We start from the raw sequence: 57671 nt of genomic DNA, 5'->3' as shown, positions 1-57671 counted from the left end.
CGTGCGCCATCAGTTCATTGGACTTCTTCGTCGCCGCATAGAGGCTGATCGGGTGATCGACATTGTCATGAACGGAAAAGGGAAGCTTTGTGTTGGCGCCGTAAACAGAGGACGACGAAGCAAACAGCAAATGAGGACAGGAGGCGTGCCGACATCCTTCAAGGACGTTCACAAAAGCCGTGAGGTTGGAATCGACGTAGGCATGGGGATTTTGCAACGAATATCGCACCCCCGCCTGCGCGGCGAGATGGAGCACGACCGAAAGAGGATGTTCGGCGAACAAGGCAGCCGTCGTCTCGCGATCGGCCAGATCGGCCTTGACGAAACGGAAGCGCGAATCCTCGCGCAGGATCGCAAGCCGGCACTCCTTGAGTGCGGGATCATAATAATCGTTGAGACTGTCAATGCCGACAACCCGATGCCCCTGTTTCAGGAGTCGGCCAGCGACGTGAAACCCGATGAAGCCCGCCGCGCCGGTAACCAATATCGGATGATCCGGCATTTCGCTCCTCAAGAAATGTGACCGCTCGGGAAAGGTGAGCCGCGGCTCGCGAGGTTATAGCGTTTTCGATCGAAGTAGGTACCGGTTCGCGTGAAGAAAACGCGTCAAATCAAAATCTTGGAGCCTCGCTCCTGATTCCATCAGAAGCGAAAAGGCTCCAGCCGTGTCTCGTTATCCACGGCATCGCGGGACCGCAATACCCTGCTGCGCGCGGCTGTTGCCAGAGGCAACCCAAAACCATACCAAGACAGGACATCCACCAGTCCTGAAGAGCCCGATGGCCAACTTAACCGCGGCACAGACAAGCGCAATGCGCCAGATCCTGCTTTCAACGGCAAAAATACTGATCTCGGCTGCCTTGCTTTACCTTGCGCTTCGCAAGGTCGACATTTCCGACCTGCTCTCTCGCCTTGGTTTCACCAGCGCCGTCTGGATTGCGCTGGCCATTGCCGCCACGCTGTCGCAGGTGTTCGCCAGCGCCCTGCGGTGGCGGGAAATCAGCACCGACTGCGGCGCCAGCCTCTCGGTCGCGCAGGCGGTGCGCTATTGCATGATCGGCTCGTTTTTCAACCAGACCCTGCCTTCGTCGATCGGCGGCGACGCCATGCGGCTCTGGCTGGTCGGACGTGGCCCGGCTGGCTGGCGGGCGGCGGCCTATTCGATCTTCGTCGACCGCGCGATCGGCCTGATCGCGCTCGGCCTGCTGATCGCCGCGAGCCTGCCCTGGAGTTTACGCCTCATCAATGATCCCCAAGGTCGGCTGGCGCTGCTGTTCGTCGATCTTGTTGCGCTTTCGGCCGCCGGTGGCTTCCTGCTTCTCGGTCGATTGCACTGGCGCTGGCTCGGACGTATCCGGGCGGTTCACCATCTTCGCACCTGCTCGGTCATCACCAGCCGCGCCATCTTCAATCGAGAACGCTGGCCGAAAATTACGTTTCTGTCGCTGCTCATCCATTTTCTCGCCGTGGTGATCGCATGGTGCGTCGTGAAGGCGATCGCCGCGCCCGTCCTTTTCAGCGAGATTTTCCTGCTCGTTCCACCGGTCATGCTCATCACGATGCTGCCGATCTCGATCGCCGGATGGGGCGTGCGCGAAGCGTCCATGGCCCTGACGTTCGGCTATGCCGGGCTTGCGACCGGCGAAGGCGTCAATGTCTCCCTGCTATACGGCGCGGTTTTTCTGGTCGTCGGCGCGCTCGGGGGACTCGTCTGGATTTTCAGCGCCGAGAGGAGCCAGAAAGGATCGGCCTCGATCGAGAGCACCTAGAGCATTATCGCTTCTGATCGAATCAGAAGCGAGACTCTCAGATTTCGATTTGACGCGTTTTCTTCACGCGAACCGGTACCCACTTCGCTCGAAAACGCTATAATGACGCCGCGATTCACCGCGGCATATCAGGCGCAAGAGGCGATGTATGTGCGGGCTGCCCGCCGAACTCCGGCACGGCATCTTTCAGGATCAAGCGGATCGCGAGCTTGTTGTCGCTCGCGACAGCTTCATTCAGGACCGCGATCCACTCACGGATCGTCTCTATCGGCGGCTCGTTCGGTTTTGCCGCCAGTATACCCGGCAAGCCGATCTCGATCGTCGGCTCCTCGCTCGCAAACAGGATTTCGTTCATACGTTCGCCGGGCCGAACCCCGCTAAAAACAATCTCGATGTCGCGGTGAGGCTGCAAGCCGGACAGGCTGATCATGCGTTCTGCAAGATCGACGATCTTCACCGGCTGACCCATGTTAAGGACATACACGGATACATCATGTCTTTCAGGCATGGCGGCATGGCTCGCGGCGGTAATGACGAGATCGCAGGCTTCGCGGATCGTCATGAAGTAACGAACCATGTCCGGATGCGTGACGGTCACCGGGCCGCCGGCTTCGATCTGCGCCTTGAACTTCGGCACCACTGATCCGTTCGACGCCAGCACGTTGCCGAAACGGACCGAAATCAGCCGCATCGGAACCTTGCCGGCCGCACGCATCGCCAGATCGCGATCCAGCGCCTGACAATACATCTCGGCAAAACGTTTGGTCAGCCCGAGCATCGACACCGGTTCGATCGCCTTGTCGGTGGAGATCATCACCATGGATTCGGCGCCCGATGCCAACGCTGCATCGGCGACGTTGACCGAACCGAAAATGTTGGTCTTGACGCCCTCATCCCAATCCCGTTCGAGAATGGGAACATGCTTGAGCGCAGCCGCATGAAACACGATATCGGGCTTGAACTCGTTCATCAAACGCATCAGCCGCTCGCGATCGCGAATGTCGGCAATGCGGCCTTCCACGACAGCGGCCCGGCTGGTGGCGGCCAGTTCCTCCATGATCGCGTAGAGCGCCGGTTCGGAATTTTCGACGATCAGCAGGCGGCTCGCGCCGAACGTCACGACACGTCTGCAGATTTCGGACCCAATCGATCCGCCACCACCGGTCACGACAACCGACTTGTTCTTGATCAATCCTTCGAGCCGCTCATAGTCGATGGTGCGGCTTGGGCGAAGCAGAAGATCTTCAACGGCGACCGGCGTCAGACGCGGAATCTCCCCTCCCTCCCCAAGCGAGGGCAACCGGCTTACCTTGATGCCCAGCCTGCGGCCGTGGGCGAGAACCGCTTCCGGCTGGGCGTCAGGCTCGAAAGCGGAAGGCGTCATGATAATGCGCTTGATCGGCTCCTGCCGCTCCGCGATATCAGCTATCACTTCCTCGAGTTCGTCCACTCCGCCCAGGACTGAAACGCCACGTATCGTCTGGCCGATATCGGCCGGCGACGGTGACAGCAGGCCGACCGGACGCAACTGCTTCACCGCTCCGCTCTCGACCGAGCGGAAAAGTATCTCGGCATCCGCAGCGCGGCCGACGACGATCGCAGGCGTCGCATCATCGGCCTTTACATGAACCAGAGTCCGCCTGTAGCGGAAGTATCGATAGGCGGAGCGCGTGGCTGCCAGAAGGAAAATCTGCAACAGCCAGTAGAGGATGATCGTCTTCTTTCCGAGGAAGAACGCACCGTAAAACTCCGGCGCGATGACCACATAGTCGAAGACCAGGATGACAAGCGCCAGAAGCGTGGATGCCTTGACGATGTTGAGGGCATCGAGAAGCGAAAAGAAACGCCATTTTGCCGTGGTCAGATGAAAAACATAAAAGACGAGCGCGGAGATGGCCAGAAAGTAAGGAAGCACCTCGATGAGCAACGGCAGACGAACGGCAAAGGCAGAATACTCAAAACGGAAATAGCAGCTCACAAACAGAGCGGCCACGACCGCCGCCAGGTCATGCAGCCCAATCAGAGCGTTTCGGAGCGTGAATTTTCGGCGGAGGTTCATGCGTCGTCCAGGTCGTATTATAGCGTTTTCGAGCGAAGTGGCTGATCTGTTCGCGCGAAAAACGCGTCAGGCCGGAAGTCCGATGCGGTAACGCGCCTGTCGGACACGATCGATCTCATGCCCGGCCTCCTGCGCGCTTCACCAGCGATGTCGTGCTGAATCCCTGCAGGATGTCGATCAGAATAACCTCGCCGCCTCGTGCAGTCACTAGCTCCTGACCGACGACTTGCTCAAGAGAATAATCCCCGCCCTTGACGAGCACGTTCGGCTGGATTCGCCCGATCAGGTTCATCGGCGTATCCTCCTCGAAGATCGCGACGAGATCGACGGCTTCGAGCGCGGCAAGCACTTCCGCGCGCGCGCGCTCATTCTGGATCGGGCGGCCCTCGCCCTTCAACCGCTTCACCGACGCATCGCTGTTCAATCCGACAATCAGCCGATCGCACGCGGCGCGCGCGCCGGTCAGCACCTTGACGTGGCCGGGATGCAGGATATCGAAGCAGCCATTGGTGAAACCGATCCGCAGGCCCTGTTCACGCCATGCCGTCAGGTGTTGGTCAAGGTCGCCCGCGGATCGCGCGATCTTCTCCTCGGCGGCCAGGGAGGCCGGCGGCAGGATATTGCGGCGCAGTTCCCCAAGGGTGACAATCGCGGTCCCGCTCTTGGCGACGGCGACAGCAGCAGCCGCGCTCGCCGTCCGCAACGCGGCTTCCCAGTCCGCGCCCGCCGCAAGCGAAACCGCGAGCGCGGCGACGACGGTGTCGCCGGCGCCCGTCACGTCGCGGACCTTGACGGTGTGAGCGGGAACATGAATGACCTCGCCCTCGCCCGGCACGAGCGTCATGCCGCGCTCGCTTTGCGTCACCAGCAAGGCTTCGCATTCCGCGATCCGCATCAGGTCCCGCGCAGCCGTTGCAAGACTTGCCTGATCATCCGCGCGGCGACCGGTTGCGTCCGTGAATTCCTTGCTGTTTGGCGTGAGGAGCGTCGCGCCGCGATAGATGCCGAAATCGGCGCTCTTCGGATCGACGATCACCCGCTTGCCGAGCGAGCGAGCGCCGTCGATCACGCTGCGGATCACCCGCGCCGTCAGCACACCCTTGGCATAGTCGGACAACAGGACGATGTCGGCGCATGGCAGTTGCGGCAGAATTGCATCGATCAATGCCTGCTCCACCTCCCCCGACGCCGGAGCAAGCGTTTCCCAATCCGCGCGCAGCATGTGGGTCGAGAAATGCTCCGAAACGAAACGCACCTTGCGCGTCGTCGGCCGTGCCGGATCTGAAATCAACAACGGCTCGATCAGGCGTTCCCGCGACAGCGTGGCCCGCAGCCTCTCGCCCGCGTCATCTTCTCCGGCCAATCCGACGAAGATGCAGCGCGCCCCGAGCGCGGCGATGTTGCGCGCCACATTGCCGGCCCCGCCGACGTTGGTTTCGCTCCGCTGAACCGCGATGACCGGGGCCGGAGCCTCCGGCGAAATCCGCGAAATCTCGCCGTACACGAACTCGTCGAGCATCAGGTCGCCGACACAGAGCACCGTCTGACCGGAAAAACCATTCGACAAGCCGTCAAAATCGATCATCAAACCCTTCACCTGTTGCTAGAGCGTTTTCGAGCGAAGTGGATGACCTGTTCGCGTGAAGAAACCGCGTCAAAACAATATCATAGAACTCCGCTTCTGATTCAATCAGAAGCGGAAAGGCTCTGGCAGTCTGGTCCAATCGCATTGAACCCGTCCCAGGCCCTGTCCTTCGGTCGAGCACGATCTTATCCGACAACCGGTTTCCACTTTCCGGGATCATGCTCCAGCGCCTCAGCGAAAGCGATCGTCACGATCGAGATAGCCTTTGACATAGGCATCGACGGCCTCCTCCAGAGGCGTGAAGCCGCCGTTATAGCCCGCGCCTTGCAAGCGCGCGACATCGGCTTGCGTAAAGTACTGGTAAGCGCCCCGAATCTGTTCGGGCATATCGACATATTCGATACTCGGCCTTGCGCCGAGCGAAGCATAGGCCGCCGTCATCAGGTCGCGAAAACTACGGGCCTTGCCGGTTCCTACATTGAAAAGGCCGCTCACGGAAGGCGTGGCCAGCAGCCACATCATCACGCGGACGACGTCGTCGACGTAGATGAAGTCCCGGCGCTGATCGCCGTCGGCGATGCCCTCCCGATGCGACTTGAACAACTGCACCGGACGACCCGCCTTGACGTCGTCGAAACGACGCGTCAGCACGCTCATCATGGAGCCTTTGTGATACTCATTCGGTCCGAACACGTTGAAGAACTTCAGGCCGACCCATTGCGGCGGCAAAGCACCGCCTTGGGCGGCGCGGCCCACGACGGCCATGTCGAACAGGTGCTTGCTCCAGCCGTAGAGATTCATCGGCCGGAGCGCGCGCAGCGCGGCCAACGATTGATCGTCGCGAAAGCCCTGCGCGCCGTCGCCGTAAGTCGATGCCGACGAGGCATAAATGAAAGGCGTCGCGGTCCCGGCGCACCAGTCGAGCAACCGAAGCGACAGCCGGAAATTAGTCTCGATGACCAGATCGCCATCAGTCGCGGTGGTCTCGGAGATCGCGCCGAGATGAAAGACGGCGTCGAGGCGGCGGCCAGCGAGCCAACCCGTCAGTTCCGCGGGCGGAACGACATCCGCAAGCTGCCGCTTGGCGAGGTTGCGCCACTTGCCGTCATGTCCCAACGCATCGCACACAACCACATCGCCTCGCCCGGCGTCGTTCAACGCGGCCACGAGATTCGATCCGATAAAGCCGGCGCCTCCGGTTACCAGCAGCATGATGTCCCCATCCCGAATATGCGCCTGCTAGAGCATGATCCCGAAAAGTGGAACCCGATTTTCGGATAAAATCATGCTCGATCAAAAAGTTAGGGCTGGAATCTGATTCAACGTAGTTGGATCAGATTCCAGTGCGTTTTCCGGCTGAGTGGAATCCGGTTAGCCGTAAGAAAACACGTTCAATCAAAAACTTGCGCGTATTCTGATCGCAAAACCGGTATCCACTTTTGCGGAATACGCGCTAGTGGTCCGATTCCAACATTTGCATCCCGGTTTGCCTCACTCCGGCCCGCGAGGCAACTTGGACGAGCCTGCGCGAGACGCTCGGATCGTGAAAAACAGCGAGCGAGATAACTTTACCTCACCGGTCGGAGCAGATACCGAAGACCGGTCCTCGCCCCGGATCGTGGTCATGCATCGCACGTCGATCAAGATATGAACATAGATTCATCATATGAACCGGAAATGGTCGACCCGGATGATACCCGGCCGATTCTGATCATTCCCTATATGTGGATCGGCGATTTCGTCCGTGGCCATACGGTGGTGCGGGTCCTCAAGCAGCGCTGGCCAAATCGACCGGTCGACCTGCTGGTGACAACGCTCTGCGCGCCGCTGGTGGATTACATGCCGGGGGTACGCGCCGGCGTGGTCTGGGACCTGCCCCGAAGCCGGCTGGCGCTGACACAACAGTGGGGTCTCGCCCGGCAGTTGCGCGCACGGGGGTATGGAACAGCCCTCGTCATGCCGCGCACCTGGAAATCGGCGATCGCCCCCACGCTGGCCGCCATCCCGGAGCGGGTCGGTTTTGTCGGCGAGGCACGTTTCGGCCTGATCAACCGCTGGCGCTGGGGCGAAAGAGCACTGCCGCGCATGATCGACCGCAAGGCGTCCCTGGCGCTTCCCGCCGGAGCAGCCCGGCCGCCTGAATGGCCCGCGCCGCAGCTTCGGGTATCCAGCGAAGATATCGCCCGCTGGCGGCAGGCGCAGGGACTGGGCGCGGGACCAGCGGTGGCGCTGGCGCCGGGGGCGGTCGGCCCGAGCAAGCGCTGGAGCTACTTTGCCGAAGCCGCCCGCGGACTGACTGAGCGCGGAATCGATATCTGGGTCGTCGGCAGCCCCAAGGAAAAGGCGCTGGCGACCGACATCGTTGCAACCGGGGGGCCTCGGGTCCGGGATCTCACGGGTCACGACCTACGAAACGGCATCCTGGCGATGGCGGGGGCCGCCATCGCCATATCGAACGACTCCGGTCTGATGCACGTTGCGGCTGCGATCGGAACGCCGACGATGGGAATCTTCGGGCCGACCAGTCCCTATCACTGGGGGCCCTTGAACGGCCTCGCCGCGACGATCCAGACGAAAACGCCACTCCCGTGCCAGCCGTGCCATCGTCCGGTCTGCACCAGGAACGACCATCGCTGCATGAAGGATATCCCCGCAGCCGAGGTGGTCGCCATCGCGGAACGGGTGCTTGCGGAGTCTAGGGAGCGCACCACGCCCTGATGCCACCATGCTTGCGTGGACATGACGCACTCATTACCACTGATATCCGTCACGGTGACAAAGGTGCGTCTTGAGCCAGAATCCGATCGCGGTCCATTTTCAGCAATCGCTGGCGGCTCTGCAACGCGCAGCCGACGACACGGCGCTGCTCGCCGCCGCAAGCGACATTGCTGTCACGATCATCGACGCGCTGCGTTCGGGAAACAAGGTGCTTCTAATCGGCAACGGCGGAAGCGCCGCCGACGCTCAACACATCGCCTCGGAGATCGTCGGGCGCTACAGGAAGGAACGCCCGGGCTACGCCGCCATCGCCCTGACAACCGATACGTCGGCCCTCACCGCCATCTCCAACGACTACGGCTTCGAGCGGATTTTCTGCCGGCAGATCGAGAGTCTGGGCCGGCCGGGCGATGTGCTGCTGGCGCTGTCCACCTCGGGACGATCACCGAACATTCTCACGGCGCTTGACGCCGCGCGACGGCTCGGACTTGTCACCGTCGGCTTCACCGGCCTCAAGGGGCAAAGCCTGCGGGAGGTTTGCGACCGCCTTTTCGTTGCGCCGAGTGACGACACCCCGGTGATCCAGCAGATCCACATGACCGCGGCTCATGCGATCTGCGATACCGTCGAGCGCGCGCTGGCGGATGGAGGCAGCGGCACGTGAGGCGCGCCGATATCGTTCCGGCTTCCGGGCCGGCTGCGTTTCTCGATCGCGACGGCGTCATCAATCATGACGACTGCTATATGGGTACCCAGGACCGCATCCGCTGGATGCCCGGCGTAGCCCCCGCTATCAGGCGGCTGAACGAGGCCGGCTATTTCGTTTTCATCTTCACCAATCAATCCGGAATCGCGCGCGGTTTCTTCAGTGAAGACAACGTTCGCGATCTGCACCTGTGGATGCAGTCCCATCTGGCGTCACAGGGCGCGCGGATCGACGACTTCAGGTATTGCCCGCATCATCCTGACGGCACCGTCGCCGGATATCTGGAAGATCATCCGTGGCGTAAACCGAAGCCCGGCATGATCCTCGACCTGATGCGGCACTGGCCGGTGCTGCGTCAGGGCAGTTTCGCGATCGGCGACCGCGACAGTGATATCAAAGCCGCGACCGACTCGGGAATTCCGGGCTTCCTGTTTCCCGGCGGCGACCTCGACGCATTCGTCGCGCGGGTGCTCGCGGAGATATCCGATGCGATCACACCACGTATCTAAGCAAGCAACCCCTCCGCGGCATCGATCACCTGCCCCGCTGGGGGCGGACCGCTCTTGCCGCCAAGGACCGCCATGCGGCCGGTGCCGACCGGCCCCGTCAGGCCGGGATCGGTACTGACATAGATGCCGATGAGCGGCACCCGATAGGCTGCGGCGAGATGCATCAGACCGGTGTCAACGCCGATCACCAACGCCGCATTGCCGATCATCTGCGCGGTCAGATCGAGACTCTGGCGCGGCTGGACACGACTTCCCGCGATTTCTCCTGACAGCCGCTCGGATAACAGGCGCTCGGCCTCGGTGCCCCAGGGAAGCACGGCCTGCAATCCGTTCGTCTGCAGCCAGCGACCGGTTTCGATCCAGTCCTCCACGCGCCACGTTTTCGAGAGCCGGGAGGTGCCGTGAAGCAGTACGACGTAGCGCTGACCACCCATCCGCGCCGGAGAATTGAGACCATAATCGACATCCCCGGTTGGTTCGTACCCAAGCGAGAGACCTGTCAGGATCCGGTTGCGCGTCACGGCGTGAAGATCGCGACCGACCGTGTGCCGGACATCGTAGAAACGCGCGGCCAATGGTTCGCGAATGCTGCGCGCATCGTAGCCGTGACGCGCGCCGCGCGCGACGCGCGTCATGATCGCGGATCGGATCAGGCCCTGGGTATCGATCACCTTTTCGAACGACTGCCGACGCAGCCACGTCCGGAACGCGCCGATCTCGCGCCACGTGGCGATGGCTCCGAGTTGCGAACGCCAGCGCCGCGTCGCGACAGGAATGACATCAGCGACCGACGGGTGCAGCCGCACCAGCGGCGCGAACGCCTCCTCGACCAGCCACGTCAACCGCAACCGCGGACATGTGCGCGCCGCATCGACGATTGCCGGCATCTGATGCACAATGTCGCCGAGCGAGGATGTCTTGATGATGAGAACGTCGGTCATCGGCTGCCGCAGGGCCAGGGAAGAACCTGTTCCCGTTACAGTTTGGCAACCATAATGTCGAATCCCGAGGTCGGACGGACGAAATCCGGCCGATCACGGTCATGCTATACGGCAATTCCATCCTTTTATGGGAAACTTGGGCGACCGCGGTACCCGCCGCACAACTGAGGCGAAAGGAGCAGATATGACCGTGCTTGTTACCGGTGGCGCCGGCTACATCGGCAGTCATATGGTGCTCGCGCTGGCCGAGGCCGGCGAGAATGTCGTCGTGATCGACAACCTGTCCACCGGATTCTCGTCGGCGCTCCCCGAGGGCGTGCCGCTGTTCATCGGCGACGCCGGGGACGAAAATCTTGTCGAGAACGTCATCGCCCAGCACGGCATTGAAAGCATCATTCACTTCGCGGGTTCCGTGGTGGTGCCCGATTCGATGCGCGATCCGCTCGCCTACTATCGCAACAACACGATGACGACCCGCAGCCTGCTGAACGCCGCCGTCAAATGCGGCGTCAACCGCTTCATCTTCTCATCGACCGCCGCCGTCTACGGCAATCCCGACCAGATGCCGGTCGCGGAAGAGGCGCCGACCCGGCCGCTCTCTCCTTACGGGTCGTCGAAGCTGATGACGGAAATCATGCTGCACGATGTCGCATCCGCTCACGACCTGAATTACGTCGTGCTGCGCTACTTCAACGTCGCGGGCGCCGATCCGCAGGCGCGGATCGGGCTGCAGACCGCGGGCGCCACACATCTTCTGAAGATCGCGGTTGAAGTCGCGACCGGTCAGCGCGCCAAGATCGACGTGTTCGGCACCGACTATCCGACGCCCGATGGAAGCTGCATTCGCGACTTCATCCATGTCAGCGATCTGGCGCAGGCCCATCGCGCCGCGCTGACGTACCTGCGAAACGGCGGAGGCTCGACCACGCTGAACTGCGGATACGGACGCGGCTACTCGGTTCTGGAAACGATCGAGGCTGTGCGCCGGGTCTGCGGCCGCAACTTCGCGGTTCACTATTCCGATCGCCGCCCCGGCGACATCATGACCATGATCGCCGATACGACCCGGATTCGCGCGGCGCTCGCCTGGGAAGAGAAGCTGGCGCAGCGGCACGCCACCGATGCGCTCGCGGTATCGGCCTGACAAGCCGGACGAAACCGGTTTTGGCTTGAAAAAGGCCGCTATTGCGGGCATTGAATCGGAGCTTTCGCAACACCCCTGACGCGCGGGCGACAACCGATTCACGGCGTCAATGGAACGCGATGACCGAGCCTCCGAAGAAAATCACCGATGATCCCTATGGCGCGGCCATCCTTATCCGCCGCCTGGTCACGGAACAGGGCATGGCCTATTGGCGGCGCTACCTCGCCGCATTCGTGCTGATGGCCGTCTCCGCGGCGGCGACGGCGACCTCGGCCTATCTGCTCGGTGAAGTCATCAATCAGGCTTACGTGGACCGCAATGTGAGCGGCATTTTCATGCTGTCCACCGTGGTGCTCGTCATCTTCGTGGCCAAGGGCGCGGCGACCTACGGTCATTCCGTGATCCTGTCCCAGATCAGCAACGCGATCCTCGCCAATAATCAGCGCCGCCTGTTCGCCAAGCTGATGAGCGAGAGCATCGGCTATTTTTCACAACGACATTCATCGGAATTTCTCGCGCGGCTCACGGCCGGCGCGACCTCGGTGACACAGGTGCTCAGCCTGCTGATCAATGCCGTGGGGCGCGATCTGCTGTCGCTGATCGCACTCGTCACCGTGATGGTGATGCAGGATCCATATATGTCGCTGTTCGGCGCGCTGGTGGCGCCGCCCGCGATGATCGTGCTGCGCAAGCTGGTGAAGCGCATCAAGGGACTGGCGCACAGCCAGTTCCATGGCACCGCCGACATCATGGAGACGATGCAGGAGTCGCTGCAAGGCATTCGGACCGTCAAGGCGTTCACGCTCGAACAGACCATGCGCGAGCGGATCGACGCCAGCATCACCGCCGTCGAGCAGACCAACAACAAGATGGCGCGGGTCTCGAACCGAGCCAGCCCGCTGATGGAAACGCTCGGCGGTTTCGCCATCGCCGGCGGGCTGATGTATGGCGGCTATCGCGTCGTCGCCATGGGCGCGACGCCGGGCCAGTTCTTTTCCTTCCTCACCGCCTTTCTGCTGGCCTATGAGCCCGCCAAGCGGCTGGCCCGTCTCAACATCGAACTCAACAGCAGCCTGATCGGCGCGCGCAAGCTGCTTGAGATCGTGGACAGCCCCGCCAGCGAACCCGACGACAGCGACAAGCCTGCGCTGCAATTGACCGACGCCCGCGTCGAGTTGCGGGATGTCACATTCGCCTATCGCCCGGACGAACCCGTTCTCAAGCGCATGAGCTTCATCGCGGAGCCGGGCAGGATGACGGCGCTGGTCGGCCCATCGGGCGGCGGAAAATCCACCGTGCTGGCGCTGCTGTTGCGCCTGTATGAAGTCACCGACGGCGATATCCTGATCGACGGACAGTCCATCTCCGGTGTTTCGCGGACATCGCTACGCCGGCAGACAGCCTATGTCGGTCAGGATGTCTACCTGTTCCGCGCGACGATCCGCGAGAACATCGCGTTCGGCCGCCCTGGCGCTACCGAGGACGAGATCGTCGCGGCGGCGAAAGCCGCCTGCGCCCACGACTTCATCACGGGCTTTCCGCTCGGCTACGACACCCCTGTGGGCGAGCACGGCACCCAGCTCTCCGGCGGACAGCGCCAGCGCATCGCCGTGGCGCGCGCGCTGATCAAGGACGCGCCGATCATCCTGCTCGACGAGGCCACCGCCGCGCTCGATTCGGAATCCGAAAAGCAGGTGCAGGAAGCGATCGAGCATCTGTGCCGAGATCGCACCACGATCGTGATCGCGCACCGCCTGCACACCATTATGCATGCCGACGCCATTCTCGTGGTCGAGAACGGCGAGGTCGTCGAGCGCGGTCGCCACGACGACCTGCTGCGAAGCGGCGGACGCTATGCTTCGTTCTTCCGTCTGCAGCATCGGGAGACAGCGCCGCTGACGCTGGCTCCCCTGAGCGCGTCGGCTTAGAGCCTTTCCGCTTCTGACGGAATCAAAAGCGGGGCTCCACGATTTTAATCTGTCGCATTTTCTTCACGCGAATCCGTATCCGCTTCGCTCGAAAACGCTATGATGTCATCGTACCTGCCCGCGGTGACGATCTCATCGCGCAAGCGCAGGCAGAGCGGAGAGCACCGCATGAGCGCATCGCCGTTTGTGATTCCAGAGCCGCCCCGACCTGTCATCGCGGTCGCGGGCGACGACGGATTTTTTCCGGTCCGCCGCATCTGGTGCGTCGGCCGTAACTATCTCGACCATATCCGCGAGCTGGGCAACGACGAACGCACTCCGCCTTTTTTCTTCGCGAAACATGCCGACATGATCGAGGCCGACGGCGCGACCATTCCCTATCCGCCTCTCACCCATGATCTACATCACGAAGTCGAGCTGATCGTCGCGATGAAGAGCGGAGGCCTGCGCATCCCGGCTGATGCCGCGCTCGATCACGTCTACGGCTACGCGGTCGGCATCGACCTCACCCGGCGCGACCTGCAAAACGCCGCGCGCAAGAAGGAGCAGCCGTGGGAGATCGCAAAATCGTTCGATCACGCCGCGCCATGCAGCGCGCTGCAACCGGCAGCGAAAATCGGCCATCCGTCGAAGGGCCGTATCTGGCTCTCGGTCAACGGCAAGGAAGCTCAGTCCGGCGATCTCGCGCAGATGATCTGGAACGTGCCGGAGATCATCGCGCAACTTTCGAAACAGGTCTCGCTTGAAGCCGGCGACATCATCATGACCGGTACGCCGGCCGGAGTCTCCGCCTTGCATCCGGGCGACCATATCGAATGCGGCTGCGACGGCGTCGGTACATTAAAGATAACGATCGGCCAGCCTGCGGCCTGAACGTCCTCGACACGGCACTTCGGAAGATCGGCTATCCCTCGATCAGCTTCAGCCACTCGTCCTCGGAGATCACTTTCACGCCGAACTTCCCGGCATCCTTAAGCTTCGATCCGGCTCCGGGACCGGCCACAACAAGATCGGTCTTCTTCGACACCGAGCTGGACGTTTTTGCGCCCATGCGCTCGGCCGATGCCTTTGCTTCATCTCGCGTGAATTTTTCCAGCGAGCCTGTGAACACGACTGTCTTGCCTGCCACGGCCGAGTCGCTGCGAGCCTGCGCGACCGGCAGCACTTCGATTTCCTCAAGCAGATCGTTCAGCGCTTTGACGTTGCGCGGCTCGGCAAAGAACTCGACCACCGCGTCGGCCACGATATCGCCGATGCCTCCGATGTTGGTGAGATCGGCATAGGCCTCGGAATCATTGCCCTCATCGGTCTGCGCCGCCGCGGCTTCCGTCATGGCGCTGCGAAAACTTTCGATACTGCCGTAGTGTCGCGCCAACAGCTTGGCGTTGCCCTCGCCGACGTGGCGGATGCCGAGCGCGAAGATCAGCCGGTTGAGTTCGATCCCGCGGCGCGCGTCGATCGCCGCGAACAGGTTGCGCACCGAGACTTCGCCATAACCTTCGCGATCGCGCAGTTTCTTTGTCGCGCGCGTATCACGCTTCCGCAGCGTGAAGATATCGACCGGGTGCATGACAAGACCGTCGTCGTAAAACTCCTGAATCTGCTTTTCGCCGAGACCGTCGATGTCGAAAGCAAGACGCGAAACGAAATGCTTGAGCCGCTCCACCGCCTGCGCCGGGCAGATCAGCGCGCCGGTGCAGCGGCGCACCGCCTCGCCCTCCTCGCGCACGGCGTGACCGCCGCAGATCGGGCACTTATTGGGAAACGCATACGGCTTCGCGCTCGCCGGGCGCTTGTCGATGATCACGCTGACCACTTGCGGAATCACATCACCGGCGCGCTGCACCACCACGGTATCGCCGACGCGAAGGTCAATACCGTCGCGGATCGGCTGGCCATCGTTGCCGACGCCTCTGATGTAATCCTCGTTGTGCAGCGTGGCGTTCTGCACCACCACGCCACCGACGGTGACGGGTTCGAGCCGCGCCACCGGCGTCATCGCGCCGGTACGGCCGACCTGGATATCGATGCCCCTGAGGATCGTCATCGCCTGCTCGGCGGCGAATTTGTGCGCGATCGCCCAGCGCGGGCTTCGCGACACGAAGCCGAGCCGCTCCTGCCAATCGAGCCGGTCGACCTTGTAGACCACGCCATCGATGTCGTAGCCGAGCGTGGCGCGCTGCTCGCCGATGCGGCGATAAAACGCCAGCACCTCATCGACGCTGTGGCACAATTCGATCAGCGGATTGACGATAAAGCCAACGTCCTTGAGCCACGCCAGCATGTCGTGTTGGGTACCGGCGGGCCGATCCGTCATCTCGCCCCAGGCATAGGCGAAGAACTTCAGCGGCCGTGACGCGGTGATCGCGACATCCTTCTGGCGCAACGAACCCGCCGCCGAATTGCGCGGGTTGGCGAACACGGTATCGCCAGCCTCCTGCTGCTTTTTATTCAGCGCGAGAAAGTCCTCTTTCAGCATATAGACCTCGCCGCGCAACTCGCAGGCGGTGGGGATGTTGTGGCCGTTCAGTCTGTGCGGCACGTCCGCGATGGTGCGGACATTCGCGGTCACGTCCTCGCCGGTGAAGCCGTCGCCGCGCGTCGCCGCACGCACCAGCTCGCCGTTCTCGTAACGCAACGACAGCGACAACCCATCGATCTTCGGTTCGGCGACGATGGCGGGAATGTCATCCGCGCCGAGTTTCAGAAAACGCCGGATGCGTTCGACGAATTCGGCAACCTCCTCGTCGCTGAAACCGTTGCCGAGCGACAGCATCGGCACCGCGTGCTGCACCTTCGCGAAGCCGCGCGCGGGCGCGGCGCCGACCGTCTGTGTTGGCGAACTTGCGGTGACGAGGTCCGGAAAGCGGGCCTCGATCGCTTCGAGCCGCCGCTGCAGCGCGTCGTAGGTAGCGTCGGAGACCGTCGGTGCATCCTGCTGATAGTAACGCTCGTTATGCGCCTCGATCTCAAGCGCGAGCCGTTTGTGCTCGACCCTGGCCTGCGACCTGGTGAGGGAATCGACGGGCGGAGGCACTTTGGACTTTGCCGCCATAGCGACTATCCCGCCGCTTTCAACAGCCGGTCCGCGGCGGCGCGAGCCTCCGCGGTGATCTCGGCTCCAGCAAGCATCCGCGCGATCTCCTCGCGGCGGTGATCCTCCGCCAGCGTCGCAACCCGCGTGGCGACGCGCTTGCCACGATCCAGCGCGTCTTTTGAGATCAGCAGATGTTGATCGGCGCGCACCGCGACCTGCGGCGCGTGTGTCACCGCCATCACCTGCACCTTGCAGGCCAAGCGCGACAGGCGCGCGCCGATGGCATCGGCCACCGCACCACCGACCCCGGTGTCGATCTCGTCGAACACCAGCGTCGGCGCCGAGCCTTTATCGGAGAGCACCACCTTCAGCGCCAGCAGGAAGCGTGACAGTTCGCCTCCCGATGCAACCTTCATCAGCGGTCCGGGCCGCGTGCCGGGATTGGTCTGCACCCAGAACTCGACGCGGTCGAAGCCTTGCGGTCCCGGCGTCGACGGGTCAGAGTCGATGTGCGTCGAAAATCTGGCGCGCTCAAGCTTCAACGGCGCAAGCTCTACATTGACGGTCTTGTCGAGCTTGTCCGCAGCCTTGGTGCGCGCCACCGAGAGTTTCGCAGCCGCCGCCGCATAACGTTTGTCGGCGTCGGCCGCTTCTTTCTCCAGAACAGTCAGTCGATCCGCGCCGGCGTCAATCAGCGCGACCTCCGCGGCATATTTTTTGGCAAGCGCGGCCAGGCCATCGACCGGCGTCGCATATTTTCGCGAGGCGGCGCGGAGCGCGAACAGCCGCTCCTCGATGCGCTCCAGTTCGGCCGGATCGAAATCGGCGGCGACGAGCGCTGCCGAAAGGTGCTGGTCCGCCTCCTCCAGTGCGTTGATGGCGGCGTCGATCGCCCTGACCGCGGGCTCGACCAGTTGCGGCGAACTCGCGGCACGCCGTTCGAGCCGTCGCACCGCCGCCGACAAGACGCTCACCGGCGAACCATGACCGCCGACGACGTCTTGCGCCTCGCGCAGGTCGGCCGCGATCTTCTCGCCCGCCATCATCGCGGCGCGACGTTCGGCAAGCGCGGTTTCCTCGCCGTCCTGCGGCGCGAGTCGTGTCAGTTCCTCGGAGGCATGACGCAGATACTCCGCCTCCTGCGCGGCGCGCTCCACGCCGGCGCGATGATCTTCAAGCGTCACGCGGGCGCGGCGACGCGCTTCCCACAGCACTTCCAGCGCGGCGACCTCGGTGTCCAGTCCGGCAAAGGCATCGAGCAGCCGGCGGTGAGTCGATGCATCGACCAGCGCCCGCTCGTCGTGCTGGCCATGAATCTCCACCAGCGTCGCGCCGACCGCCTTCAAGGTCTGCACGCTGATCGCCTGATCATTGATGAAGGCCCGGGTGCGGCCGTCGGCAAGCTGGACGCGCCGCAGAATCATCTCACCCGATTCTTCCGAAATAGAGTTCTCGATGTCATTGGCGGCAAGCATGGCGCAGGCCGGATGGTTCTTCGGAACATCGAACGTGGCCGTGACCTGCCCCTGCTCCGCGCCGTGGCGAACCAGCCCGGCGTCGCCGCGACCGCCGAGCGCCAGCGCAAAGGCGTCAAGCAGAATGGATTTTCCCGCGCCGGTCTCGCCGGTCAGCACCGCAAGACCGGAGGCGAACTCGATATCGAGCCGCTCGATCAGGACGATGTCGCGGATCGAAAGGCGCGCAAGCATGGGAGGCCGGTTCCTGCCAAAGGCCGTTGAGAAATGCGGAAAATCGTAATGCAGAGACTGGAGCCTGACCCAACTCCGTTGGACCGCACTTCAGCCCTATCCTTGTGACTGCGCATGATCTTATCCGAAAATCGGGATCATGCTCTAGCCGAGGCCCACCTTCCTGAACGCCTTGCTGATCCATGAACTCTTGTTTTCGCTGGGCTGGCTTCCACCCGACGTCACGAGACCGTAGGCGTCCTTGTACCAGTGGCTGTCCGGAAAATTATGGCCAAGCACGGCCGCGGCGGTCTGCGCCTCGGCAATGATTCCGATCGCCATATAGGCCTCGGTCAGCCGCGCCAGCGCCTCCTCGACATGCCGCGTTGTCTGGAAGCGCGTCACCACCGTCTTGAAGCGGTTGATGGCGCCCGTATAGTCACGCCGCTCCATGTAGTAGCGGCCGACCGCCATTTCCTTGCCGGCGAGCTGATCGCGCGCGCCCTGCAGCTTCTTCTTGGCCTCACCGGCATATTCCGATGTCGGATATTTGCGGATCACCTCTTCCAGGGAGCGCATCGCCTTCTCGGTACGAGCCTGATCGCGCGAGACATCGGCGATCTGATCGTAATTCGAAACCGCAATCAAATATTGCGCATAGGCTGCGTCCGGACTGCCCGGATGGAGCGTCACGTAGCGCGACGCGGAGCCGATGCACGTATCGTAATCGCCGGCCTGATAAGATGCATAGGCTGACATCAGCAGCGACTTCCGCGCCCACTCCGAATACGGGTGTTCGCGGTCCACCTCGTCAAACTTCTTCGTGGCCGCCTTGAGGTCGCTCTGTTTATTCATGAGGAACAAGCCCTCATTGTAGAGCTTGTCCGCCGGTTCGTCGCTGAAGGTCTCTTCGTCCTTCGCCGTGAACTTGTCCAGGAGCGGTCCGGTCCCGCACGCGGCCACGGTCACGGCTGCGAGTGCAAGACAGGTGGCGAGCCGCAGTTTCCGGCCAAGCCGCCCAAGAGAGGCGCGGTCCATGAAAGCGCTCCGTCCGAGCGCCATACGCTTAGCCAGCATTGGTGAAAATCCGAGGTCCGTCATCCGGCAATCCAGGCACTGGAGCAGTTCTCACTTCTGATTGAATCAGAAGTGAAGCTCAAGACATTGTTTTTAGAGCATTTTCCGGCCAAGTGGAATCCGGTTAGCGTGGAGAAAATGCTCTCAATCAAAAACTTGCACTTATTCTGATCGTAAAACCGGTATCCACTTTTGCGGAATACGCGCTCGATCACGACGGTGTTGGATCGATTCGATCCAACACCGTCGTGATCGATTCCAATATTTTGAGACGCGGGATGCGGGCGAAAAACCGCACCACACTCTTCCTCATCCCGCTCCAGGCGTTTTCTCACCGCGAAAGTCACTGTAAGCGTGCCACGCCCGAGGACTTCGCTCCGAAAACCCCATGGCAACGGGAATCCGCGCCTTGCACCGCGCTCCGTTTAGCCTAAAACCAACCGTCCACCAACGGGTAAGCAGGTATTTCGCCGGGATTAAGGCAGAACGGCCGGGCACGATCCGGTGAGGCCTGCGTTCCAGAAGGCTTGCCCGTACGAGCGGTCAAGGCACGAACACGGGTCGGCGCGCATACACGGCAGAACGACTTAGAGCGGCGGCCGATCAAATGGAATCAGCGCCGCCACTCCAGTTAATTGATTGAGCATCGGATTTATCCCGAAACCGGTTCCCACTTTCGGGTCCGATGCTCTAAATGAAGTGCGAGAGTTGAACAGTGCGAGACCCGGCCAAGGTCAGGACACGTTGGGACCATAGGCTGCAGCCATGCCGCCCACCATCCCGCCGACCATTTCGCCCTGACTGCGCGGACGCGACACCGGCTGATCCTCAACCACACGCCAGGCGGTCCGGTCGGCCATCAAAGCCGTGAGCACCGCGTGGTTGAGCTTGTGCCCGCCGCGCGCCGAGCGATAGCCGCCGATCAGCGGCAACCCGGCAAGCGCCAGATCGCCGATCGCATCGAGAACCTTGTGTCGTACGCACTCGTCGGCATAACGCAGGCCACCGGTATTCAACAGGCGCTCGTTATCGAACACCATCGAGTTTTCCAATGACGCACCCAGCGCATAACCCGCGCTTCGGAGCCTTTCGACATCGTTCATGCAACCGAAGGTTCTCGCCCGGCTGATTTCACGCCGAAAACTCTCGGGATTAAGATCGATGGAATAATCCTGATGACCGATCACCGGATTGGTGAAATCAATCTCGACCTCGATACGAAAACCGCGCTTGTAAGGTCGGAGTTCGCCGACCGCCTCGCCCTTCGTCACTCGAACCGGTTTTAGAATCTGGATGAAGCGGCGCGCCGCCGACTGCTCGACAATCCCTGCCTGATCTATCGCGGCGACGAAGGCCGCCGAGCTGCCGTCCATAATCGGCACTTCAGGTCCGTCGATCTCGATGGTCGCATTGTCGACGCCAAGGCCACGCAGTGCAGCAAGAACGTGCTCGGCGGTGGAGACAAGAGAACCTTGCTGATCGCCCAGGACAGTGGCAAGTTTGGTTGACGTGACGGATCTCGCAGCGGCCTGCACCCGGCGCTCGGTTCCATCAGGAGAGGTGCGGATAAAAACGAAACCCGCATCGATCGACGCAGGTCCCAGGGTCAGGTTGGCCGGTAATCCGGAATGAACGCCGACACCCGTCACGGTGGCTCGCGAACGAAGCGTCGTCTGGCGATTGAATCTCATAGAGCCTGGCCCAAGTGACTTATCCCGAACGCCGAATTCTCGCCTGAAAGGCTGAGAATCGATTCGTGATCCCCAAAGTCACGCCTAAAACATACCGGCAGTCCTAAAGCGCGCAACTCACGCTTCTTTACCAATTGTTACCCCATCTCCGCCGTAATCACGCCGCCTCATGACCAAATATAGCGCGGGACGGTGACCCTACAGCGGACCTCGATAAAATTAATTTTTGATGAATTTTCAGTGCGATACAGAACAAAATCAAGATAACGGATGATAAGAAAAAGGGCTCCGGCCTGCAAGGACGGAACCCTTTCCAGTTTCAGTTTGTTACAGGTTTTCAGTTTGCCTGGCGGCGGAGAAAAGCGGGGATATCGAGATGATCGTCGCCCTGTGGCGCAGGCGCAACAGGAGCCGGACGGCCGTGGGCGTCGAGACCCTTCGGCGGCGGCCGGCGAGCGTACTCTGATACCGGATCGTTGCCCATCTGCTCGGCGACGCTGCGCTGCGGCCGACGCTCCGGCAATGGCGGCATCTGGGCCATGGCCGGCCCGGCGTCGCGACCCGCGATCGGCGGCTCGGCGTCCTGATCGCGCCGGCCGAGGCCGACATTGGCGAGACGCTGCAACAGTGACAGCCGGCTCTTCTGCGGATGCTCTTCCTCGACCTCGCCACGAGCCTGACGGATTTCATTCTGCGCCGGCATCGGAAGCTCCTCCATCCTCGGCATCCGTGCCGCACGGAGCGGAGCACGCTCCGCCGGCTGCGGGATGAAGGTTTCCGGCACCGGCGGCTCCTGCTGCTCGCGCGGCGCGGGTTCATGATCCGGGAACAGCGTCGGCTTCTGCGCGATCGGCCGAACGGTGACGTCGCCATAGGAGGCCGGCTGCACGGGAGCCGGAGCGGCCGGCGGCGGAGCCGGCTCGGCGACCGCCGCGGCAATCGCCTCCAGCGCCGCTCGATCGACATTGGCGGCGGATGGGGCGGCCTGGATCGGGGTTGAAGCGGCTGGAGCTTGAGCTTGAACTTGAACCTGGGCCGGGGCCGGCTGAACGGCGGGACGGGGCTCGATGGGTTTCTGGGCAAGGCTGGCGGAAGCACGCTTGTTATCCTCGCGAAGCTTCGCAGACAGTTCGGCCGCGCGCGGGTCGAGCGCCGCGGATCCCGTCTTCATTGCCGGGGTGGCCGCAGCGCGCGCGATCGTGCCCTGGTCGATGCCGGTCGCGACCACCGACACCCTGATGATGCCGTCGAGACTTTCGTCGAAGGTGGCGCCGACGATGATATTCGCGTCCTGATCAACTTCCTCGCGAATCCGCGTGGCGGCTTCGTCGACCTCGAACAAAGTGAGATCCTTGCCGCCGGTGATCGAAATCAGCAGCCCCTTGGCGCCCTTCATCGAACTGTCGTCGATCAGCGGGTTGGCGATCGCCGCTTCGGCTGCGGTGAGCGCACGCTTCTCGCCGGACGCCTCCCCGGTGCCCATCATCGCCTTGCCCATCTCGCGCATCACCGCGCGGACGTCGGCGAAGTCGAGGTTGATCAAGCCTTCCTTCACCATGAGGTCGGTGATGCAGGCGACGCCCGAGTAAAGCACCTGATCGGCCATCGCGAAGGCGTCGGCGAAGGTGGTCTTCTCGTTCGCGACCCGGAACAGATTTTGATTGGGAATGATCAGCAGCGTGTCGACCACCTTGTGCAGCTCACCGATCCCTGAGTCGGCGGTGCGCATGCGCCGTTGGCCCTCGAAGTGGAACGGCTTGGTGACGACGCCGACGGTCAGAATCCCCATTTCGCGCGCCGCCTTGGCGATGACGGGCGCGGCGCCGGTGCCGGTGCCGCCGCCCATTCCGGCCGTGACGAACACCATATTCGCGCCCGAGAGGTGGTCGCGAATTTCGTCGATGACTTCCTCCGCCGCGGCAGCGCCGACATCGGGCTGCGAGCCCGCGCCGAGACCCTGGGTGACCTGGGTGCCCATCTGGATAATGCGCTGCGCCTTGGACATGGTCAGCGCCTGCGCATCGGTGTTGGCCACCACGAAATCGACCCCGACCAGCCCGGCCGTGATCATGTTGTTGACCGCGTTGCCGCCTGCGCCGCCGACGCCGAACACAGTGATCCGCGGCTTCAGCTCGTGAATATCGGGAACGTTGAGATTGATGGTCATGGTTGCCTCTCGATTACACGCGCGGTGTCGCTATGCCGGCGGCCGTCGACCGCGGAGTTGATGGGAATCTGCAATTCGGCGGAAAGTTCATCAGAAGCCCTCCCGGAGCCATCGTCCGACCTTTCCGAAATAGCCGTCCGTCCCGGTGCGAACCTGCCGCGTGCGCCGCGGCTCGACATGTTCCAGATGTGCGTATTGCGGATACACCAGCAGCCCGGTGGGAACGGAGAACGAAGCGCTCTTGGCCTCGTTGGGCAGGCGGCCGAAGCCGAGGGGACGGCCGATGCGGACCGGACGGCCGAGAACGCGCGAGGCGAGTTCAGGAACGCCAGTCAACTGCGACGCCCCACCGCTCAGCACGACGCGCGCGCGCGGCTCGGCAGCAAATGGGGAATCCGCGAGCCGGTCCCTGACCATCTCAAAAATCTCCTCGACACGCTGACGAACGATGTTGGCGATGGTCGCGCGTGACACGACCTGAGGCGCGTCACAGTCACTGTCTCCGGCCGCGGGAACCGTCATCAGCTCACGAACATCCGAGCCACCCGTCAGCACCGTGCCATATAACGTCTTGATTCGCTCGGCATCCGCAATGCACGCTCCCAATCCACGGGCAAGATCCATCGTGACGTGATGTCCGCCGATGGCAAAACCGCTCGCATAGATAAAGCGTCCCGCGGAATAGACCGCGATGGTGGTGGTTCCCGCCCCCATCTCCACGACGGCAGCGCCGAGATCGACCTCGTCGTCGGTCAGTACCGACAGGCCGGCCACATAGGGGCTGGCCGCCATGGCTTCGACGGTGAGATGGCAGCGTTCCACCGCCAGCATCAGGTTTTTCGCGACGGTCGCCTCGGAGGTCACGACGTTCATGTCGACGCCAAACCGGCGCGCGACCATGCCTCGGGGATCGCGGATGCCCTTCACGCCGTCGAGCGAATACCCGGCGGGCAGCGCGTGAAGCACCGTGCGTCCGGGCGCCGTGGCGTGATGCATGCCGGTCGACGTGACCCGGCTGATATCGGACGGCGTGACCGCGCCGCCCTGAATGTGGGAGGCCGCTTCGATCAACTGGCCTTGCAACCGCCCTGCTGATACCGGCAACAGCACGGATTCGACCCGGACCTTCGCCATCTGCTCGGCCAGCGATACAGCCTGGCGAACCGCCTGCTCGCATTGGGCGAGATCGGTCACGGCGCCGGCCTTCATGCCGCGTGACTGGATCTGGCTGTAGCCGATCAACTCCACCGCATGAGTTCGTCCGCGCAGCGCATCGTTCGGCGCGCTCGGCCGCAACCTTGCGATCATGCAGGCGATCTTGCTGGTGCCGATGTCCAGCGACGCCACCAGCGCGCTGCGATTGCGCTGCATCGGCCGCATTTTCGGGGTCTGGCTGCGATCGAGGCTGGTCATGCGCTGCCGGCCTTTTTGCTGGACTTCTTGAGCTGCTCTTCGCGCGCCTTCGCGGCCTCTTCCGAGAGCCGCACGGTCAGGCGATCGGGAAACCGCATGTCGATTGCGGTGATGTCGCGCGACAGCAGCTTGTTCTCCCTGTCGTAGTCCACGAGCGCAGCGAGCGCGCGGCCGACGTCGTTCTCCGGAAGCCTGATGTCGAGCCCGTCCTTAAGCCGCAGATTCCAGCGTCGCTCGCCGACGAAGATCGCGGCCTTGAGCCGGCTGTTCACCACCGGATAGTTTGCCACCAGCGCGAGGAAATCCCTGGCGCGGGTTTCGGCCCCCTTGCCGACCACGAGCGGCAATGTCGCGAAGCGTTGCGAGACGTGAGGCGTGAGCACCATTCCATCGGCGGCGATCACCGCAAGCTTGCCGTTCTCCTGCCACAGCGCGAAGGGTTGACGCTCGGTGACGTCGATCTGGAGCGCGCCCGGATAAAGCTTCAACACCGTCGCATCCGCGATCCACGGATTGGCCTTCAGGCTGTCGCGCACGCCGGCGGCATCAAGGAACAGCAGGGATGAACGGCCGTTGACACCGCCCACCGCCAATACTTCTTCCTGCGTCAATTGCGTGCGGCCATTGATGGTGACGGACGTGATGCGGAAGCCCGCGGCGTTGGCAAGCGCATTGCGCGTGTCGTCCAGGGCCACGACGGCTTCATCGACATGGCCCCCCGCCACGACGCCGAGCGCGGCGCTGCCGCCGACCACGATGACGGTCATGATCGCGCCAAGCCGGCGCGGAGCATAGCGTTCAATAAAGGCGATCGCGCGGTTGGGATTTCTGGCGCGCGCGTCCAGACGTTCCGCCCGTGCGCGCTTCAGCCTGTCGATCTGTTCGCGCAACAGGATTGCGGCGCCGCTGGCGGCCCACCTGAGCAGGATGGCCTGCTTCAGCAGATCAGACGCCTTCAACAGGCCAGACCTGTACCCCGGCAATCTCAACGACCGATCGAGGCGTCCTCCACCATTCATCGCGCGCGCTCGTCACCGTTTCGTCCCGCCCCGCCCCAACCACGGCGCTGAACGCAGGAACCTCGAATAACCTTGGAGCGCGCGCAACGTCCCGGCGAATACCGGGCGGGGCGCCGACCTCCGGCAGGTCCGCTGTTCCCTCGATGCGGTCGGAAGCGGAAGTTCCGCAACAGTTCGCGCCCCGGCAGCCAAACGCCACACGCGCCGCCAGCGTTAACCTTGGGGCGTCCTGGTAAACAAAAGGTAAATGCGGTGCCAACAGACCGCATTTTAGCGCGATAAAAGAATGCCTTGCGGTTCTTCGGACCAGCCTGCCGGATGGAACCTGACATGCTCCGGCAGGTTCCCGCCGAGGGCGAACCGGCTCCCGCTTCCAACAAAACCGCTACAGGTTCGGCCGGACGGCCTTTTGGGCGAGCACGATCTGGTCGCGCAGAAAATCCGCGAACCCGATCCCCTGCGCATGAAGCGCTTTGGGATAAAGCGACGCCGCGGTGAGGCCCGGCAGGGTGTTGGTCTCCAGATAGACTGGTCCCTTGCCGGTCACGATGAAATCAGTGCGGGAATAGCCGCGGCAGGACAAGGCGCGATGCGCCCGCAGCGAGTGATCCATGATCTGGCTGGCGATCTCCGGCGCAAAACGTCCCGGACAGATCTCCTGCGTTGTCTTCGCCAGATATTTCGCGGCGTAGTCGAACGCACCCTCGGCCGGCACGATCTCGACCGGCGGAAGCGCGATGACCGGGCCGTCGGAATGCTCCAGCACGCCGCAGGTCGCCTCGACGCCCGACACGAAAGGTTCGATCACATAGTCTTCGGTCTTCGCCGCCTCGCGGACGGTGACGATATCCCGCGGCGCATTGACGAAGATCAGGCCATAGCTCGATCCGTCGCATGCGGGCTTGGCGACCAGCCGGCCGTGTTCGGCCAGCGCGCGATCAATGTTCTGCAGCGGAATGTGCGCCGGCGTGGGGACCCCGGCCGAGGCCACGAACCGCTTGGCCGCCACCTTGTCGAACGCAAGATGCGAGGCGGCCGAGCCGGATCCGGTAAAGGGGATGCCGCGAAGCTCGCACATCGCCTGAAGTTCACCGTTCTCGGCGCGGCCTCCGTGAAGGCCGAGCACCAGCACGCGGCCCTCCGCCCTGGCCCTGTCCAGCGCCCGTTCAAGCGGCGCGCCTGATCCGCCGGGAATGAACTCGTCCTCGAACGGCCGCGCATGATCCCGCAGCGTTTCGGATCGCACGTCGATGATTTCATCGCGAAGGTTCCAGAACCACAGATCGGCTTCCGGCAACGCGTGATGCAGCGCCTGCGCGCTCGCGACTGAAACGAGACGCTCTTTGTTGCTGCCGCCGAACAGAACGGTGATGCGCATGGGCCCTATTCGAGAGTCTGATTCAACTGCGTTAAATCAGACTCTCGCCTTATCTTTTGATTGAGCATGATCTCATCCGAAAACCGGTTTCCACTTTTCGGGATCATGCTTTAACCCGATCCTCTTGATTTCCCACTGCAGCTCGATACCGGAATGCTGTTTCACCCGCTCGCGTACGGTCTCCCCCAGGGTTTCGATGTCGCGCGCGGTGGCCTCTCCGGTGTTGATGAGAAAATTGCAGTGCATGTCAGACACTTGCGCGCCGCCGACGCGATGGCCGCGCATCCCGGCGGCGTCGATCAGTTTCCACGCGCTTTGCCCCGGCGGATTCTTGAACGTCGAGCCACCGGTCTTTTCGCGGATCGGCTGCACCGTCTCGCGGTGAGCCTGCACCTCGTCCATGCGCGCGCGGATCGCCTCCGGCTCGGCGATACGGCCACGAAATATCGCGCCGGTGAAGATGACGGAGGGATCGACTCCGCTCTTGCGATAGTCAAACGCCATGGCGGAATTGTCGAAGGTTATCCTTTCGCCATGGCGGCTGAGCGCGCGGGCTTCGACAAGAACATCCCTGGTTTCGCTGCCGTTGGCGCCCGCGTTCATCCGCAGCGCACCGCCGATGGTGCCGGGAATGCCGAAATAGAACTCAAGCCCGCTGATGCTGGCGGCAGCGGCCGCCTCCGCGACACGCCTGTCAAGCGCGGCGGCGCCGGCGCGCACGGCATCGCCCTCGATCGTGACCTCGCCGAAGCCGCGTGGCGGCAGGCGAATCACCACGCCCGGTAGCCCGCGATCGCGCACGATCAGGTTGGAGCCGACGCCGATGCAGCCAACCGGTATTTCCTCCGGCAGATGGCGCAGGAAATAAGCAAGGTCATCCTCGTCCGCCGGCGTGAACAGCGCCTGCGCCGGACCACCGACGCGAAACCAGGTCAACGGCGTCAGCGATTCGTTCGCCAGCAGCCGCCCGCGCAAGTCCGGCATCTGCGATTTCAGTTCTGGAACGATGTCGGGGAAGGTCATTGAAACCACCTACCGACTTAATAACTCAAAAGACGTGGATGGCCGGGACAAGCCCGGCCATGACGAACGTGTAGGTTGCCTTTCGGATCGGTGGAACGCAGGTATCGGATGGAAGCCTTGCTTCTCAACGCGTCATGGCCGGGCATAGCCGTTCGAAGAACGGCGTCGCTTCGCTCGCCTATGTCCCGGCCATCCACGTCTTGCAGAATTCCTGCATGAAAGGCGGATACGTTTATTTCCTGACCAATCGGCCGAACGGCATTCTTTATGTCGGCGTGACGAATGATCTCGTTCGGCGCGTCTTCGAACACCGGTCCGGATTCGTTGCTGGATTCACCAAGCGGCACTGTCTGAAGCGACTGGTTTATTTCGAAACCTTCGACGATATCCGCAACGCCATTCAGAGAGAACACAACATCAAGCACTGGCCCCGTGCCTGGAAAGTCCGGACAATTGTCGCGGTGAATCCCGAATGGGACGATTTGTATCCGACGATCGTCTGATCTCCTCATCCCAGCGCCTTCAATTCGCCGGGCAACGCATAAGCCCATTGCGTGATGTTGCCAGCGCCGAGGCACACGACGTAGTCACCCTGCTTCGCAAGACCGGCAATGATAGCCGCGAGCGCCGCGGATTCCGGCAGCGGCACCACCTCGCGGTGACCGTGGGCGCGCAGGCCGAGCACGAAGTGATCGCGATCGATTCCCGCGATCGGCGTCTCTCCCGCCGGATAGACTTCCGCGACGACAACGGTATCGGCGTCGTTGAAGCAGGTGCAGAAGTCCTCGAACAGCGCTTGCAGCCGCGTATAGCGATGCGGCTGCACCACCGCGATGACCCTGCCGTCGGTGGACTCGCGCGCCGCCTTCAGCACCGCTGCGATCTCGACCGGATGATGGCCGTAGTCGTCGATGACGGTGACGCCGTTCCACTCACCGGTTCTGGTGAAGCGGCGCTTGACGCCGCCGAAGGCCGCGAGCGCCTTGCGGATGGTCGCGTCGGGAATGCCCAGTTCATGCGCCACCGCGATCGCCGCCGTGGCGTTGAGCGCGTTATGCGGACCCGGCATCGGCAGCACCAGATCGGCAATCTCGTGCGCGGCGTCGGTCTTGCGGTTGCGGAACATGACCTTGAAATGCGAGCCGCCACCGTTCGGCGCGAGATCGACCAGCCTGACATCGGCCTGCGGATTCTGTCCGTAAGTGATGATACGCCGATCCTCGATCCTGCCGACCATGGCCTGCACCACCGGATGATCGATGCACATCACCGCGAAGCCGTAGAACGGCACGTTCTCCACGAACGAACGGAATGCGTCCTGCACGGCGTCGAATGTTTTGAAGTGGTCGAGATGCTCGGCGTCCACGTTGGTGACGATGGCGACATCGGTCGGCAGCTTGAGGAAGGTGCCGTCGCTCTCGTCCGCTTCCACCACCATCCACTCACCGGCTCCCAGCCGCGCGTTGGTGCCGTAGGCGTTGATGATCCCGCCATTGATGACCGTGGGATCGAAATCGCCTGCGTCCAGCAGCGTCGCAACCATGGAGGTCGTGGTGGTCTTGCCGTGTGTCCCGGCGATCGCGACGCAGCTTTTCAGCCGCATCAGCTCCGCCAGCATTTCCGCGCGGCGCACCACCGGAATGCGCTGCGCGCGCGCCGCCATCAGTTCGGGATTGTCGCGCTTGATCGCGGTTGAAACGACCAGCACGTCCGCGCCGTTCACGTTCTCCGCCTTGTGGCCGACCGTGACGTTCACGCCCTTCTCGCGCAGACGCACCACGTTGGCGCCCTCGGAAGCGTCCGAGCCCTGCACCGTGTAGCCAAGGTTGCACAGCACCTCGGCGATTCCGCTCATGCCGATGCCGCCGATGCCGACGAAGTGGATGGGGCCGATTTCGCGCGGCAGTCTCATGTCCGTCTCTCGTCCGAGTGATTCCCGCTAGTGTGGTGGTTCAGAAGTTCGCTTCATTGCCCCATCGAGTCCGTCAAGCGAACTTCTGAACCTAAACCACACTAGAATTATAAAAGTTGCTAGTGTCCCTTTGATTCCGAAGTTCGCATCAAATGTTGCGGCAAGGGTATACGAACTTCGGAATCGGGACACTAGCCGTGCCTGGCCTTATAGAGCGGGATGAGGAAAAGTGTGTAGCGGTTTTCCGCCCGCGTCTGCATCAAGCGATCAGGCGCCGGCTCGCGCCACGCGCATGACCAGATCCGCCAGCCGCCCGGCGGCGTCGAGACGGCCCACGGTGCGCGCCGCCGTCGCCATCGCCGCGAGCCGCGCCGGATCGGCAGCCAGCGCGGACAATTCCGCCGCGAGCCGGTCCGGAGTGAAATCAGGTTGCACGATGCGGATCGCGCCGCCGACGTCAGCCAGCACGCCGGCATTGGCGAACTGATCCTGATCGATCGCGCCCGGCAGCGGGACGAGGATCGACGGACGGCCGATCGCTCCGAGTTCAGCCACCGTACCCGCCCCCGAGCGGGATATGATGATGTGGCTCGACGCCAGCCGCGCCGGAAGATCGGCGAAGAACGGAGCGAGCTCCGCTTCGATCTCCAGCCGGTCATAGAGCGCGCGCACCCGCGCCATATCTTCGTCGCGCACCTGCTGCGTCAGAATCAATCGCTGCCGCAACGCCGGTTCGAGTCGCTCAATCGTGACCGGCACGATGTCGCTCATGACGCGCGCGCCCTGGCTGCCGCCGACCACGAGAACGCGCAGAGGAGCGCTCAAGCCTGGCGTCGCGAACGGAACGGCGGCGGCCGCGAGAATGGCGGGCCGCATTGGCGTGCCGGTCGTCGTTGTTTTGCCGGCCAGCGACGGCTCCCTGTCGAGCACGCCGGGCAGCGAGGTGGCGATGGCGCTGACACGCTTCGACAGAAGGCGGTTGGCGCGGCCCATGACCGCGTTGGAATCATGGATCACGGTCGGAATGCCCCTGACTTGCGCCGCGATCAGCGGGGGCACGGTGGGATAGCCGCCGAATCCGACCACGGCGGCGGGCTTCAGAACCCGCATCAGGTTGAAAGCGACGGCTGTGCCGGCCGCGAGCATCAGGCCGGTGCGCGCCAGCGCCCATGGAGAACGGCCGCGCACGGTCTCGCTCGGAACCACGTCGGTCATGTCTTTCGAGAACAGTCCGCTATAGCGCAGCGCGCGCGAGTCCGTCACCAGCCGCACGCGCAAGCCGCGCTTCATCAGTTCGACGCCGAGCGCCTCGGCGGGAAACAGGTGTCCCCCCGTTCCGCCGGCAGCGAGAAGGATAAGCGGTGCGGCGGTCATGGACTTCGACGTCCGAACGAAATGATCCTCGTGATGCTCGCGCTTGTCGTGAATTTACGCATAACGCGGAGCAACGGCGCTCTCCCCGATCGATTCCATTTCGGTGCGCGGCCGCTCGCGCGTCAGCGCCAGCATCAAGCCCGCCCCATAAGCGAGCGAGACCATCGACGAGCCGCCATAGGAAATGAACGGCAGCGTCATGCCTTTGGCGGGAATCAGATGCAGGTTGACCGCCATGTTGATGGCCGCCTGCATTCCGAACATGATCGCGAGTCCCGACGCGGCGAAACGCGAGAACAGATCTTCGGAGGCGTAGGCGCGCGACAGCGTGCGCATGACGATGAAGGTGAACAGCGCCAGCAGCCCGAGGCACATGATGATCCCGAACTCTTCCGCACCGACGGCGAACACGAAATCGGTGTGACTGTCGGGGAGACTCCGCTTGGCGACGCCCTCGCCGGGACCAAGCCCGAACCAGCCGCCATTGGCGAAAGCCTCCATCGCGGTATCGACCTGGAAGGTGTCGCCGGAGGCCGGATCCATGAAGCGCCGGATGCGGGCCGCGACGTGCGGCACAGTCATGTAGGCAGCGAACAGACCCGCCATCGCCGTGCCCGCGAGTCCGAACACCCAGATGATGCGCATCCCGGCAATGAAGAACAGCGCGCCCCACACCGTCAGGATCAGCATGGTCTGGCCGAAGTCCGGCTCCATCACCAGCAGCGCCACCAGACTCAGCAGCAGCGCGAGCGCCATCGAGGTCGCCGGCATCTCCGGCTTGCGCGCGGATTCCGAGAACAGCCATGCCGCCAGCACGACGAAGGCGGGTTTCGCGGACTCCGAAGCCTGGATGTTGACGCCGAGGATCGTGATCCAGCGTTTCGCGCCCTTGACCTCCGGACCTAATCCGAGCGTGGCCACGATCAGAACGATGCTGATCGCGAAAACGATCAGCGCGGAGCGGCGGATCTGGCGCGGCGACAGGAACGACACGCCAACAATCACGACAATCGACGGCAGCAGAAACATCACATGACGGTGGAAGAAGTGAAACGGATCAAGCCCGATCCGGGTCGCGACCGACGGGCTCGCCGCCAGCGAAAGCACCACGCCGGTGAGCATCAACAGCACCATGGCCGCCAGCAGCAGCCGATCCACGGTCCACCACCATTCCGAGAGTGGCGTGCGTTGTTCGCGTGAGATCATGACAGGTCCTGCGGGCGATGGTCGCCCATTGGTCCCCTATCGTGGTTACCGGAGAGTTAAGGCTGTCGTTATATCTTTGCCGCGACTCACAAAAGCACGTCGAGGAATGGTTCGGGGCACTCAGGCGGTGCTTGCGGAGGCGCGAGCTACACGACGGGCGTAACGCCCGGCAACGCCTGAACCAGTTCGCGGAAACGATCGCCGCGAACTTCAAAATTGCGGAACTGATCGAATGAAGCGCAGGCCGGCGACAACAGCACCACCGCCCCCGCACGGCCGGCTCCTTCCGCGTCCCGCGCAGCGGCGGGCACCGCGGCTTCCAGCGTTCCGCTGATCTCGTAGGCCACCTTGCCCTCCAGCGTCGCGGCGAACTCCTGCGCCGCCGCGCCGATCAGATAGGCTTTCCGGATGCGCGGAAAAAACGCGTCGAGCGAGGCGATGCCGCCGCTTTTCGGCTTGCCGCCCGCGATCCAGAAAATCTCGTCGAAGGACGACAGCGCCTTCTCGGTGGCGTCGGCGTTGGTGCCCTTGGAGTCGTTGACGAACAGCACATGGGCCTTGCGTCCCACCTGCTCCATCCGATGCGCGAGACCGGGAAAACTGCGCAGGTCCTGTTGCAGGATCTCCCGGCTGACACCGAGCGCCAGCGCCGCCGCCGAAGCGCAGGCCGCATTCTGCGCGTTGTGCCGCCCACGCAACGAGCCTATACCGCCGATGTCGGCGATTTCGCTGCGCGCGCCGCCGGACACGAGAACGATCCTGTCCTGTTCGACGCTGATGCCATGCGCCAGCGGCCGCTTCACCGACACGCGCACGACGCTGCGTCCGGCCTGCTCCTGACGGTCGGCGACCGCCGCGCACCAGTGATCATCAACACCGACGACCGCCGTGCCCTGCGGCTGCACGGCGGCGATGAGCCTCTCCTTCACCTGCGCATAATGTTCGATGGTGCCGTGGCGATCGAGGTGATCGGGACTGAGGTTGAGCAGAATGCCGACGGACGGATCGAGCGAGGGCGCGAGGTCGATCTGGTACGACGACATCTCGATCACATGCACGCGCCCCCTGCGCGGCGGCTCCAGCGACAGAATCGCGGTGCCGATGTTGCCGCCCATCTGCACGTCGTGTCCGGCCTCGCGCATCAGATGCGCGACCAGCGCCGTCGTGGTGGACTTGCCATTGGTGCCGGTGATGGCGATGAAAGGCGCGTCGGGCGCATGACGTGCCCGCTCCCGGCAGAACAGCTCGATGTCGCCGATCACCTCGACGCCCGCGTGTCGCGCCGCCAGCACGCTCCAGTGCGGCGAGGGATGCGTCAGCGGCACGCCCGGCGCAAGCACCAGCGCGGCGAGGTTCGCCCACACCACGTTTCGCAAATCCGCGGTGATGAAACCGGCCCGCGCCGCCTTCGCGAGATTGTCGGTGTTGTCGTCGCCCGCAATCACCTCGGCGCCGCCCGCCTTCAGGGCGTGACAGCTCGCAAGGCCCGAGCCGCCGAGGCCGAACACCGCGACCGTCTTGCCGGAAAAGGATGTGACGGGGATCATGGAGTCTTTATCACCGCAGCTTCAGCGTCGAAAGACCGGCCAGCGCCAGCATCACCGAAATGATCCAGAACCTGATCACGATCTGCGGCTCGGTCCAGCCGAGCTGCTCGAAGTGGTGGTGGATCGGCGCCATCTTGAAGATGCGCTTTCCCGTGAGCTTGAACGACGCCACCTGCACGATCACCGACACAGCTTCCAGCACGAACAGGCCGCCGATCACGGCCAGCACAATTTCATGCTTCACCGCCACCGCGATCGAGCCGAGCATGCCGCCGAGCGCCAGCGAACCGGTGTCGCCCATGAAGATCGAGGCCGGCGGAGCGTTGAACCAGAGAAAACCGAGGCCGGCCCCGAGCACCGCGCCGCACAGCACCGCCAGTTCACCCGCGCCGGCGATGTAGTTGATCTGGAGATAGTCGGCGAACATCGCGTTGCCGGCGAGATAGGCGATCATGGCGAAGCTCGCCGCCGCGATCATGACCGGCACGATGGCGAGGCCGTCGAGCCCATCGGTGAGATTCACCGCGTTGCCGGCTCCGACGATGATGAAGGCGCCGAAGCCGAGAAAGAACCAGCCGAGATCCAGCGCCACGTCCTTGAAGAACGGGATCACCAGCGCGGTCGAGAACGGCTCGCGGCCGAGCCGGGTCAGCGCATAGCACGCGGCCAGCGCGATCAGGAGCTCAAGCAGCAGGCGGGTTCTTCCGGAAAATCCGGCATGGGTCTGCTTGGTCACCTTCAGATAGTCGTCATAGAAACCGATGAGGCCGAAACCGAGCGTCACCGCGAGCACGATCCAGACATAGGGATTGAGGGGATTGGCCCACAGCACGGTCGACACAACAAGGCCCGACAAAATCATCAGGCCGCCCATCGTCGGCGTGCCCTTCTTGCTGACGAGGTGCGACTGCGGGCCGTCGGCGCGGATCGGTTGTCCTTTACCCTGTCGCAGGCGAAGATTGTCGATGATCCAGGGCCCGAACAGGAACACGAACAGCGCGCCCGTCACCACCGCGCCGCCGGTGCGGAAGGTGATGTAGCGAAAGACGTTCAGAAGCGGCTTGAAGATGCCGAGCCCCGGGACCGTATTGGAAAGATCGATCAACCAGTAAAACATCGGGTATCCCGACTCCGAAGTTCGCCAGTTCTGGCAAGCCTCCCTTGAGCGAACTCCGGATTCAAAGGGGCACCCCGCAACCTACAGAATTTCAGCCGCGCCGCCGGAATATCGCTTCTCCAGCGCGGTCACGATCACTTTCATCCGCGAACCCAGCGAACCCTTGACCATGATGACGTCACCGGAACGGATCGCCGCCGTCACCTGCGATTCGAGCGCGGCCGAGTTCTCTGCATAGCCGCCCCTCTTACCGGAGGAAAGCGCATTCCACAGATTGCGCATCAGGGGACCGCAGCAAAATATCATGTCGACGTCATTGGCGTTGATCGCCTCGGTCAGGTCGCGATGCAGATCCGCGCTTTTGGGACCAAGCTCCAGCATATCGCCCAACACCGCGATGCGGCGACCCTTGGTCCCGACCCCGGCCTCGCCGAGCACGTTCAGCGCCGCCGCCATCGAAGCAGGATTGGCGTTATAGCTTTCGTCGATCAGGATCGCCTCGCCACCCCTCACGGCCAGCGCCCGACGCACGCCGCGCCCCGCGGCCGGCTGCGCCTGCGACAGCGCAAGACCCGCAAGCACAAGATCGGCGCCGGCCAGCGACGCCGCCGCCAGCACCGCGAGCGAATTCATCGCCATGTGACGGCCGGGCATGCCAAGCTTGTAGGTCAGCTCACTGCCGAGGATTTCAGCGTGCACGGCCGAGCCAGCCGGATGCAAGGCCACATCGAGCAGGCGCGCATCGGCTTTCTCGTCCGCGCCGAACGAGACGATCTTCGCGATGCCGAGTTTCCTCGCGCGTTCCTGCAACCGCGCGAACTGCGCGTTATCACGGTTGAGCACGACGGCGCCATCCGGCTGCACGCCTTCGAAAATCTCCGCCTTGGCGTCGGCGATCGCCTCGACGCCGGAGAAGAATTCGAGATGCACGGGCTCGACCGTGGTGATGATCGCCACATGCGGCCGCACCATCTTCACCAGCGGCGTGATCTCGCCGGCATGATTCATCCCGATCTCGAAGACCGCGAAACGCGCGTCCGCCGGGCAGCGCGCCAGCGACAGCGGCACGCCCCAGTGGTTGTTGAACGAAGCCACCGAGACGTGGGTGTTGCCCTGCGCGCCAAGGACACCGCGCAGCGCCTCCTTTGTGGAAGTCTTGCCGACGGAGCCCGTCACCGCGATCACCTGAGCGGCAAGACGCGCGCGCGAAGCCCGCGCCAGATCGCACAAGGCCGCGAGCACGTCATCGACGACCAGCAACGGCGCCTCAAGGGCGAACTGATCGCGCTGCGCGGCCTCGACCACCGCCACTGCCGCGCCCGCCGTCAAGGCGGCATCGACGAAAGCGTGGCCGTCATGCACATCGCCCCTGATCGCGAAATAAGCCTCGCCGGGCGCAACGGTGCGGCTGTCGATGGAAATGCCGGTGATCGCCGCGGGCAAGGGCCCTCGCCCTTCCGCGCGCATCGCCGCGGCCATTTCGTCCAACGTCCACAACGGGGGCGCGCTCATATCCGCCTCGACGTCAACGCCGCACCGGCGGCCTCGTGGTCGCTGAACGGCAGCACGCGATCGCCGACGATCTGTCCGGTCTCGTGGCCCTTGCCCGCGATCAGCAAGGCGTCTCCCGGTTGCAGGCTTGCGATCGCGGTCTTGATCGCCTCGGCGCGATCACCGATCTCGCGGGCGCTAGGGGCGGCGGCCAGGATCGCGGCGCGGATCGCGGCGGGATCCTCACCGCGCGGATTATCGTCGGTCACGATTACCTCATCCGCGTTATCGGCGGCGATCGCGCCCATCAGCGGGCGCTTGCCTGCATCGCGATCCCCGCCTGCTCCGAACACCACGACGAGCTTGCGCTTCGCATAAGGCCTCAACGCCTGCAACGCCTTCGCCAGCGCGTCAGGCTTGTGGGCGTAATCAACGAAGACCGGAGCGCCATCGCGCTCACCGACCCGTTCGAGCCGCCCCCTTGCGCCTTCGAGATGCTCGAGCGCCGCGAAGGTCTGATCCACATCGCCACCGGTGCCGATGACCAGACCGGCCGACACCAGCGCATTCTCGATCTGGAATTCTCCGACCAGAGGCAGGCGGATGACACGCTCGCGCCCTGCGTGTTCGAGCGTGACCCGTTGCGCAAAACCATCGATCGCCGCCTCGACCAGGCGAATGCCCATCCGCGCGCCGTCGCCACGGCGGCCGACGCGCATCACCGGCACGTTGCGCGCGCCCGCCGCTTCGATCACCGTATCCGAGCAGTCATGATCGGCGCAGATCACCGCGATGCCGTCCGGTTCGACCAGATCGCGAAACAGCCGCAGCTTGGTAGCGAGATAGTGCTCAACGGTCGGATGATAATCCATGTGATCGCGCGACAGGTTGGTGAAGCCGGCGGCGCGCACGCGTACGCCATCGACCCGATACTGATCAAGACCGTGCGAGGACGCTTCCAGCGCCAGATGCGTGACGCCTTCGCCCGCAAGCTGATCCAGCTCCCGATGCAGTTCGATCGGATCTGGCGTCGTCACCGAGCCGTAGACCGCGCGCGAGGGCGCGACCACGCCGACGGTGCCGATGCTCGCGGACGAATATCCGAGCCGCTGCCAGATCTGCCGGGTGAAGGCCGCGACCGAGGTTTTGCCGCTGGTCCCGGTCACGGCGGCAATGGTTGCGGGCTGCCGCGGATAGAATTTTGCCGCCGCCAGCGCCAGCGCGCGTCGCGGATTCGGCGTTGCGATGAACGGGACGCGCCCGCGCGCAGGCGCATGATCACCGGCAACCGCCACCGCGCCCGACGCGATCGCGGCGTCGATGAACCGCGCGCCATCCGTTTTCGAGCCGGCAAGCGCGAAGAAAAGATCACCCGGCTTCACCGCGCGGCTATCCGCCGCGAGACCCGTGACGGCAAGCTCGCCGGCCGGCGCGTCCATGGTGGCGTCGTCGCCGAAAAGCTCGCGAAGTTTCATGAATCTCCCCAGCCCGTAGCTTTAATTTGACCCCGCAGTCCGGCGTTTGCCGCGAGGCGCGCTGAAATGAAACAAACCTCGCCCTACTGCGTCGCCCTCGATGCCGCAAGAATGAGGCGCTCGGACGGCGGCAGATCGAACCGCGGCTGCACGCCGAGCAGCGGGGCGATGCGCGCGATGACCTTGCCGCCGGTCGGAACCGCATTCCAGCCGGAGGTGATGAAGCCATGGGTTTCCTTGAGCGGCTGCGGCTCGTCCAGCATGACCAGAATCTGGTATTGGGGATTGTCCGCCGGCAGAATCGCGGTGAAGGAGTTGAGCACGCGTTTTTTCGCGTAGCGGCCGTTGATGACCTTCTCAGAAGTGCCGGTCTTGCCGCCGACATAGTAGCCTTTGACATCGGCCTTCCTCGCGGTCCCCACCTCGGCGTTCAGTCGCAGCAGAAAGCGCATCTTGTCGCTGGTCTCCTGCTTGATGACGCGCCTGGCGACCGCCATCGCCTCCTCTTCGGTGCGCTTCAGGAAGGTGGGCGGAATCAGCCAGCCGCCGTTGACCAGCGCATCGATCCCCATCACCGCCTGCAACGGCGCCACCGCCATGCCGTGCCCGAAAGCGATGGTGACGGTGTTCAGTTCACCCCATTTGCGCGGCAGGATCGGCGAGGCGCTTTCCGGCAACTCCGTGCGCAGGCGATCCATCTGGCCCATCCTGCGCAGGAACGCCTTGTGCGCCTCGACGCCTTGCGCAAGCGCGATCCGCGCCGCGCCGATGTTGGATGAGTAGGTGAACACTTCCTTCATGCTGATGAAGCGACCCATCGAGTGGTCGTCGTGGATCGTGAAGCGGCCGTAGCGCAGCGGAGCACGCGCATCCCACATCGAATTCAGGCCATACCTGCCGGAATCGAGCGCCATCGCCAGCGTGAACGCCTTGAAGGTCGATCCCATCTCGTACACGCCCGTGGTCAGGCGGTTGATGCGATCGGGATCATGCGCCTCCTTCGGATTGTTGGGATCGAAATCCGGCAAGGAGACCATCGCGACGATCTCGCCGGTCCGCACGTTGGAGACGATGCCCGAGGCGGCCTTGGCCCGATAATGATCCTTGGCTTTCAGAAGCTCGTCGCGCAGCGCGTGTTCGACACGCAGGTCGATCGACAACTCCACCGGCTTCTGCAGGCGGTCGGTGGCGAAGCCGGCGCGGTGCAGGTCAGCGAGCCCGTTGCTGTCGAGCCACTTCTCCATCCCGGCGATGCCCTGGTTATCGATGTTGACGAGCCCGATCAGGTGCGCGACCTCGCGGCCGCTTGGATAAACGCGCTTGTTCTCGCGCAGGAAGCCGATGCCGGGAATGCCGAGACTGTGAATTTCCTTCTGCTGCGCAGGGGTGATCTCGCGTTTCAGCCAGACAAAACCCTTGCGGGTGCCAAGACGCTGTCGAACCTCGGCGGTCTCCAGATCCGGCAGCGTCGCCGTCAGCAGCTCGACCGCCTCGTCCCTGTCGATGAGGCGGCGCGGCTCGCCGAACAGGCTCGGCGACTTGATATCGGTCGCAAGAACCTGGCCGTTGCGGTCGATGATATCGGGTCGCGCCGTGGCGATCGCGTCCTGCGAAGCGGTGCGGCGCCCTCCCCGATCATCCGGAAAGGCCGCGAACATGACAAGGCGCGTCGCGACCACCGTATAGATCAGCGCGAACAGGATGATGACGAGGCCGACGCGCACCCGCGCCTTGGCGGCGCGATCCACATTGCGGCCGTAGAGCAGGTTGCGGATCAGGCGCTGGCTCCAGAGCGCCGGCGGAAGCCTGTTCTGGCCGATCATTGCGGAGCCTCCTGCGACGGCAGAGAGCCGGTGATGACGTCGGGATCGATGATCTCAATCATGGCGCCGATCGGATCGGAGGTGCCGGGCGGCACCAGGCTCGGCGGCCGCTCCGGCAGGTTCTTCAGCGAATCGAACTGTCTGGCTTCGATCGGCTTCAGTTTCAAATGTCGTTCGGCCAGAATTCGCAGACGCTGCGGCGCATCGAGCCTCGCCCATTCCGCGCGCAGGATCGCGATCGCCTCGCGCTGCTCGCGCACCTGAGCCTGAAGCCGCGACACACGCTCGGTGCGGGAGGTCGAATCCATCTTGATGCGGTAGACATACGATGCCGCATAGACCAGCGCGCAGACGACGAGGAAATGGATGATCCGCACCTCATCAGCCTCCGCGCATCACGTTGGCGAGCGATGGCCAGGCCGGACGCTCGGCGCCGTCATCGATCGCGGCCGCATCGGTACGCTCGGCGGCGCGCAGCCTGGCGGAGCGCGCGCGCGGGTTGGCCCGGATTTCGTCGTCACACGGCGTCAGCGGACGCTTGGTCAGAATGGCAAAGCTCGGCGGCGCCCGTTCGATTTCAGGCCGATGGCGTGAGCCGCCGCCCGTCTTGCCGCGCCAGGCCAGGAAATTCTTGACGATGCGGTCCTCCAACGAATGAAAGGACACCACGGCAAGCCGGCCGCCTGGCTTCAGCACGCGTTCCGCCGCGGCCAGCGCCGCGATCAGTTCGTCCAGTTCCTCGTTGACGAAGATCCGCAGAGCCTGAAACGTCCGCGTCGCCGGATGAATCTCGTGCGGCTTGGCGCGAACCACCTTTGAGACGATATCGGCCAGCGCCCGCGTGGTCGCGATCGGACCGTGCCGCCGCGCCATGACGATGGCGCGGGCGACGGCGCGCGAACGGCGCTCCTCGCCAAAGATATAGATGATATCGGCGAGATCGGCCTCGGAAGCGCGCGCCACGACGTCGGCCGCGGTCGGCCCCTGCCCGCTCATGCGCATGTCGAGCGGCCCGTCGAGACGAAAGGAGAAGCCCCGATCGGCCTCGTCCAGCTGCATGGAGGAGACCCCGACATCCATGACGACGCCATCGACGGCGGCGGCGTCCTGCGCCGCGCAGACCGCGGCGAGATGGGAGAAGCGGTCCTCGACCAGCGTTAACCTGCCGCCAGACTCCTCCACCAGGCCGGAGCCGCCGGCAATGGCGGTGGGGTCGCGGTCGATCCCGATCACGCGGGTCTCCGCGGTTGCGAGAATGGCGCGTGAATAGCCTCCGGCCCCGAACGTGGCATCGACGTAGACGCCGCCGGCCCGCGGCGCCAGCATGGCGACCGCCTCCCGGCCGAGCACGGGCACATGACGAACCGGCGGCGCCGTCATGATCGCGCCTCCATCCACAGATGCCTCGCTCTCGCCACGCGTGCGTTCATCCGATCCCGACCGTCCGGAATTCAGCCGCCCGCTCCAACCCTGAAGCCGGCTTCCCCCTGCAAAACCGCCCGGACCGGCTCCCAACCGCGTTTCCACAAGGAGATGAGCCGGCAAACCCGGTCTTCCGCATGGAATTTGAAGGGCTGCCATGGGGATTTCGAACGCAATTGGGACCTCGGCCGCCCCGATGCCGGTTCGGCTCTTCACCCCTGAGTAACGGCGTTTAGCGTTAAGAAAGCGTTGATGGGCTAGTGGTCCGATTCTAACATTCGCATCCCGTTTCAGCGTGCCTTCTTGCGAATGTTAGAATCGAAGGACCACTAGCAAATATAAGCTCCTAGTGGAGTTTTGAATTTGACATTCGCATCCGCGACGCGCAGCCGAATGGGTCGCGAATGTCAAATTCACTCCACTAGTGTGGCGGTTCAGACGTTCGCTTTATTTTCCCAGCGAGTTCAAGCGAACTTCTAATTCCGGACACGACGCGGGAATCGAACGGTTGTTTCCCTGCGCTGTGGTGCAGCACCCACACACTTCACCGAAAAGCCCAAACTGTTAACAGAAAAAGGCGAAAAGGGGGCCCTCCGTCGATTGCAAGCCCAATTACCCCTAGCGGATAATGATCCTAATGATTCGTCGATAAGCCAGATACGTGCTCCCTGTGCTTCCTATTGCCTGATTTGGATCGTTGCATGTTCGCGTCTGTCAGTTCTGACATCAAACGTCGACGCCCTCTCCCGGTCCCCAAGGCCATTGTTGGAATGCCGACTTTCGTCCCGGACTCATCCCTCGTCTCCGACACGGTGCCGTCCTTGAATTTCGGCGACCGCGCCAAAGGACGGCAGCCGGACATGATCGTGCTGCACTATACCGGTATGCCCGACGTCGAGGGCGCGCTGGCGCGGCTGTGTACGTCCGGCACCGAGGTGTCAGCACATTATGTCGTGCTTGAGGACGGTCGCGTTGTGCAATGCGTTCAGGAGTCAAAGCGGGCCTGGCACGCCGGCGTCGCTTCATGGGCGGGCGAGGAAGACATCAATTCCTGCTCGATCGGAATCGAAATCGTCAACCGCGGCCACGACTGGGGCTACCCGGCTTTCCCGCTACGACAGGTCGCCGCCGTCATTGCGCTATGTCGCGGCATCATTCACCGACGGGATATTCCGGCTCATCGCATCGTAGGCCATTCCGACGTCGCGCCTGCGCGCAAGAAAGATCCCGGCGAAAAATTCCCGTGGCATTCGCTGGCGGATTCAGGCGTCGGCCATTGGATCCGGCCTGCGCCAATCGTGGCGGGCGAGGTGCTGAAAACCGGCAGCGAAGGCGACGATGTCCGCGCGCTACAGCAGTCGCTGGCGCGGTACGGCTACGGCATCAAGGCAAACGGCAAGTTCGATACCGCGACGATGGAAGTGGTCACAGCCTTTCAGCGTCACTTCCGGCCCGCGAAGGTCGACGGGATCGCCGATCAATCGACATTGACCACGCTGCAAGCGTTGCTCGACAGCCTGCCCGCGCAAACGGCATCGAACGGAATTCGCTGACAGCGGAATAGCTTTCAAGTTCAGTGGCCAAACCGCGGTCGATGGATATAGCGTTTCGAGCGAAGCGGATGACGTTGGCCGAGAAATGCTTCAGGTTTCGAGTCCATCCGACACGGCTCCGTGTTCAGCTTTCGGGTTCCACCAATCAATGGTTCGTGGGGTGTCCATCATGACGATGGAAAAGACCGCGAAAGGGGCGTATGATTTTTGTCAGTGGCACACGCCGGGTGACAACCGGCCGCGACGGGGACGATGGACGTAGCCTATTTTGCCGGTTTCAGGCTGCGGCACCAACGCATTGGCACGCGTTTTGTCTAACCCGTTCCCGGCGTGTGAGCCCTCCCCGACTTAACCTCCCGACTTCAACCTCGACCGGAGCGCTGGATTTCAGGCGCATGGCGTCAGTCCGGCAGCCCCGTGACGAATTCGGGTACGTCCAGACCGGAGTCAGCAAAGAAGGACATGACGGCCGCCTTCGACCAATACTGCTCGATGAGCAATCTGGCGAAACGCTCCTTTTCCCGCGAGAACCTCGTCGTGAACGTATCAATACTGTCCGGCTTCTTGCCAAACATCTCGCTATCCCATGACTCCCCGTTGAAAAAATCCTGATCGAGGACCATTCGCTCCGATACGTCCTGGCCCTCCTCGCCGCGCCGGGCGAGTACGGCTTGCGATACTTCCGTGATCAGGGTGAAAAGTCGCGCCTGTTCAACGAGCAGATCCTGAGTTGGAAAAACATTCTCAACCAGCAGGCCCGGAACGAAATCCTGCGCCAGCGACGTCGCAAGCTGCATCCAGGCATCCTCCGGAGCGCGCGCGGTGATTTTGTAGAAGTCGAACAGTTCCATCCATCGGCCGCGCAATTCCTCGACCTGGCAATCGTACCAGCGCGACCAGACGGAAAGCCGATCGAGCCGCTCATCGGCTTGCCGGGCGGCGTCAATCCGCCCCAGCAATGCCAGATCAACCCGCATGGGATTTTTCAACCGTTCCGGAAAATCCGGCGCGCGGTATTCCTCGGGATCGTGCGTGAACTCCGACGAGTCGGGCTCGGGGAAAGACGTTTTGAATGTTCCGCTTCCAGCTTTCTGTACCATGCGACGACGCCTTCCATTATGCAGCCTGATCCCACCACGGACGGCATTCCCCGGCCGCTTTCAGGACCGTCCGGTTCATACCGCGCTCCGAAGGTGCGACCTTTCGTCCTTTACGTAATGAGGGAACAAATTTTGAATTAGTCCATTCTCCTAGTGCGCCATAACCCTAGAAGGAGGGAACAATGGACTGGGACCGGATTGAACAGAACTGGGATCAGGTCAAGTACAGAGTCCGAGATCAATGGGGCAAGTTCACTTTCGACGACCTCTGGGAGATCTCCGGAAATCGCGAGCAACTCGAAAGGAAGCTGAAAGAGCGCTACGGATTCCACGAGGACTTCGCGAAAAAACAGGTCGATGACTGGTACGCGAAGGCGCAATCCTGGCCGGACGCGAAGGAACCGCCGCGCTGGTCGGGATATTAGGAACCATATGGCTAAGGGGAGAGCCGGTTAGCCGTAACACTTAGCCCCTAATGAATGTCTCGTGATGATTTGGCGCGTATTCCGTATCGCATAAGCGCTCTCCGCCTTCGGAATACGCGCTAACCTCGGTTGTGTTGTTGATCCAGTCAGAAGCCAATGTCGGGCGACTCTGGTTGAGTCATGATCAGCGATCTGCTTATTTCTCACTCGTTGGCAAGGCAGCGTTTAAGCGCTGAGCAATCATCCCGGCGCGGATGCGACGACAGGGCCAAAGACGCCGCGTTCATGTGGTGCTGCAATTCATGCGCCCCCTGTAACAGGCCCCCACAAATTAATACGCGCCCCGCAATTACATGCGCCACCACGCATCTGTCACGTCTGGGCGAAGATCCACTGATCTGACGGACTCACTTTGGCCGATGCATTTTTGGCGAGGCCGCCCACGCATCGATTCTCGCCGCCGTCTTGGCGCTCTCTATTCTCTTGATCATCTTTTCTCGCTCTATACCGTCGGGCGACTCCTCGGCTTTTTGTCGCGCTTCAGCAAGAAAATCAAAGAGCCGATCCTGAAAAGGCCTGGTCTGTTTGTAACGGCGCCGATGAGTCATGGCGTTCTCCTTTCGCTTCTCCAGGGAAGGTTGACTGTATCCGGCTTGTTTGGACGCCCGGCACGGCGCATGGGCGGCCTGTCAATGTGCGGCAAGCCTGATGGTTCCAAACTTCACGTTCCGGCAATGACTTTGAAGGCCGACCCGGAGAACGATGGGTTTCGGTAGTCGCTGTTACTGGCCTCCGCCTTATGATAAACTCTTGCCTGGTTGGAGAGATTGCAGCATTCCTCGGGTTGACCTCGAGGCGATGTTGCCAATGGCGCGCCGATATCGGCAGTCCGCTCTCCTGGTCAGCCGTTACGAAACTCTGAATGAGAAGAGCGCTCGAGAAACAATGAACTTAATGCTGACTGGTATTTTTGGCCTTGCCGGCCTTGTTTTGAGCTATGGATTTTCCGTTCCCCCGGAATTCGCTGCATTTCGACTGATAGCGCCTGTGGGAGTCATGGCGGGATATCAGGCCGGGCAGCTTGTCGGCAGGCTCGTCAGGCCGCGCCCCAAGAGGTTTCTCATTCTAAGCGTGGGCATCCTTTTCTGCTTTTACTTTGCGTTCGCCTACATCCAACTGGGAATATCGAGCCCATCGGACATCGCGAACCTGAGCGTGTTGTTTGGTTTGTCTTTCTTCTGGCTGGGATTCTTCCTGCCCTTCACACGCGCACCAAACGAAATGAAAGCTCTTTTGTCGAAGGCGTTTCCAAAACGCTCGGGGGACTGAACGTTTGTTTCAGGCTTCGCCTCCAAGCCGGCGCGAGCGCCAGCCCGTGTCAGAGCTGGCTATCTCTTCCACTCGCGAGAGGCCTTAAGGCAGAATCTGATTTGTGCGGATTTTGATGTTCTCATCGCCGCCCTGTTCGACCTTCTTGTCGAGTTCTTTTCGCTTCTCGTCGGTGAGTTCCTGCATCGTTTTGCCGGTCTTCTTCTTCGCGTCCCCGTCGAGCGTTCCACCTGAAGTATTGTTGACCCCGGTAGCATCTGACATAATTGTTTCTCCCTTCCGCTCATCGTGTAGGGAGATAACCCTCGCCATCGGCATGCGTTCCGACCGAGCCGTCGTGCCTCTTTTAGCTTTCACGCGTCATTCTTCGCTACAAATGCAAGGGCTTGCACGCCGGTGCGCTTTAGTAGCGGACTGAACGATATCTGTTTCGATCGTGATAGGAATGAATGCGAGCGCGTATTCCTTGCGGCTTCTCATATGCGATGGAGCCCAACGTTCAAAGGGCGTGCATAAACCCGTTCGGGGCGCGGACGTCTGGCGCCATGTGATTAAGATCACGGTCCGGACTAATGGTGAGGTTCATCCTGCGGGTCATGGGGGACCGTGAGGTCTCATCCCAGAGCAGGAGAAATGACCATGACTTGCGGAACACGAGAGACCGTCACGACCAGGTATTGGAGCGTGTGTTGGAAGTGGGGTGTTGTTCCCTACCCCTGCAGGAAAACGAAAACAGAGATAAAGTATCAGTATGATTTTCTGCCCTGGCGCACCCGGTTCAGTTGGTCTCCCTTCCGTCGCAGCTACGAGGGATGCTGCAACGGCATGCTCTTCGGATGGTCTTATTGGACCTGGTCGCCGTTTGGCACCGGCAATGGTCCCTGGGTTTACCAGGCACGGACCTATTTTTCCGATTCAACGATCGGTTCGGTTGGTTCTTGCCCGTTCAATGAAAGGACAGTCACACAACCCGAGTTGACGGTAGCCAGCGGCTCGATCGTTCCGGCTGAAGCTGCTGAAAAGCTTAAAGAGAACGATAGCTGTACCTGTGCCTAGAGCATGTCCCGACCCGAAGGGCCGCGCCAGCGCGAGGTGGAAAGCGGCTTTCGAAAAAGATCATGCTCAAAAAAAAGACAAGCGACGAGTCTGATTCACCACAGTTGAAACAGACTCTAGCCGGCTGGTCGATCTCGCAGTGCGAGAGGCGCCTCGCCTTTCCTCATAGCCCTGCCTTTCGAGGCGGTCGTGTCGTTATTGACGACGACATGCCGACCGCCTCGGAATGCCTCGTTGAGTTTGACGACGGCGTTGCCGTGTTTTCCGGGTGCGGCGCGCCGGCAATGCCATCATACTGTCCATTCCCGCATATCATACGGCGACGAAGACGCGAATGGCGATCGGAGCCTGTCGTCTGAATGCGAGATGGACTTCGTCATGAGCTCGCAAAGCGCTGCCACCCGCCGCATCCCCGAACATTCACCTCCGTAAAGCCCCTTAGGAGACTGCCCTTAGGATATCGACCGAAATACGCCGGCGCGCTCGCGTTTGCTAAACGAAGCCATCCACATCGAGGAGATGGCGACATGCACACCCAGACGATCTCCGCACCAGCCGCCAAGGTTCTCGACATCCCGCACGCCTTGAAAGCTGAACCGGTCGATCCGTTCAGCGCGATCGCTCGTTTCTCTGGAGTGATTGCAACCGAGTTTTCCTACAAGAAGGATGAAGAAATCTACGGTGAGGGCGAACCTTCCGAATATCTCTACCAGATCAGCCGCGGCGCGGTCCGTACCTATAAACTCCTGAGCGACGGACGGCGGCAGATCGGTGCGTTTCACCTGCCCGGCGACGTCTTCGGCCTCGACCCCAGCCCTGAGCATCGGCTCACCGCCGAGGCAATTGTCGACACCACCGTTCGCCTGGCGCCTCGTCGCAGCATCGAGAAGGCCGCAGCATCGAACGTCCATGTTGCCCGCCATCTCTGGACGATGACGGCATGTGATCTTCGACACGCCGAGGACCACATGCTGCTTCTTGGTCGCAAGACTGCGATGGAGCGCGTTGCGACATTCCTGCTGGAGATGGATCGCCGGCTCGCCAAGACCGGCATGCTGGCGCTCCCGATGTGTCGCCGCGACATTGGCGATTACCTGGGCCTGACGCTCGAGACTGTCTCTCGGGCGCTATCGCAGCTCAACGATCAGGGTATCCTGATGTTCTCAAGTGCGCGCCAGATCGCATTACGCAACCGACAGCGGCTGTCCGCGATGGAGGCATGACATCGCCTGCCCGGCCCCACTGGCGCGCCTCTTGATGAACGAAAAGCGATGATCATTTCTGGAGCATGATCCGATTCAGCTTGACAGGATCACGCTTCAGTATTCGTTGCGCCAGCCTGCTCCTCGGAAGGATTCATCTGTTTGCTCTTGCGGAGGAGAATGTCCTCCGCCAGCGATGCGGATCAGAGATCTCTCAATGAGACATCAGGCAGCAGATCGGACTCGTCGTGAGCAGATCGCGAGTCATTCCGCCGAACATCCATTCATTGAGACGGCTGTGGCCGTAGGCTCCGGTGACCAGCAGGTCAACGCCCTCACCATTCGCCCATCCGATGAGCTGCTCCGCATGAGAGCCGCGAGAAGCCTGTACTTCAATCCGACGCTCCGCCTTGATCCCGTGCTGCGCGAGATGACGAACGACGTCGTCGACATGATCGCGCGCGGTTTCCATCTGATCATTCCGGCATATTTCCAGGACAGTGACGCGCTTTGCCTCATGTAGAAGGGGTAACGCATCCTGAACTGCCCGCCTTGCCTCGCGCGTATCTTTCCATCCGATCATGACATGGTCGACGGCAAGAGTTTCCACCGCCGCAGGCACCACAAGGAAAGGACGGCCGGCTCCCAGAATTGCAGCTCCGACATCGAGGTTTCGATACTTGTCTCTCGACAGCTTGTCGCCTTCGACCACGATCAGATCGGCACAGCGTGCTTCACTGATCAATGTCTCCGTGGGAAATGCGATGGCTGATCGCCATTCAACCTGGCGGCCGTTTCCGGCCGCGGCCTGAACCATGCTACCGGCATCGACGAGGCTTTCCTTCATACTCTCGATATCAAATTCAGCCGCATTCTCGACGGTCACGATACCCGGTGCGGCAAACGGCGGAAAGATCGCAACAGCCGACAATCCAAGCAATCTGGCGTCGAACTTATCCGCCAAATTCGCTGCTACGCCGACGAATTTCTTAGAGACGTGGTCAACATTGACCCACACCATCAGTGTTGCATAGGACATATCAGCCCCTCCTCTGCGGCGAACCTCTCATGCTCACGGAGCGGTCGCTTGATCCAGATCAAGATTCAAACAGGCTTCGCGGTACGGATTTTATCGCAGTCGTCGGCGCCTTGACCTAAGTCAACGAGGTCCGGCGGCGCTTCATTAAAAGAACCGGTGCTTTCATTTCATTGGGAATAAAGATGCGCATCGCGAGTTCATCATGGCTGTTGACATTGTCCCTCATTCTCAGCTCAGCATCGGCGCAATGCAAGGAGGCCGCCGGCATCAAGCAAGGCCGACGCCTGGCGCTGCTTTACTGCGCCCAATGCCATGCCATCGATAAGGTGAGCCCAAGCCCGCTCCGGATTGCGCCGCCATTTCGTAGCCTGCACAAGCGCTATCCTGTCGAGGAACTGGAGGAATCCCTCGCCGAAGGGATCATGACCGGGCATCCCAGCATGCCGCAATTCCAGTTCGAAGCCGATCAGATCAACGACTTCATCAAGTTTCTCAAGTCCCTGGAGTGATCCACGCGACCGGGCGGTAAACATCGTGCGGAGAACATCGCGCACCCTCTTACCCGCCGATAAGTCTCCCTGCATGATCACACTTGCTGAATGATCATACTTGGCCGCTTCGAAACCGGGATGACAGGCGAGGCTAATCGCCACGCGTGGAGTTCCGCAACGCGCGCATGACATCTTCACGCGAAATGATGCCGACCAAATCCCGGCCCACACCCATAACGGGAATGCTGCGAAGCCGGTGCTCGACCATTAACTGCAACACCCGCGCCAGTTTCGTGGTGGGGCCCACGTAGATAAATTCCTGGATCATCACATCGGAAACACGCCGTCTCATAAGCTCGTCATAACGCGGAATTACTGAGCTGAGCGTAATGGCAAAGCATTTGAGAAAACCGAACTTTGTCACCAAACCAATGACGTCCCGCTGGTCATCGACGACCGGATAGGCATTGAAATCATCGCTGGCGAAGAGATCGTTGAGTTCGTCCATCGTGAGGTCGCACGACACGGTCTTGACTTCGCGCGTCATGTAACGATCGACGGCCTGTTCGAGAAACTGATGCAACATGTCACCCGATCAGCATTATTGAGACATTGCAAGCTGCGGATCAGGCGCGCGGTAGCCCCTGCTGCCCACGTCCGACCGCTCAATCAGGCCGCCGTTCCGACTTCGATCGTATGGCCCGCGCAGGCGCGGGCTTCGGGACCGTGACCTCCAAACGATGGCACTTGAGCGGCGTCATCTCAACACGCCTCGGCGGAAATGTTTTGATCGAGGTCAAACACGGCAACTATTGAGCCGCAATGAGTACCGCATCACGGTTCGGGTTGATCAAACGCGGCGCGCCACCGGCCTTGCCAGGAGATTTTCGATGCGCGCGGTAGTCCTCTCGGCTCCAGATGCGGGAACGCCATGATCCAGTCCCTGACGACGGAGATCAGCCGCCCATCTTTCACCGGCTACATCCGCGATGGCGGCTTAGCAACCCATGCTGTCGCCGGCGCGCGCGCCCACGCCGCCGTGGTCCTTCTCGCAGGCGGTCGGGTGCTAAAAGTGAAACGGGCTAAAAGTGAAACGAGCCATCCGGTTTCCGTTCCTCGACTACAACAGACATTTGACAGAACGATGAAATCCGCGCGGCCGCTATAAGTAGCAGTCACGACTGCGGATAGTCCCATGATCTGGAATACAAGAAGTTCATGATTCGAGTATAATGGATCCTAGATAAAGCTTTCCGCCCCGGAAGGAAAACGTGACGAGTGACGATCATTCATCCTTGAACAGCCTTTTCCGCGACAAGGATTTGCAGCGCGGCATCGACAGATCCGGGGTGGGCATCTGGGATCTCGATCTCTCGACCTGGACACTGTTCTGGTCCAGCCCCGCACGCAGGCTTTTTGGCGTCCCGGAGAACATCCCGGTCAGTTATGATCTATTCCTTTCCCTGCTCCGGCGGGACGATCGGACGCGCACCAAACAGGCCATTCAACGTTCGATCACGACCGGATGCAGGTTCGATCTTCAATATCACATTCACGGGACGCTTGAGGGAAGTCGCTGGATTCGAGCACGAGGCGGTCTCGTCTTCAACGAAGATGGAACGCCACAGCGCCTGAGCGGCGTGATCCTCGATATCGACCATCAGAAGTCGATCGAGGAAGCTCTGATCGCGCGTGAAAACCACTTGCGTTCGATTCTCGATACCATTCCCGATGCTATGATTGTGATTGACGATCGCGGCATCATGCAGCATTTCAGCACCGCAGCAGAACGTCTGTTCGGCTATTCTGAACACGAGGCCATTGGCCGAAACGTCAACATCTTGATGCCTGAGCCGGACAGCAGCGGGCACGACGGCTATCTGGCCCATCATCAATCCACCGGCGAACGGCGCATCATCGGCATCGGGCGGGTTGTCACCGGAAAATGCCGGAATGGGGTCACGTTTCCGATGCATCTGTCCGTCGGCGAGATGCACACCGGCGGAAAGCGGCATTTTACCGGATTTGTTCGCGATCTCACGGAGCATCAGCAAACCCAGGTCAAGCTGCAAGAACTGCAATCCGAACTGTTTCACGTATCCCGCCTGAGTGCGATGGGTGAGATGGCTTCGGCTCTCGCTCACGAGTTGAACCAGCCGTTGACCGCGATCAGCAACTACCTGAAGGGATCGCGCCGTCTTCTGGCCGCGAGCACCGATCCCGACATCGCGAAGATCGAAATGGCGCTGGATCGCGCCGCAGACCAGGCCATCCGTGCCGGCCAGATCATTCGACGATTGCGCGATTTCGTCTCACGGCGGGAATCGGAGAAGCGCGTCGAAAGCCTTTCGAAGCTGATGGAAGAAGCCAGCGTCCTCGGTCTCGCGGGCACCCGCGAACAAAATATCATGCTGCGGACTGACCTGGATTCGGACTGCGATCGTGTTCTCGTCGACCGCATCCAAATTCAGCAGGTCCTCGTCAATCTCTTTCGAAATTCCTTGGAGGCGATGGCGAAATCACCAAAACGAGAACTGACCGCCTCCAGCAGGAAAACCACGGACAACATGATCGAACTGTCCATATCGGATACTGGCCATGGCTTCAGTGAGGCGGCCGCGATAAGCCTGTTCGATACCTTCTTCACGACCAAGGAAACCGGTATGGGCGTTGGACTTTCCATCAGCCGATCGATCGTGGAAGCCCACGGCGGCCGAATGTGGGCCGAAACAAATGATTCAGGAGGCGCTACGATCCGGCTGACCTTGCCCATAGCATCGATCAGGGATTTTCCAGATGTCGTGTAAGGGAAATGTCTACGTCATCGACGACGATCCGACGATTCGGGATTCGCTCGATTTCCTGCTTGGCTCGGCAAACTTCGACGTCACGCTGTTCGACACTGCCGCTGACTTCCTCGATTCTCATTCCGGGCTTGGTTTTGGCTGCGTCGTGTCTGACGTTCGCATGCCCGGCATCGATGGAATGGATCTGCTTCGACGCCTCAAGGCCCATGCTTCTCCCCTGCCCGTCATCATCATGACCGGGCACGGTGATATCCCCCTCGCCGTCGAAGCGATGAAACTGGGGGCGATCGATTTTATCGAAAAGCCGTTTGAAGACGAACGGCTTATCGGGATGATCGAAGCAGCCCTCGAGCAGGGCCCGGATCAGACGAAGTGTGATTCCATTTCGGCCGAGATCGTATCGAGAATGGCGACTCTCAGCCAGCGCGAACGTCAGGTCATGGATGGTCTCGTCGCAGGACTCTCCAACAAGCTGATAGCCCGAGAACACAATATCAGTCCCAGGACAATCGAGGTGTACCGGGCCAATGTCATGACCAAAATGCAGGCGCACAACCTGTCGGAACTGATCAGGCTTGCACTCCGAGCGGGCATTTTGAGAGATTGAGATAAATCAAACCGTCCTGCTGCAACGATTGTATCATTAGGGAGTTAGAACGTTTTCGAGCGAAGCATGTCCTCGGGCCTGACCCGAAGATCGAATCCGGTTCGCGTGAAGAAGACGCGTCAAATCAAATCATAGGGCCTGCTTCTGATTCTATCAGAAGCGGAAACGCTCTAACTACCGAACTGCTCGATATCCCGATGATAGACACGATCGCGAAGCACACAGTCGGCGTTCTGGACGACGATCCTGCTGTGCTTCAATCGCTACGATTTCTTCTCGAAACTCATGGTTTCAAGGTTCGTACGTTCGGTTCCGCCTTGACGTTGTTGACGTCCATCGATCCGGACAATGTCGATTGCCTGGTGATCGACTACAAAATGCCACACATCGACGGGCTGAATGTAGCTGAGCGTCTCCGTGAACGAAATGTCGCCGTGCCTATTGTTCTGGTGACGGGACATCCGCACCAGCCTATGGCGGAGAAGGCCGCAGCCGCGGGCATCGATCATATTCTGCTCAAGCCCCATCTGGGGGAAAACCTCGTGACACACGTTCAGGAGGCCATATCCCGTAAAGACGCGGGTAACTAAACTCCCTGTCTGGCGAGACGCTGTAATCCAATGAAGGCAGGGTCAGGGTGAATAATCACCCAGGACGGGATGGCCGCAACGTAAGCCTCGAAACGTCCCTTCGCTTCGAACCGCGCGCGAAACTGCGAGCGCGCCAGATACTCCCTGATCCGCGGGGCGATGCCGCCGCCGATATATACGCCGCCACGCGCATCGAACGTCAGCGCGGCATTTCCAGCGACCGTGCCCAGCATGGCGCAGAACATGTCAACAGCCTCCCGGCTGGTCGGACAACTCCCACGAAGCGCCGCTTCGGTGATCTCACTCGGTTTGCGTGGCGGCACGGCAAGATGATCGAGGGCTGCGAGCGACTGATAAAGATTGACCAGCCCCGGACCGGACAGCGCGCGCTCCACTGAGACATGGCCGAAGCGTTCACGTAAATGCGCGATGACTGCATCCTCCCGCGCATTGGCGCCTGGAAGCGTGACATGACCTGCCTCGGTGGTAACCGTCAGCGGATCGCGGGGGCGCGGCATGAAGCAGGCGAGCCCGAGACCTGTTCCAGGCCCCAACACGACCGCGGGCGCCGCCGCTGCGCGCTCGCCTCCTCCGATCGCAAACAGGTCAGGCGGCGTGAGGTAGGGCAGCGACCAGGCGAGCGCCTTGAAGTCGTTGACGACGCGCACGACCGGCAAATCGAACGTCTTTTCCAATCGGCCGGCATCGATAACCCAGCCGCTGTTGGTCAGCATGCTGCGATCCGCCTCCACGGCTCCGGCGACGGCGAGCACCGCGCCGGAGATCGGCAACCCGTCCAGGTGACGGCCGAGGAACGCGGCCAGCGCCCCGGCGAAGTCCGGATAATCGGTGACCCTCAGTGTCTCGATCGGCCCCATGTGCTCGTCCGTAACGAGCGCGAACCGGGCATTGGTCCCACCGATATCACCCAGCAATACGCGACTTGCGGAATCAGCCATCTCAGGATCAGCCATATCTCAGGATCAGCCTTGAATTTCTTGATATGCGCGGCGTGGCGTTATGACCACGCACGATGTTCACAACGACGACGCCATGCCGGCGCTGGAATTGCCAGGTCCGCATCCGGTGCAGCCATGCTTCGCGTTCAACCTCCGTGGGATGCTCACATCGGCCTCCTTTCGCCAGGCTCTCGCCGTGCTCCATGAACAACCCCTGAGCGGGGTTCAACCGGTTCTCCCGGCTGGCGATGTCGACCATGCGTCATTCGCGCATGGGCGGCAAGCGCCTGACTTGAAACGACGCGTCGCCATGATCCCTGCTGACTTTCGCTTTGCGTGACGGCGTGGCGTCAAGGTGTGGCTTGCGTAGCACCCGATCAACGCGAGAAGAAAACCGGAACAGGCGGCTTCGACAGCAGACTCCTTGTCGCGCCTCCAAGTACGAACTCACGCCATCTGGACTGCCCATAAGCCCCCATGACAAGCAGGTCGATCCCACGCGACAGCACGTATGCTTTGAGAACCTCGCCGATCGGCCTGCCTTCAGCGTCGACCTCATCCAGAACGACATCGATACCGTGGCGGGCAAGATTTTCCGCCAGTTCCTCAGGAGAGCGCTGGGAGTTGAAAGATTTCTCGTTCTTGACGATAACGATGCAGACAGTCTCCGCCCTTTCAAGAAGGGGAAGCGCATCCGAAACCGCACGCGTCGCGGTACGACTGAAATCCCAGGCCACGCCGATGGTGCCAAACTGGATCGGGCGCGATCGCGGAACAGTGGGCAGGATCAGGGTCGGCCTCCCCGATTCAAAGATGATCTCCTCCGCGTACCACAGGTCGAATGCCTCCGGCTCCGGCATGATCGTAAGATCGCGAAGCCGCGCATAATCGACAAGCAGCGCCGACGTCTTGTGAGCCGCGCATTTCTCCAGGATGGTCTCATGCGAAACACCGGATCTAGCAGCCGTCGCTTCGAACGCGGCGAGCAGACCTTGAGCATTGTCCCGACTCTTTGCCGATTCATGAGCCACGATGCCGGGTACGTCGATGATCGCCTTGGCAAGGAAATTACCTGGCGCTTCCAGGTGGACTTCGCAGGAAATCGCCGCGAGATGAGCACCGAGGGCGGCGGCTACCGAAACCGCATCGTCCGCCACAGAGACGGGCGTCGGCTCCGGATAGCTCATCAGCGTCAGAAGAACATCTTTAAAGGCCATGATCTCCACCTTCTCTAAAAAATCAAAGCTAGCGTTTCAAGGAACCGCGTATCTTGATCCATCGCAATGGATCGAGCCTGAGAACCTGTTAAACTGACTATGCTGCGTACCCGCGTCTACTTCGCTTGAAGCGCTTAAGAAGACTTTGGCGACCACACTCTTACAGCGTGGCGATACCGGTCAGTATCTCGCTGGGTGGCTTTGATCTGTTGGATGGCTTTTGATTTGCGGATAAACTTTCGTTCCGATCGTGTGATACTCTTGGGCAGCACCAATCGCAGGGCATGAACTCGATAGCCTTCTGCTTGAGGCGGGGAGAATCCGGATGCGCACGCATCAAATCATGGCTCGCAAGCTGATCACGGTAAAAGCCGATACGCCCATCGTCGAAGCTGCAAAGTTGATGCTGGAAAGTCATATCAGCGGCCTTCCGGTGGTCGACGATGCGGGTCGACTGCTTGGCATCGTCTCGGAAAGCGACTTCATGCGCCGTAGTGAAATCGGGACGCAGGGACCCCGCATCCGCTGGCTGGACTTTCTGATGGGGGCGGAGAAAGCCGCCGTCGATTTCGTCCGTGAGCACGGCCGCAAGGTCAGCGCGATCATGACACGCGACAATCTCTTCACCGCAACGGAAGACATGCCGCTTGAGGAGCTCGTGCGGCTGATGGAACGCCAGAATATCAAGCGCCTGCCCGTTGTTCGTGGTGACCTTCTGGTTGGCATTGTGACGCGAGCGGACCTGCTCCGCGCCGTTGCAAGCCTTGCGCGAGACGTTCCGGATCCAACCGCAGATGATGATCACCTGCGCCGCCGTGTGATCGCATCGATCGAGAAGAACGAATGGCAGCCGATCGGGCTTGGAGTCACGGTGCGAGAGGGAATTGTCTATCTCAGCGGCATGATTACCGATGAGGCCCATCGGCAGGCAGCGATCGTGGCGGCTGAAAACGTGTCCGGCGTGAAGCTGGTTCGCGATCATCTCTATCTATTCGATTCCGCGTCCGGGCTTACCTTTCGGTCTCCGAAAGATGAAAGCCGGACCCAGACCGGATAGTGGTATCGCTTTGAACGCTCCAGAAACCGCAAACGTTCACAGCCGGAAATCCCATGGACAGATCTTCATGAGCGCAACCGTTTCCAGCGCCTGGAAAAGCGTGCCGCATGCCTCTCTGCGATATAGAGGCACAGATTTTATATTCCGCGTCTTCGTCCGCTGAACTATCGATCGACCGGCCTTGCGACGATGTTAACCCGTTCTCGTGAGTCTTTTATCGCCTGTACCGGGCGTCCTCTCGCCCTGCCGTCCGAATGGCGATAGATCGGGGACGGTGCGTGGGGCGGATATCCCACGCGAGATTGCCGGGACCATTGACATACTCTGGCCAGAAAATCGCTCTCGCATATGACTGTCGATTCGTACCGAGAAATCACCGAGAGGCCTTACGATGGAACTTCTCATTCCGCCCCGGCACCGAGAGCAATTCGGAACGCTCAAAGAGCACTATGCTACGGGCCCGACAAAGGTTGGCCCTATCACCTGGAATGGATACCTCAGAGTACGTACGGATGATCAACGATTGATCGATGCGCTCAAGCAGGAATTGGACGCTCAACCGCAATAGCGCGGATCTTCAACCGGCGCGATTGAGCAGCCTTCTCTCTGTGAAGCCGGGACTTCGGTTTGAATGAGACAGGAAAACGCTTCTGCGAGCTCGTAAGCACACGATCAAAGAGGTACATCCCTCCGATGCTCCCTGCTCTGATTGGTAAGGTACAAGTTCATCCGAAAGCATCGCGCGATCCGGGAAGCCCGTCGGATTAAGTTCCATTAAAGACGCTTGGAGCAGGTCCGCTTTTAGACGAATCAGCAACCCGTCATGCCCGGCTGTATGCCGGGCATCCATTGGATTTCAGCGAAGAAAGACATGGATGGCCGGGACAAAGCCCGGCCATGACGGAACAGCGTGTTTCCATCAAAATCCAACCGCTCTGGAGCATGATCCCGACCCGAAGGGCCGCGCCAGCGCAGAGTACCGGTTGGATAAGGATCCTGCTCTAGAGCCTTTCCGCTTCT

General features: G+C 61.8%; 52 protein-coding genes (1 of these 52 running past the window's edge). 18 read left to right on the top strand and 34 right to left on the bottom strand.

Features of this window, described 5'->3' with window-relative positions:
• A protein-coding gene (locus tag NWI01_RS00275; RefSeq protein WP_141381755.1) for an NAD-dependent epimerase crosses the window boundary here: on the bottom strand, positions 1 to 502 show its 5' portion. 518 nt of this gene lie to the left of the window's left edge; 502 of the gene's 1020 nt are visible here — the first part of the coding sequence; its start codon is at positions 500 to 502; the stop codon falls past the left edge of the window.
• 310 nt (positions 503 to 812) lie between these two features.
• On the opposite strand from NWI01_RS00275, the gene NWI01_RS00270 reads away from it, so the two are divergent.
• Positions 813 to 1769, top strand: a complete 957-nt coding sequence (locus NWI01_RS00270; protein ID WP_141381938.1) for a lysylphosphatidylglycerol synthase transmembrane domain-containing protein — start codon at positions 813 to 815, stop codon at positions 1767 to 1769.
• Between the two features lie 115 nt (positions 1770 to 1884).
• On the opposite strand, the gene NWI01_RS00265 is transcribed toward NWI01_RS00270, so the two are convergent.
• The 3 genes from NWI01_RS00265 to rfaD form a co-directional block, all read right to left on the bottom strand.
• Entirely contained in the window at positions 1885 to 3828 is a 1944-nt protein-coding gene (locus tag NWI01_RS00265) for a nucleoside-diphosphate sugar epimerase/dehydratase (protein WP_141381754.1), read from the bottom strand.
• A 115-nt stretch (positions 3829 to 3943) separates the two neighbouring features.
• The gene (gene rfaE1, locus NWI01_RS00260; RefSeq protein WP_141381753.1) at positions 3944 to 5413 is read right to left on the bottom strand and encodes a D-glycero-beta-D-manno-heptose-7-phosphate kinase; all 1470 of its coding nucleotides are present in this window, start codon (positions 5411 to 5413) and stop codon (positions 3944 to 3946) included.
• 231 nt (positions 5414 to 5644) lie between these two features.
• Complete coding sequence (gene rfaD / locus NWI01_RS00255) at positions 5645 to 6625, bottom strand: ADP-glyceromanno-heptose 6-epimerase (RefSeq protein ID WP_141381752.1); 981 nt, start codon at positions 6623 to 6625, stop codon at positions 5645 to 5647.
• Between the two features lie 435 nt (positions 6626 to 7060).
• Here rfaD and waaF point away from each other — a divergent pair, with 435 nt between their 5' ends.
• From waaF to NWI01_RS00240, 3 genes are all read left to right on the top strand, one after another.
• Complete coding sequence (gene waaF / locus NWI01_RS00250; protein ID WP_181410306.1) at positions 7061 to 8131, top strand: lipopolysaccharide heptosyltransferase II; 1071 nt, start codon at positions 7061 to 7063, stop codon at positions 8129 to 8131.
• A 70-nt stretch (positions 8132 to 8201) separates the two neighbouring features.
• Positions 8202 to 8795 carry a D-sedoheptulose 7-phosphate isomerase gene (locus tag NWI01_RS00245; RefSeq protein ID WP_141381750.1) on the top strand — a complete coding sequence of 198 codons (594 nt, stop codon included), beginning with the start codon at positions 8202 to 8204 and terminating at the stop codon, positions 8793 to 8795.
• Entirely contained in the window at positions 8792 to 9346 is a 555-nt protein-coding gene (locus NWI01_RS00240) for an HAD family hydrolase (protein ID WP_141381749.1), read from the top strand. Before NWI01_RS00245 ends, NWI01_RS00240 begins: the two co-directional genes overlap by 4 nt.
• Here the strand turns inward: NWI01_RS00240 and waaC are convergent.
• Positions 9343 to 10287, bottom strand: coding sequence for a lipopolysaccharide heptosyltransferase I (waaC, locus tag NWI01_RS00235; RefSeq protein WP_141381748.1), 945 nt, complete (start codon positions 10285 to 10287; stop codon positions 9343 to 9345). The two genes, NWI01_RS00240 and waaC, sit on opposite strands and share 4 nt — an antisense overlap.
• Before the next feature lie 184 nt (positions 10288 to 10471).
• On the opposite strand from waaC, the gene galE reads away from it, so the two are divergent.
• The 3 genes from galE (at position 10472) to NWI01_RS00220 (ending at position 14232) form a co-directional block, all read left to right on the top strand.
• Positions 10472 to 11431 carry a UDP-glucose 4-epimerase GalE gene (galE, locus tag NWI01_RS00230; RefSeq protein WP_141381747.1) on the top strand — a complete coding sequence of 320 codons (960 nt, stop codon included), beginning with the start codon at positions 10472 to 10474 and terminating at the stop codon, positions 11429 to 11431.
• 119 nt (positions 11432 to 11550) lie between these two features.
• Positions 11551 to 13359, top strand: coding sequence for an ABC transporter ATP-binding protein (locus NWI01_RS00225; RefSeq protein ID WP_141381746.1), 1809 nt, complete (start codon positions 11551 to 11553; stop codon positions 13357 to 13359).
• A 168-nt stretch (positions 13360 to 13527) separates the two neighbouring features.
• The gene (locus NWI01_RS00220) at positions 13528 to 14232 is read left to right on the top strand and encodes a fumarylacetoacetate hydrolase family protein (RefSeq protein WP_141381745.1); all 705 of its coding nucleotides are present in this window, start codon (positions 13528 to 13530) and stop codon (positions 14230 to 14232) included.
• 31 nt (positions 14233 to 14263) lie between these two features.
• On the opposite strand, the gene ligA is transcribed toward NWI01_RS00220, so the two are convergent.
• From ligA to murB, 10 genes are all read right to left on the bottom strand, one after another.
• Positions 14264 to 16414, bottom strand: a complete 2151-nt coding sequence (ligA, locus tag NWI01_RS00215; RefSeq protein WP_141381744.1) for an NAD-dependent DNA ligase LigA — start codon at positions 16412 to 16414, stop codon at positions 14264 to 14266.
• 5 nt (positions 16415 to 16419) lie between these two features.
• A complete protein-coding gene (gene recN / locus NWI01_RS00210; protein WP_141381743.1) occupies positions 16420 to 18105 on the bottom strand; it encodes a DNA repair protein RecN in 1686 nt (561 codons plus the stop codon).
• Between the two features lie 144 nt (positions 18106 to 18249).
• The gene (locus tag NWI01_RS00205; protein ID WP_141381937.1) at positions 18250 to 19146 is read right to left on the bottom strand and encodes an outer membrane protein assembly factor BamD; all 897 of its coding nucleotides are present in this window, start codon (positions 19144 to 19146) and stop codon (positions 18250 to 18252) included.
• A gap of 35 nt (positions 19147 to 19181) precedes the next feature.
• On the bottom strand, positions 19182 to 19508 hold the full coding sequence (locus NWI01_RS19260; RefSeq protein WP_210242921.1) for a hypothetical protein: 327 nt from the start codon (positions 19506 to 19508) through the stop codon (positions 19182 to 19184).
• Positions 19509 to 19895: 387 nt separating this feature from the next.
• Entirely contained in the window at positions 19896 to 20852 is a 957-nt protein-coding gene (gene lpxC, locus NWI01_RS00200; protein WP_141381742.1) for a UDP-3-O-acyl-N-acetylglucosamine deacetylase, read from the bottom strand.
• Positions 20853 to 21189: 337 nt separating this feature from the next.
• Positions 21190 to 23019, bottom strand: a complete 1830-nt coding sequence (gene ftsZ / locus NWI01_RS00195; protein ID WP_141381741.1) for a cell division protein FtsZ — start codon at positions 23017 to 23019, stop codon at positions 21190 to 21192.
• Between the two features lie 90 nt (positions 23020 to 23109).
• Complete coding sequence (gene ftsA / locus NWI01_RS00190; RefSeq protein ID WP_141381740.1) at positions 23110 to 24432, bottom strand: cell division protein FtsA; 1323 nt, start codon at positions 24430 to 24432, stop codon at positions 23110 to 23112.
• The gene (locus NWI01_RS00185; RefSeq protein ID WP_141381739.1) at positions 24429 to 25451 is read right to left on the bottom strand and encodes a cell division protein FtsQ/DivIB; all 1023 of its coding nucleotides are present in this window, start codon (positions 25449 to 25451) and stop codon (positions 24429 to 24431) included. The genes ftsA and NWI01_RS00185 overlap by 4 nt, the downstream gene beginning before the upstream one ends.
• Before the next feature lie 385 nt (positions 25452 to 25836).
• Positions 25837 to 26829 (bottom strand): D-alanine--D-alanine ligase family protein, encoded by a 993-nt coding sequence (locus tag NWI01_RS00180; protein ID WP_141381738.1) that lies wholly within the window; start codon positions 26827 to 26829, stop codon positions 25837 to 25839.
• Positions 26830 to 26901: 72 nt separating this feature from the next.
• Positions 26902 to 27852, bottom strand: coding sequence for a UDP-N-acetylmuramate dehydrogenase (gene murB / locus NWI01_RS00175; protein WP_141381737.1), 951 nt, complete (start codon positions 27850 to 27852; stop codon positions 26902 to 26904).
• Between the two features lie 215 nt (positions 27853 to 28067).
• Here murB and NWI01_RS00170 point away from each other — a divergent pair, with 215 nt between their 5' ends.
• Positions 28068 to 28355 carry a GIY-YIG nuclease family protein gene (locus NWI01_RS00170; RefSeq protein WP_141381935.1) on the top strand — a complete coding sequence of 96 codons (288 nt, stop codon included), beginning with the start codon at positions 28068 to 28070 and terminating at the stop codon, positions 28353 to 28355.
• Positions 28356 to 28360: 5 nt separating this feature from the next.
• On the opposite strand, the gene murC is transcribed toward NWI01_RS00170, so the two are convergent.
• The 10 genes from murC to rsmH all read right to left on the bottom strand — a co-directional run bounded on the left by murC (position 28361) and on the right by rsmH (position 41177).
• Positions 28361 to 29764 (bottom strand): UDP-N-acetylmuramate--L-alanine ligase, encoded by a 1404-nt coding sequence (gene murC / locus NWI01_RS00165; RefSeq protein WP_141381736.1) that lies wholly within the window; start codon positions 29762 to 29764, stop codon positions 28361 to 28363.
• 267 nt (positions 29765 to 30031) lie between these two features.
• Entirely contained in the window at positions 30032 to 31138 is a 1107-nt protein-coding gene (locus NWI01_RS00160; protein ID WP_141381735.1) for a UDP-N-acetylglucosamine--N-acetylmuramyl-(pentapeptide) pyrophosphoryl-undecaprenol N-acetylglucosamine transferase, read from the bottom strand.
• 54 nt (positions 31139 to 31192) lie between these two features.
• Positions 31193 to 32344, bottom strand: a complete 1152-nt coding sequence (gene ftsW, locus NWI01_RS00155; RefSeq protein ID WP_141381734.1) for a putative lipid II flippase FtsW — start codon at positions 32342 to 32344, stop codon at positions 31193 to 31195.
• Between the two features lie 146 nt (positions 32345 to 32490).
• Complete coding sequence (gene murD, locus NWI01_RS00150; RefSeq protein ID WP_141381733.1) at positions 32491 to 33891, bottom strand: UDP-N-acetylmuramoyl-L-alanine--D-glutamate ligase; 1401 nt, start codon at positions 33889 to 33891, stop codon at positions 32491 to 32493.
• 10 nt (positions 33892 to 33901) lie between these two features.
• Positions 33902 to 35008, bottom strand: coding sequence for a phospho-N-acetylmuramoyl-pentapeptide-transferase (gene mraY / locus NWI01_RS00145; RefSeq protein WP_141381732.1), 1107 nt, complete (start codon positions 35006 to 35008; stop codon positions 33902 to 33904).
• A gap of 81 nt (positions 35009 to 35089) precedes the next feature.
• A complete protein-coding gene (locus NWI01_RS00140; RefSeq protein ID WP_141381731.1) occupies positions 35090 to 36520 on the bottom strand; it encodes a UDP-N-acetylmuramoylalanyl-D-glutamyl-2,6-diaminopimelate--D-alanyl-D-alanine ligase in 1431 nt (476 codons plus the stop codon).
• Positions 36517 to 37974 (bottom strand): UDP-N-acetylmuramoyl-L-alanyl-D-glutamate--2,6-diaminopimelate ligase, encoded by a 1458-nt coding sequence (locus NWI01_RS00135; RefSeq protein ID WP_141381730.1) that lies wholly within the window; start codon positions 37972 to 37974, stop codon positions 36517 to 36519. The genes NWI01_RS00140 and NWI01_RS00135 overlap by 4 nt, the downstream gene beginning before the upstream one ends.
• A gap of 83 nt (positions 37975 to 38057) precedes the next feature.
• Entirely contained in the window at positions 38058 to 39797 is a 1740-nt protein-coding gene (locus NWI01_RS00130; RefSeq protein WP_141381729.1) for a peptidoglycan D,D-transpeptidase FtsI family protein, read from the bottom strand.
• The gene (ftsL, locus tag NWI01_RS00125; RefSeq protein WP_141381728.1) at positions 39794 to 40174 is read right to left on the bottom strand and encodes a cell division protein FtsL; all 381 of its coding nucleotides are present in this window, start codon (positions 40172 to 40174) and stop codon (positions 39794 to 39796) included. The genes NWI01_RS00130 and ftsL overlap by 4 nt, the downstream gene beginning before the upstream one ends.
• 4 nt (positions 40175 to 40178) lie before the next feature.
• Positions 40179 to 41177 (bottom strand): 16S rRNA (cytosine(1402)-N(4))-methyltransferase RsmH, encoded by a 999-nt coding sequence (gene rsmH / locus NWI01_RS00120; protein WP_141381727.1) that lies wholly within the window; start codon positions 41175 to 41177, stop codon positions 40179 to 40181.
• Between the two features lie 743 nt (positions 41178 to 41920).
• On the opposite strand from rsmH, the gene NWI01_RS00115 reads away from it, so the two are divergent.
• Complete coding sequence (locus NWI01_RS00115; protein WP_141381726.1) at positions 41921 to 42772, top strand: N-acetylmuramoyl-L-alanine amidase; 852 nt, start codon at positions 41921 to 41923, stop codon at positions 42770 to 42772.
• A 401-nt stretch (positions 42773 to 43173) separates the two neighbouring features.
• On the opposite strand, the gene NWI01_RS00110 is transcribed toward NWI01_RS00115, so the two are convergent.
• Positions 43174 to 43872: a hypothetical protein gene (locus NWI01_RS00110; RefSeq protein ID WP_181410305.1), complete on the bottom strand. Its 699-nt coding sequence runs from the start codon at positions 43870 to 43872 to the stop codon at positions 43174 to 43176.
• Positions 43873 to 44054: 182 nt separating this feature from the next.
• Here NWI01_RS00110 and NWI01_RS00105 point away from each other — a divergent pair, with 182 nt between their 5' ends.
• On the top strand, positions 44055 to 44297 hold the full coding sequence (locus NWI01_RS00105; RefSeq protein WP_141381725.1) for a CsbD family protein: 243 nt from the start codon (positions 44055 to 44057) through the stop codon (positions 44295 to 44297).
• 407 nt (positions 44298 to 44704) lie between these two features.
• Here NWI01_RS00105 and NWI01_RS00100 read toward each other — a convergent pair whose 3' ends face one another.
• Positions 44705 to 44905 (bottom strand): hypothetical protein, encoded by a 201-nt coding sequence (locus NWI01_RS00100; protein ID WP_141381724.1) that lies wholly within the window; start codon positions 44903 to 44905, stop codon positions 44705 to 44707.
• A gap of 259 nt (positions 44906 to 45164) precedes the next feature.
• On the opposite strand from NWI01_RS00100, the gene NWI01_RS00095 reads away from it, so the two are divergent.
• A complete protein-coding gene (locus tag NWI01_RS00095; protein WP_244613581.1) occupies positions 45165 to 45626 on the top strand; it encodes a hypothetical protein in 462 nt (153 codons plus the stop codon).
• Between the two features lie 84 nt (positions 45627 to 45710).
• Here NWI01_RS00095 and NWI01_RS00090 read toward each other — a convergent pair whose 3' ends face one another.
• Positions 45711 to 45890, bottom strand: coding sequence for a hypothetical protein (locus NWI01_RS00090; protein WP_141381723.1), 180 nt, complete (start codon positions 45888 to 45890; stop codon positions 45711 to 45713).
• Between the two features lie 1319 nt (positions 45891 to 47209).
• Between NWI01_RS00090 and NWI01_RS00085 the strand changes: the two genes are divergently transcribed.
• The gene (locus tag NWI01_RS00085) at positions 47210 to 47905 is read left to right on the top strand and encodes a helix-turn-helix domain-containing protein (protein ID WP_141381722.1); all 696 of its coding nucleotides are present in this window, start codon (positions 47210 to 47212) and stop codon (positions 47903 to 47905) included.
• Between the two features lie 193 nt (positions 47906 to 48098).
• Here the strand turns inward: NWI01_RS00085 and NWI01_RS00080 are convergent, their stop codons facing one another.
• A complete protein-coding gene (locus NWI01_RS00080; protein WP_141381721.1) occupies positions 48099 to 48923 on the bottom strand; it encodes a universal stress protein in 825 nt (274 codons plus the stop codon).
• A gap of 182 nt (positions 48924 to 49105) precedes the next feature.
• On the opposite strand from NWI01_RS00080, the gene NWI01_RS00075 reads away from it, so the two are divergent.
• Positions 49106 to 49432, top strand: coding sequence for a c-type cytochrome (locus NWI01_RS00075; protein ID WP_141381720.1), 327 nt, complete (start codon positions 49106 to 49108; stop codon positions 49430 to 49432).
• 133 nt (positions 49433 to 49565) lie between these two features.
• On the opposite strand, the gene NWI01_RS00070 is transcribed toward NWI01_RS00075, so the two are convergent.
• Complete coding sequence (locus NWI01_RS00070; RefSeq protein ID WP_141381930.1) at positions 49566 to 49997, bottom strand: CBS domain-containing protein; 432 nt, start codon at positions 49995 to 49997, stop codon at positions 49566 to 49568.
• A 348-nt stretch (positions 49998 to 50345) separates the two neighbouring features.
• Between NWI01_RS00070 and NWI01_RS00065 the strand changes: the two genes are divergently transcribed.
• From NWI01_RS00065 to NWI01_RS00050, 4 genes are all read left to right on the top strand, one after another.
• Positions 50346 to 50582, top strand: a complete 237-nt coding sequence (locus NWI01_RS00065) for a hypothetical protein (RefSeq protein ID WP_141381719.1) — start codon at positions 50346 to 50348, stop codon at positions 50580 to 50582.
• Positions 50583 to 50709: 127 nt separating this feature from the next.
• Positions 50710 to 52221 carry a sensor protein FixL gene (gene fixL / locus NWI01_RS00060; protein ID WP_244613596.1) on the top strand — a complete coding sequence of 504 codons (1512 nt, stop codon included), beginning with the start codon at positions 50710 to 50712 and terminating at the stop codon, positions 52219 to 52221.
• Positions 52211 to 52828 carry a response regulator FixJ gene (gene fixJ / locus NWI01_RS00055; protein ID WP_141381717.1) on the top strand — a complete coding sequence of 206 codons (618 nt, stop codon included), beginning with the start codon at positions 52211 to 52213 and terminating at the stop codon, positions 52826 to 52828. The genes fixL and fixJ overlap by 11 nt, the downstream gene beginning before the upstream one ends.
• 197 nt (positions 52829 to 53025) lie before the next feature.
• Positions 53026 to 53418 carry a response regulator gene (locus NWI01_RS00050; protein WP_141381716.1) on the top strand — a complete coding sequence of 131 codons (393 nt, stop codon included), beginning with the start codon at positions 53026 to 53028 and terminating at the stop codon, positions 53416 to 53418.
• On the opposite strand, the gene glk is transcribed toward NWI01_RS00050, so the two are convergent.
• The 3 genes from glk to NWI01_RS00035 form a co-directional block, all read right to left on the bottom strand.
• The gene (gene glk / locus NWI01_RS00045; RefSeq protein WP_244613580.1) at positions 53415 to 54377 is read right to left on the bottom strand and encodes a glucokinase; all 963 of its coding nucleotides are present in this window, start codon (positions 54375 to 54377) and stop codon (positions 53415 to 53417) included. The genes NWI01_RS00050 and glk overlap by 4 nt on opposite strands.
• A 7-nt stretch (positions 54378 to 54384) precedes the next feature.
• Positions 54385 to 54636 (bottom strand): hypothetical protein, encoded by a 252-nt coding sequence (locus tag NWI01_RS00040; protein ID WP_141381714.1) that lies wholly within the window; start codon positions 54634 to 54636, stop codon positions 54385 to 54387.
• A 118-nt stretch (positions 54637 to 54754) separates the two neighbouring features.
• Positions 54755 to 55594, bottom strand: a complete 840-nt coding sequence (locus NWI01_RS00035; RefSeq protein ID WP_141381713.1) for a universal stress protein — start codon at positions 55592 to 55594, stop codon at positions 54755 to 54757.
• Between the two features lie 325 nt (positions 55595 to 55919).
• Between NWI01_RS00035 and NWI01_RS00030 the strand changes: the two genes are divergently transcribed.
• On the top strand, positions 55920 to 56651 hold the full coding sequence (locus NWI01_RS00030) for a CBS domain-containing protein (RefSeq protein WP_141381712.1): 732 nt from the start codon (positions 55920 to 55922) through the stop codon (positions 56649 to 56651).
• Between the two features lie 810 nt (positions 56652 to 57461).
• On the opposite strand, the gene NWI01_RS19255 is transcribed toward NWI01_RS00030, so the two are convergent.
• Positions 57462 to 57671: hypothetical protein (locus tag NWI01_RS19255; RefSeq protein ID WP_210242920.1), on the bottom strand; the 210-nt coding region annotated here is incomplete at its 5' end.

Source organism: Nitrobacter winogradskyi (genome assembly GCF_006539545.1).
Taxonomy (GTDB): domain Bacteria; phylum Pseudomonadota; class Alphaproteobacteria; order Rhizobiales; family Xanthobacteraceae; genus Nitrobacter; species Nitrobacter winogradskyi_A.
Note: the sequence above shows the minus strand (reverse complement) of the source record. Positions and strands in the feature narration are given on the sequence as shown.

Coding starts and splice junctions, on each gene's coding strand:
- NWI01_RS00270 (WP_141381938.1), top strand. CDS start 813: ATGCGCCAGATCCTGCTTTCAACGGCAAAAATACTGATCTCGGCTGCC.
- NWI01_RS00265 (WP_141381754.1), bottom strand. CDS start 3,828: ATGAACCTCCGCCGAAAATTCACGCTCCGAAACGCTCTGATTGGGCTG.
- rfaE1 (WP_141381753.1), bottom strand. CDS start 5,413: ATGATCGATTTTGACGGCTTGTCGAATGGTTTTTCCGGTCAGACGGTG.
- rfaD (WP_141381752.1), bottom strand. CDS start 6,625: ATGCTGCTGGTAACCGGAGGCGCCGGCTTTATCGGATCGAATCTCGTG.
- waaF (WP_181410306.1), top strand. CDS start 7,061: ATGAACATAGATTCATCATATGAACCGGAAATGGTCGACCCGGATGAT.
- waaC (WP_141381748.1), bottom strand. CDS start 10,287: ATGACCGACGTTCTCATCATCAAGACATCCTCGCTCGGCGACATTGTG.
- galE (WP_141381747.1), top strand. CDS start 10,472: ATGACCGTGCTTGTTACCGGTGGCGCCGGCTACATCGGCAGTCATATG.
- NWI01_RS00225 (WP_141381746.1), top strand. CDS start 11,551: ATGACCGAGCCTCCGAAGAAAATCACCGATGATCCCTATGGCGCGGCC.
- NWI01_RS00220 (WP_141381745.1), top strand. CDS start 13,528: ATGAGCGCATCGCCGTTTGTGATTCCAGAGCCGCCCCGACCTGTCATC.
- ligA (WP_141381744.1), bottom strand. CDS start 16,414: ATGGCGGCAAAGTCCAAAGTGCCTCCGCCCGTCGATTCCCTCACCAGG.
- recN (WP_141381743.1), bottom strand. CDS start 18,105: ATGCTTGCGCGCCTTTCGATCCGCGACATCGTCCTGATCGAGCGGCTC.
- NWI01_RS00205 (WP_141381937.1), bottom strand. CDS start 19,146: ATGGCGCTCGGACGGAGCGCTTTCATGGACCGCGCCTCTCTTGGGCGG.
- lpxC (WP_141381742.1), bottom strand. CDS start 20,852: ATGAGATTCAATCGCCAGACGACGCTTCGTTCGCGAGCCACCGTGACG.
- ftsZ (WP_141381741.1), bottom strand. CDS start 23,019: ATGACCATCAATCTCAACGTTCCCGATATTCACGAGCTGAAGCCGCGG.
- ftsA (WP_141381740.1), bottom strand. CDS start 24,432: ATGACCAGCCTCGATCGCAGCCAGACCCCGAAAATGCGGCCGATGCAG.
- NWI01_RS00185 (WP_141381739.1), bottom strand. CDS start 25,451: ATGAATGGTGGAGGACGCCTCGATCGGTCGTTGAGATTGCCGGGGTAC.
- NWI01_RS00180 (WP_141381738.1), bottom strand. CDS start 26,829: ATGCGCATCACCGTTCTGTTCGGCGGCAGCAACAAAGAGCGTCTCGTT.
- murB (WP_141381737.1), bottom strand. CDS start 27,852: ATGACCTTCCCCGACATCGTTCCAGAACTGAAATCGCAGATGCCGGAC.
- NWI01_RS00170 (WP_141381935.1), top strand. CDS start 28,068: ATGAAAGGCGGATACGTTTATTTCCTGACCAATCGGCCGAACGGCATT.
- murC (WP_141381736.1), bottom strand. CDS start 29,764: ATGAGACTGCCGCGCGAAATCGGCCCCATCCACTTCGTCGGCATCGGC.
- NWI01_RS00160 (WP_141381735.1), bottom strand. CDS start 31,138: ATGACCGCCGCACCGCTTATCCTTCTCGCTGCCGGCGGAACGGGGGGA.
- ftsW (WP_141381734.1), bottom strand. CDS start 32,344: ATGATCTCACGCGAACAACGCACGCCACTCTCGGAATGGTGGTGGACC.
- murD (WP_141381733.1), bottom strand. CDS start 33,891: ATGATCCCCGTCACATCCTTTTCCGGCAAGACGGTCGCGGTGTTCGGC.
- mraY (WP_141381732.1), bottom strand. CDS start 35,008: ATGTTTTACTGGTTGATCGATCTTTCCAATACGGTCCCGGGGCTCGGC.
- NWI01_RS00140 (WP_141381731.1), bottom strand. CDS start 36,520: ATGAGCGCGCCCCCGTTGTGGACGTTGGACGAAATGGCCGCGGCGATG.
- NWI01_RS00135 (WP_141381730.1), bottom strand. CDS start 37,974: ATGAAACTTCGCGAGCTTTTCGGCGACGACGCCACCATGGACGCGCCG.
- NWI01_RS00130 (WP_141381729.1), bottom strand. CDS start 39,797: ATGATCGGCCAGAACAGGCTTCCGCCGGCGCTCTGGAGCCAGCGCCTG.
- rsmH (WP_141381727.1), bottom strand. CDS start 41,177: ATGACGGCGCCGCCGGTTCGTCATGTGCCCGTGCTCGGCCGGGAGGCG.
- NWI01_RS00115 (WP_141381726.1), top strand. CDS start 41,921: ATGTTCGCGTCTGTCAGTTCTGACATCAAACGTCGACGCCCTCTCCCG.
- NWI01_RS00110 (WP_181410305.1), bottom strand. CDS start 43,872: ATGGTACAGAAAGCTGGAAGCGGAACATTCAAAACGTCTTTCCCCGAG.
- NWI01_RS00105 (WP_141381725.1), top strand. CDS start 44,055: ATGGACTGGGACCGGATTGAACAGAACTGGGATCAGGTCAAGTACAGA.
- NWI01_RS00100 (WP_141381724.1), bottom strand. CDS start 44,905: ATGACTCATCGGCGCCGTTACAAACAGACCAGGCCTTTTCAGGATCGG.
- NWI01_RS00095 (WP_244613581.1), top strand. CDS start 45,165: ATGGCGCGCCGATATCGGCAGTCCGCTCTCCTGGTCAGCCGTTACGAA.
- NWI01_RS00090 (WP_141381723.1), bottom strand. CDS start 45,890: ATGTCAGATGCTACCGGGGTCAACAATACTTCAGGTGGAACGCTCGAC.
- NWI01_RS00085 (WP_141381722.1), top strand. CDS start 47,210: ATGCACACCCAGACGATCTCCGCACCAGCCGCCAAGGTTCTCGACATC.
- NWI01_RS00080 (WP_141381721.1), bottom strand. CDS start 48,923: ATGTCCTATGCAACACTGATGGTGTGGGTCAATGTTGACCACGTCTCT.
- NWI01_RS00075 (WP_141381720.1), top strand. CDS start 49,106: ATGCGCATCGCGAGTTCATCATGGCTGTTGACATTGTCCCTCATTCTC.
- NWI01_RS00065 (WP_141381719.1), top strand. CDS start 50,346: ATGATCCAGTCCCTGACGACGGAGATCAGCCGCCCATCTTTCACCGGC.
- fixJ (WP_141381717.1), top strand. CDS start 52,211: ATGTCGTGTAAGGGAAATGTCTACGTCATCGACGACGATCCGACGATT.
- NWI01_RS00050 (WP_141381716.1), top strand. CDS start 53,026: ATGATAGACACGATCGCGAAGCACACAGTCGGCGTTCTGGACGACGAT.
- glk (WP_244613580.1), bottom strand. CDS start 54,377: ATGGCTGATTCCGCAAGTCGCGTATTGCTGGGTGATATCGGTGGGACC.
- NWI01_RS00040 (WP_141381714.1), bottom strand. CDS start 54,636: ATGGTCGACATCGCCAGCCGGGAGAACCGGTTGAACCCCGCTCAGGGG.
- NWI01_RS00035 (WP_141381713.1), bottom strand. CDS start 55,594: ATGGCCTTTAAAGATGTTCTTCTGACGCTGATGAGCTATCCGGAGCCG.
- NWI01_RS00030 (WP_141381712.1), top strand. CDS start 55,920: ATGCGCACGCATCAAATCATGGCTCGCAAGCTGATCACGGTAAAAGCC.